The organism is Curtobacterium sp. KBS0715, assembly GCF_005938005.2.
Taxonomy (GTDB): Bacteria; Actinomycetota; Actinomycetes; order Actinomycetales; family Microbacteriaceae; genus Curtobacterium; species Curtobacterium flaccumfaciens.
In genome coordinates this window covers 2,383,166-2,438,438 of sequence record NZ_VCCA02000001.1, presented here as the reverse complement: position 1 = coordinate 2,438,438, position 55,273 = coordinate 2,383,166, and the positions used below count along the sequence as shown (strand labels likewise).

At 71.8% G+C, this 55,273-nt stretch carries 64 protein-coding genes (2 of these 64 cut by a window edge); 24 read left to right on the top strand and 40 right to left on the bottom strand.

Annotated elements, in window-relative coordinates; translation table 11 throughout:
* Positions 1–219 carry the final stretch of an acyl-CoA dehydrogenase gene (locus FFG40_RS11685; RefSeq protein ID WP_138803285.1) on the top strand. It extends 1,920 nt beyond the left edge of the window, so only the last 219 of its 2,139 coding nucleotides appear in the window; its start codon lies off the left edge, out of view; it ends in the stop codon at positions 217–219.
* 90 nt (positions 220–309) lie between these two features.
* Here the strand turns inward: FFG40_RS11685 and csrA are convergent, their stop codons facing one another.
* The 13 genes from csrA to FFG40_RS11620 form a co-directional block, all read right to left on the bottom strand.
* A complete protein-coding gene (csrA, locus tag FFG40_RS11680; protein WP_138803284.1) occupies positions 310–588 on the bottom strand; it encodes a carbon storage regulator CsrA in 279 nt (92 codons plus the stop codon).
* Positions 589–592: 4 nt separating this feature from the next.
* A complete protein-coding gene (locus FFG40_RS11675; RefSeq protein ID WP_138803283.1) occupies positions 593–1,558 on the bottom strand; it encodes a hypothetical protein in 966 nt (321 codons plus the stop codon).
* On the bottom strand, positions 1,533–3,587 hold the full coding sequence (locus tag FFG40_RS11670; RefSeq protein ID WP_111022852.1) for a flagellar biosynthesis protein FlhA: 2,055 nt from the start codon (positions 3,585–3,587) through the stop codon (positions 1,533–1,535). Before FFG40_RS11670 ends, FFG40_RS11675 begins: the two co-directional genes overlap by 26 nt.
* Positions 3,584–4,777 carry a flagellar biosynthesis protein FlhB gene (locus FFG40_RS11665; RefSeq protein WP_138803282.1) on the bottom strand — a complete coding sequence of 398 codons (1,194 nt, stop codon included), beginning with the start codon at positions 4,775–4,777 and terminating at the stop codon, positions 3,584–3,586. Before FFG40_RS11665 ends, FFG40_RS11670 begins: the two co-directional genes overlap by 4 nt.
* A gap of 4 nt (positions 4,778–4,781) precedes the next feature.
* On the bottom strand, positions 4,782–5,540 hold the full coding sequence (locus tag FFG40_RS11660) for a flagellar biosynthetic protein FliR (protein ID WP_138803281.1): 759 nt from the start codon (positions 5,538–5,540) through the stop codon (positions 4,782–4,784).
* Entirely contained in the window at positions 5,540–5,815 is a 276-nt protein-coding gene (locus tag FFG40_RS11655) for a flagellar biosynthetic protein FliQ (RefSeq protein WP_138803280.1), read from the bottom strand. The genes FFG40_RS11660 and FFG40_RS11655 overlap by 1 nt, the downstream gene beginning before the upstream one ends.
* A gap of 9 nt (positions 5,816–5,824) precedes the next feature.
* Positions 5,825–6,661 (bottom strand): flagellar type III secretion system pore protein FliP, encoded by an 837-nt coding sequence (gene fliP / locus FFG40_RS11650; protein ID WP_138803279.1) that lies wholly within the window; start codon positions 6,659–6,661, stop codon positions 5,825–5,827.
* A complete protein-coding gene (locus FFG40_RS11645; protein WP_138803278.1) occupies positions 6,658–7,218 on the bottom strand; it encodes a flagellar biosynthetic protein FliO in 561 nt (186 codons plus the stop codon). The genes fliP and FFG40_RS11645 overlap by 4 nt, the downstream gene beginning before the upstream one ends.
* Positions 7,219–7,225: 7 nt before the next feature.
* On the bottom strand, positions 7,226–7,930 hold the full coding sequence (fliN, locus tag FFG40_RS11640) for a flagellar motor switch protein FliN (RefSeq protein ID WP_111123019.1): 705 nt from the start codon (positions 7,928–7,930) through the stop codon (positions 7,226–7,228).
* Entirely contained in the window at positions 7,930–8,808 is an 879-nt protein-coding gene (locus FFG40_RS11635; RefSeq protein WP_138803277.1) for a flagellar motor switch protein FliM, read from the bottom strand. Before FFG40_RS11635 ends, fliN begins: the two co-directional genes overlap by 1 nt.
* 97 nt (positions 8,809–8,905) lie before the next feature.
* Positions 8,906–9,835: a flagellar motor protein MotB gene (locus tag FFG40_RS11630; protein ID WP_027465536.1), complete on the bottom strand. Its 930-nt coding sequence runs from the start codon at positions 9,833–9,835 to the stop codon at positions 8,906–8,908.
* 2 nt (positions 9,836–9,837) lie between these two features.
* Positions 9,838–10,662, bottom strand: a complete 825-nt coding sequence (locus tag FFG40_RS11625) for a motility protein A (RefSeq protein WP_071244627.1) — start codon at positions 10,660–10,662, stop codon at positions 9,838–9,840.
* Between the two features lies 1 nt (position 10,663).
* Positions 10,664–10,966: a flagellar FlbD family protein gene (locus tag FFG40_RS11620; protein WP_138803276.1), complete on the bottom strand. Its 303-nt coding sequence runs from the start codon at positions 10,964–10,966 to the stop codon at positions 10,664–10,666.
* Between the two features lie 128 nt (positions 10,967–11,094).
* On the opposite strand from FFG40_RS11620, the gene FFG40_RS11615 reads away from it, so the two are divergent.
* The 5 genes from FFG40_RS11615 to FFG40_RS11595 all read left to right on the top strand — a co-directional run bounded on the left by FFG40_RS11615 (position 11,095) and on the right by FFG40_RS11595 (position 15,178).
* Positions 11,095–12,174: a hypothetical protein gene (locus tag FFG40_RS11615; RefSeq protein WP_111057181.1), complete on the top strand. Its 1,080-nt coding sequence runs from the start codon at positions 11,095–11,097 to the stop codon at positions 12,172–12,174.
* Between the two features lie 109 nt (positions 12,175–12,283).
* Positions 12,284–13,123, top strand: a complete 840-nt coding sequence (locus FFG40_RS11610) for a DUF4397 domain-containing protein (protein ID WP_138803275.1) — start codon at positions 12,284–12,286, stop codon at positions 13,121–13,123.
* Positions 13,124–13,137: 14 nt separating this feature from the next.
* On the top strand, positions 13,138–13,770 hold the full coding sequence (locus FFG40_RS11605) for a class F sortase (RefSeq protein ID WP_185974171.1): 633 nt from the start codon (positions 13,138–13,140) through the stop codon (positions 13,768–13,770).
* A gap of 68 nt (positions 13,771–13,838) precedes the next feature.
* Entirely contained in the window at positions 13,839–14,384 is a 546-nt protein-coding gene (locus FFG40_RS11600; RefSeq protein WP_071244624.1) for an RNA polymerase sigma factor, read from the top strand.
* Complete coding sequence (locus tag FFG40_RS11595) at positions 14,381–15,178, top strand: anti-sigma factor domain-containing protein (protein WP_138803273.1); 798 nt, start codon at positions 14,381–14,383, stop codon at positions 15,176–15,178. Before FFG40_RS11600 ends, FFG40_RS11595 begins: the two co-directional genes overlap by 4 nt.
* Before the next feature lie 75 nt (positions 15,179–15,253).
* Here the strand turns inward: FFG40_RS11595 and FFG40_RS11590 are convergent, their stop codons facing one another.
* Complete coding sequence (locus FFG40_RS11590; RefSeq protein ID WP_138803272.1) at positions 15,254–15,874, bottom strand: response regulator transcription factor; 621 nt, start codon at positions 15,872–15,874, stop codon at positions 15,254–15,256.
* Entirely contained in the window at positions 15,871–17,049 is a 1,179-nt protein-coding gene (locus FFG40_RS11585) for a sensor histidine kinase (protein ID WP_138803271.1), read from the bottom strand. The genes FFG40_RS11590 and FFG40_RS11585 overlap by 4 nt, the downstream gene beginning before the upstream one ends.
* Positions 17,050–17,200: 151 nt before the next feature.
* On the opposite strand from FFG40_RS11585, the gene FFG40_RS11580 reads away from it, so the two are divergent.
* From FFG40_RS11580 to FFG40_RS11545, 8 genes are all read left to right on the top strand, one after another.
* Positions 17,201–18,286, top strand: coding sequence for an ABC transporter permease (locus tag FFG40_RS11580; RefSeq protein WP_138803270.1), 1,086 nt, complete (start codon positions 17,201–17,203; stop codon positions 18,284–18,286).
* The gene (locus tag FFG40_RS11575) at positions 18,283–18,957 is read left to right on the top strand and encodes an ABC transporter ATP-binding protein (RefSeq protein WP_138803269.1); all 675 of its coding nucleotides are present in this window, start codon (positions 18,283–18,285) and stop codon (positions 18,955–18,957) included. Before FFG40_RS11580 ends, FFG40_RS11575 begins: the two co-directional genes overlap by 4 nt.
* Before the next feature lie 108 nt (positions 18,958–19,065).
* Positions 19,066–20,634 carry a UDP-N-acetylglucosamine 1-carboxyvinyltransferase gene (locus tag FFG40_RS11570; protein WP_176708770.1) on the top strand — a complete coding sequence of 523 codons (1,569 nt, stop codon included), beginning with the start codon at positions 19,066–19,068 and terminating at the stop codon, positions 20,632–20,634.
* A gap of 219 nt (positions 20,635–20,853) precedes the next feature.
* Entirely contained in the window at positions 20,854–21,990 is a 1,137-nt protein-coding gene (locus FFG40_RS11565; RefSeq protein ID WP_138803268.1) for a DUF475 domain-containing protein, read from the top strand.
* A 114-nt stretch (positions 21,991–22,104) separates the two neighbouring features.
* On the top strand, positions 22,105–23,706 hold the full coding sequence (locus tag FFG40_RS11560; protein WP_111223767.1) for a Na+/H+ antiporter: 1,602 nt from the start codon (positions 22,105–22,107) through the stop codon (positions 23,704–23,706).
* A 265-nt stretch (positions 23,707–23,971) separates the two neighbouring features.
* The gene (locus FFG40_RS11555) at positions 23,972–24,820 is read left to right on the top strand and encodes a pentapeptide repeat-containing protein (protein ID WP_138803267.1); all 849 of its coding nucleotides are present in this window, start codon (positions 23,972–23,974) and stop codon (positions 24,818–24,820) included.
* 111 nt (positions 24,821–24,931) lie between these two features.
* Positions 24,932–25,087 (top strand): hypothetical protein, encoded by a 156-nt coding sequence (locus FFG40_RS11550; RefSeq protein WP_017887460.1) that lies wholly within the window; start codon positions 24,932–24,934, stop codon positions 25,085–25,087.
* A 120-nt stretch (positions 25,088–25,207) separates the two neighbouring features.
* Positions 25,208–25,498, top strand: a complete 291-nt coding sequence (locus FFG40_RS11545; protein ID WP_027465525.1) for a helix-turn-helix transcriptional regulator — start codon at positions 25,208–25,210, stop codon at positions 25,496–25,498.
* A 25-nt stretch (positions 25,499–25,523) separates the two neighbouring features.
* Here the strand turns inward: FFG40_RS11545 and FFG40_RS11540 are convergent, their stop codons facing one another.
* The 20 genes from FFG40_RS11540 to FFG40_RS11450 all read right to left on the bottom strand — a co-directional run bounded on the left by FFG40_RS11540 (position 25,524) and on the right by FFG40_RS11450 (position 41,643).
* Positions 25,524–26,198 carry a cation diffusion facilitator family transporter gene (locus FFG40_RS11540; RefSeq protein WP_372445433.1) on the bottom strand — a complete coding sequence of 225 codons (675 nt, stop codon included), beginning with the start codon at positions 26,196–26,198 and terminating at the stop codon, positions 25,524–25,526.
* Positions 26,195–26,521, bottom strand: a complete 327-nt coding sequence (locus tag FFG40_RS11535) for a helix-turn-helix transcriptional regulator (RefSeq protein WP_138803265.1) — start codon at positions 26,519–26,521, stop codon at positions 26,195–26,197. Before FFG40_RS11535 ends, FFG40_RS11540 begins: the two co-directional genes overlap by 4 nt.
* 23 nt (positions 26,522–26,544) lie before the next feature.
* Positions 26,545–26,718 carry a hypothetical protein gene (locus FFG40_RS17145; RefSeq protein ID WP_185974170.1) on the bottom strand — a complete coding sequence of 58 codons (174 nt, stop codon included), beginning with the start codon at positions 26,716–26,718 and terminating at the stop codon, positions 26,545–26,547.
* Positions 26,719–26,906: 188 nt separating this feature from the next.
* Positions 26,907–28,082, bottom strand: coding sequence for a flagellar hook protein FlgE (locus FFG40_RS11530; protein ID WP_027465522.1), 1,176 nt, complete (start codon positions 28,080–28,082; stop codon positions 26,907–26,909).
* A gap of 80 nt (positions 28,083–28,162) precedes the next feature.
* Positions 28,163–28,606 (bottom strand): flagellar hook assembly protein FlgD, encoded by a 444-nt coding sequence (locus tag FFG40_RS11525; protein ID WP_138803264.1) that lies wholly within the window; start codon positions 28,604–28,606, stop codon positions 28,163–28,165.
* A gap of 25 nt (positions 28,607–28,631) precedes the next feature.
* The gene (locus FFG40_RS11520) at positions 28,632–30,089 is read right to left on the bottom strand and encodes a flagellar hook-length control protein FliK (protein ID WP_138803263.1); all 1,458 of its coding nucleotides are present in this window, start codon (positions 30,087–30,089) and stop codon (positions 28,632–28,634) included.
* Positions 30,086–30,823 carry a C40 family peptidase gene (locus tag FFG40_RS11515; protein ID WP_138803262.1) on the bottom strand — a complete coding sequence of 246 codons (738 nt, stop codon included), beginning with the start codon at positions 30,821–30,823 and terminating at the stop codon, positions 30,086–30,088. Before FFG40_RS11515 ends, FFG40_RS11520 begins: the two co-directional genes overlap by 4 nt.
* A complete protein-coding gene (locus FFG40_RS11510) occupies positions 30,820–31,251 on the bottom strand; it encodes a flagellar FliJ family protein (RefSeq protein WP_071403924.1) in 432 nt (143 codons plus the stop codon). Before FFG40_RS11510 ends, FFG40_RS11515 begins: the two co-directional genes overlap by 4 nt.
* Complete coding sequence (locus FFG40_RS11505) at positions 31,251–32,594, bottom strand: FliI/YscN family ATPase (protein ID WP_138803261.1); 1,344 nt, start codon at positions 32,592–32,594, stop codon at positions 31,251–31,253. The genes FFG40_RS11510 and FFG40_RS11505 overlap by 1 nt, the downstream gene beginning before the upstream one ends.
* Positions 32,591–33,265, bottom strand: a complete 675-nt coding sequence (locus tag FFG40_RS17140; RefSeq protein ID WP_185974169.1) for a hypothetical protein — start codon at positions 33,263–33,265, stop codon at positions 32,591–32,593. Before FFG40_RS17140 ends, FFG40_RS11505 begins: the two co-directional genes overlap by 4 nt.
* Positions 33,258–34,298 carry a flagellar motor switch protein FliG gene (fliG, locus tag FFG40_RS11495; RefSeq protein ID WP_071244891.1) on the bottom strand — a complete coding sequence of 347 codons (1,041 nt, stop codon included), beginning with the start codon at positions 34,296–34,298 and terminating at the stop codon, positions 33,258–33,260. The genes FFG40_RS17140 and fliG overlap by 8 nt, the downstream gene beginning before the upstream one ends.
* Before the next feature lie 8 nt (positions 34,299–34,306).
* Positions 34,307–35,977 carry a flagellar basal-body MS-ring/collar protein FliF gene (gene fliF, locus FFG40_RS11490; protein WP_111057203.1) on the bottom strand — a complete coding sequence of 557 codons (1,671 nt, stop codon included), beginning with the start codon at positions 35,975–35,977 and terminating at the stop codon, positions 34,307–34,309.
* Positions 35,977–36,315, bottom strand: a complete 339-nt coding sequence (fliE, locus tag FFG40_RS11485) for a flagellar hook-basal body complex protein FliE (protein ID WP_176708761.1) — start codon at positions 36,313–36,315, stop codon at positions 35,977–35,979. Before fliE ends, fliF begins: the two co-directional genes overlap by 1 nt.
* Entirely contained in the window at positions 36,315–36,710 is a 396-nt protein-coding gene (locus FFG40_RS11480) for a flagellar basal body rod protein FlgC (RefSeq protein ID WP_071244596.1), read from the bottom strand. Before FFG40_RS11480 ends, fliE begins: the two co-directional genes overlap by 1 nt.
* The gene (locus FFG40_RS11475) at positions 36,707–37,051 is read right to left on the bottom strand and encodes a flagellar basal body protein (protein ID WP_017886135.1); all 345 of its coding nucleotides are present in this window, start codon (positions 37,049–37,051) and stop codon (positions 36,707–36,709) included. The genes FFG40_RS11480 and FFG40_RS11475 overlap by 4 nt, the downstream gene beginning before the upstream one ends.
* A 504-nt stretch (positions 37,052–37,555) precedes the next feature.
* Positions 37,556–37,882, bottom strand: a complete 327-nt coding sequence (locus tag FFG40_RS11470; RefSeq protein WP_110863832.1) for a hypothetical protein — start codon at positions 37,880–37,882, stop codon at positions 37,556–37,558.
* Positions 37,872–38,345, bottom strand: a complete 474-nt coding sequence (gene fliS / locus FFG40_RS11465; protein ID WP_138803260.1) for a flagellar export chaperone FliS — start codon at positions 38,343–38,345, stop codon at positions 37,872–37,874. The genes FFG40_RS11470 and fliS overlap by 11 nt, the downstream gene beginning before the upstream one ends.
* An 11-nt stretch (positions 38,346–38,356) precedes the next feature.
* A complete protein-coding gene (fliD, locus tag FFG40_RS11460; RefSeq protein WP_138803259.1) occupies positions 38,357–39,757 on the bottom strand; it encodes a flagellar filament capping protein FliD in 1,401 nt (466 codons plus the stop codon).
* A gap of 94 nt (positions 39,758–39,851) precedes the next feature.
* Positions 39,852–40,709, bottom strand: coding sequence for a flagellin (locus FFG40_RS11455; protein ID WP_027465508.1), 858 nt, complete (start codon positions 40,707–40,709; stop codon positions 39,852–39,854).
* Between the two features lie 118 nt (positions 40,710–40,827).
* The gene (locus FFG40_RS11450; protein WP_027465507.1) at positions 40,828–41,643 is read right to left on the bottom strand and encodes a sigma-70 family RNA polymerase sigma factor; all 816 of its coding nucleotides are present in this window, start codon (positions 41,641–41,643) and stop codon (positions 40,828–40,830) included.
* Between the two features lie 443 nt (positions 41,644–42,086).
* On the opposite strand from FFG40_RS11450, the gene FFG40_RS11445 reads away from it, so the two are divergent.
* From FFG40_RS11445 to FFG40_RS11425, 5 genes are all read left to right on the top strand, one after another.
* A complete protein-coding gene (locus FFG40_RS11445; RefSeq protein WP_027465506.1) occupies positions 42,087–42,572 on the top strand; it encodes a flagellar protein FlgN in 486 nt (161 codons plus the stop codon).
* A gap of 4 nt (positions 42,573–42,576) precedes the next feature.
* Complete coding sequence (flgK, locus tag FFG40_RS11440; RefSeq protein ID WP_138803258.1) at positions 42,577–43,998, top strand: flagellar hook-associated protein FlgK; 1,422 nt, start codon at positions 42,577–42,579, stop codon at positions 43,996–43,998.
* A 2-nt stretch (positions 43,999–44,000) separates the two neighbouring features.
* A complete protein-coding gene (locus tag FFG40_RS11435; protein WP_138803257.1) occupies positions 44,001–44,882 on the top strand; it encodes a flagellin in 882 nt (293 codons plus the stop codon).
* Positions 44,879–45,247 carry a flagellar assembly protein FliW gene (gene fliW / locus FFG40_RS11430; protein ID WP_027465503.1) on the top strand — a complete coding sequence of 123 codons (369 nt, stop codon included), beginning with the start codon at positions 44,879–44,881 and terminating at the stop codon, positions 45,245–45,247. The genes FFG40_RS11435 and fliW overlap by 4 nt, the downstream gene beginning before the upstream one ends.
* Positions 45,248–45,493: 246 nt before the next feature.
* On the top strand, positions 45,494–46,414 hold the full coding sequence (locus FFG40_RS11425) for a hypothetical protein (RefSeq protein WP_138803256.1): 921 nt from the start codon (positions 45,494–45,496) through the stop codon (positions 46,412–46,414).
* A 17-nt stretch (positions 46,415–46,431) separates the two neighbouring features.
* On the opposite strand, the gene FFG40_RS11420 is transcribed toward FFG40_RS11425, so the two are convergent.
* Complete coding sequence (locus FFG40_RS11420; protein ID WP_138803255.1) at positions 46,432–47,079, bottom strand: hypothetical protein; 648 nt, start codon at positions 47,077–47,079, stop codon at positions 46,432–46,434.
* Positions 47,080–47,117: 38 nt separating this feature from the next.
* Here FFG40_RS11420 and FFG40_RS11415 point away from each other — a divergent pair, with 38 nt between their 5' ends.
* Positions 47,118–47,990, top strand: coding sequence for a hypothetical protein (locus FFG40_RS11415; RefSeq protein WP_185974168.1), 873 nt, complete (start codon positions 47,118–47,120; stop codon positions 47,988–47,990).
* 116 nt (positions 47,991–48,106) lie between these two features.
* On the opposite strand, the gene FFG40_RS11410 is transcribed toward FFG40_RS11415, so the two are convergent.
* Complete coding sequence (locus FFG40_RS11410) at positions 48,107–49,075, bottom strand: beta-ketoacyl-ACP synthase III (protein WP_138803254.1); 969 nt, start codon at positions 49,073–49,075, stop codon at positions 48,107–48,109.
* A gap of 66 nt (positions 49,076–49,141) precedes the next feature.
* The gene (locus tag FFG40_RS11405) at positions 49,142–49,549 is read right to left on the bottom strand and encodes a ChaB family protein (RefSeq protein ID WP_138803253.1); all 408 of its coding nucleotides are present in this window, start codon (positions 49,547–49,549) and stop codon (positions 49,142–49,144) included.
* Positions 49,550–49,648: 99 nt separating this feature from the next.
* On the opposite strand from FFG40_RS11405, the gene FFG40_RS11400 reads away from it, so the two are divergent.
* On the top strand, positions 49,649–50,620 hold the full coding sequence (locus FFG40_RS11400; RefSeq protein WP_138803252.1) for an aldo/keto reductase: 972 nt from the start codon (positions 49,649–49,651) through the stop codon (positions 50,618–50,620).
* A gap of 234 nt (positions 50,621–50,854) precedes the next feature.
* On the opposite strand, the gene FFG40_RS11395 is transcribed toward FFG40_RS11400, so the two are convergent.
* Both FFG40_RS11395 and zapE read right to left on the bottom strand, forming a co-directional pair.
* On the bottom strand, positions 50,855–52,129 hold the full coding sequence (locus FFG40_RS11395) for an ammonium transporter (RefSeq protein WP_111030006.1): 1,275 nt from the start codon (positions 52,127–52,129) through the stop codon (positions 50,855–50,857).
* 209 nt (positions 52,130–52,338) lie between these two features.
* Positions 52,339–53,361, bottom strand: coding sequence for a cell division protein ZapE (gene zapE, locus FFG40_RS11390; protein WP_138803518.1), 1,023 nt, complete (start codon positions 53,359–53,361; stop codon positions 52,339–52,341).
* Positions 53,362–53,501: 140 nt separating this feature from the next.
* On the opposite strand from zapE, the gene FFG40_RS11385 reads away from it, so the two are divergent.
* The 3 genes from FFG40_RS11385 to FFG40_RS11375 all read left to right on the top strand — a co-directional run.
* Positions 53,502–54,413 (top strand): sulfurtransferase, encoded by a 912-nt coding sequence (locus FFG40_RS11385; RefSeq protein ID WP_111057222.1) that lies wholly within the window; start codon positions 53,502–53,504, stop codon positions 54,411–54,413.
* On the top strand, positions 54,410–54,868 hold the full coding sequence (locus tag FFG40_RS11380) for a SufE family protein (protein ID WP_027465483.1): 459 nt from the start codon (positions 54,410–54,412) through the stop codon (positions 54,866–54,868). The genes FFG40_RS11385 and FFG40_RS11380 overlap by 4 nt, the downstream gene beginning before the upstream one ends.
* Before the next feature lie 147 nt (positions 54,869–55,015).
* A protein-coding gene (locus FFG40_RS11375) for a DUF6531 domain-containing protein (RefSeq protein WP_185974167.1) crosses the window boundary here: on the top strand, positions 55,016–55,273 show its start. 5,085 nt of this gene lie beyond the right edge of the window; the window shows 258 of its 5,343 coding nt (coding positions 1–258); the start codon lies at positions 55,016–55,018; the stop codon falls past the right edge of the window.

Sequence of the window (55,273 nt, the reverse complement as noted above, 5' to 3'; positions counted from 1 at the left end):
CGCGCCCGTGCGGTGTCGGCGTACATCGACCGGCTCGTCGCCCGGGTCCGGCCCATCGTGCCGCAGCTGATCGAGACCTTCGGCTACGAGCCCGGTCACGTCCGGGCGCCGATCGCGCTCGGGGCCGAGCAGGCCCGACAGGACGAGGCACGCGCGTGGTTCGCCGCCGAGGCCGCCGCCGGTCGTCTGCCCGAACAGGAGAAGAAGCCCCGTCCGTGACGGACGTGCAGGTCCGTCCGTGACGGACGTACAGCCCCGACCGTGACGGACACGCGGCCGCGCCCCTGACGGGCGTGGCCGTGCCGGCTGCTAGGAGTCGGACCGTTCCGGCGGAGTCGTGCCGCCCGCGGCAGCCCCGCCGCGGGACCCGAGCGCCGCGCGCAGCTGCGCCTCGGCGTCGTCACCGGCAGCGGCGGCCTCGGCGTTCGCCTCGGCGACCGCACGCACGACCTCTTCGCGCTGGATCTTCACGCCGCGCGGGGCGTCGATGCCGATCCGGACGCCGTCGCCCCGGGAGTCGAGCACCGTGATGACGATGTCGTCGCCGACGAGGATCCGCTCGCCGACCTTCCGCGTGAGTACCAGCACCCGTTCAGCCTAGCGACACGACGGGGAGCCCCAGCAGGTCCACCGACCCGGGCGTGGCGGTCTCCCCCGCACCGATCGCCACGACACCGACCACGGGCAGCCGCGAGGCCACCGCGGACACCATCGCGGCCGAGTCCGCGGGCTTCCGCCCGACGTCGACCACGACCCACACCTGGTCGGCCTGCAGCGCGTCGCCGGTCGCCCGGTCGTCCCAAGCGGCGACGGCGAGCACGGCGTGCCCGTCGCGGACACCGTCGGCCCGCGCCAGGATCGCCGCACGGCGGTCGGCGGCGTCCGTCGGCCGGAGCGCGTGCCGCACCGAGAAGAGCCCGGCGGCCGCGTCGACGTCGTTCGGCCGCCCGACCAGGAGCACCAGGTCACCGTCCGCGGACCGCACGGTCGGGGCCGTGGGCCGGCCCACCGGTGCCGGCGAGGGCGCGTCGGGGACGCGGGACGGGCCTCCCGACCGGGTCTCGACGACCGGCTGCGCGACGGCCACCGCCTGCGCGTCCGCCACCGTCTGCGCGTCGACGGCTGCCTGGAGGCGCGGGTCGACCCCGGTGGGCGCGTCCGGCTCGGACGGCGCGCGCGTCGGGCGCGGGGCGCTCGGCGTGATCCCGTCCGCCTGGAACCCGTCGAGCACCGACGCGAAGGCGTCGGCCCGCGTCGCCCTGGTGCCGTCGGTGCCGGCGATGCGGGCCTCGGCCGCCTCGGCGTCGGCGAGCAGCGCGGCGATGCCGACGCGCTGCACGGGCGAGTCGGCGATGACGACCCGGACAGTGGGCTGGTCCCCCGGTTCGGGCACCTCGACGGTGGCCTCGACGTGCGCCTTGCGGAACAGCCCGCCGAAGCCCGGCGTGGTCACGCGTTCGGCCGCCACGATCCGCGCACCCGCGCCGAACTCGGTCCGCACCGCGTCGCGGAGGGACTCGAGCGTGGCGCCGCTACGCTGCAATCGGGTCGGCGGCACGGACCACTCCCACGGTCTCGATGGTGGAGCCCGCGGCGGTGGCCTCCTGGTACGACAGCACCGGGAGCCCGTTCGACTGGGCGGCGACCATGCGGTGCACGGCCGGGCGGAGCTGCGGGGCGCAGACCAGGACGGCGGACAGCCCCTGGTCCTCCACGGAGCGGACGGCATCGCGGACGGAGCCCAGGACCTGCTCGATGCGGTGCGCGTCGAGCACGATCTGGCTGCCCTGCTCGGACGGCCGGAGCCCCTCGAGCATCGACTGCTCGAGCATCGGGTCGATCATGATGACGCGCAGGGTGCCGGCGTCGGTGTGCCGGGCGGCGAGGGCCGGGCCGAGGGCCGCACGGGCGGACTCGACGAGCCCCTCGGGATCGGTCGACACCTTGGCGCGGAGCGTGAGGGCCTCGCAGATCCGGCCGAGGTCGTTGATCGGCACGCGCTCGGCGAGCAGGCCCTGCAGCACCCGCTGCAGCTCGGCCATCGAGAGCATGCCGGGGACGAGTTCCTCGACCGCGGCGGGGTTGACCTGCTTGACGCCCTCGGTCAGGACCTTGACGTCCTCGCGGGTGAGCAGGCGCGCGGCGTTGTCGCCGATGACCGCCTGCAGGTGGGTGACGAGCACGGAGACCCGGTCGATCACGGTCGCGCCGGTCATCTCGGCAGCGTGCCGGAGCTCGGCGGGCACCCACTTGCCGGTCAGGCCGAACACCGGCTCGACGGTCGAGGTGCCGGGCAGGCCGTCCAGGTGGTCGCCGAGCGCCAGGACGCTGCGGGCGGGCGCCGTGCCCCGACCGGCCTCGACGCCGGCGATCCGGATGGCGTACGTCGACGGCGGCAGGTCGATCGAGTCGCGGGTGCGGACCGGCGGGACGACGATCCCCATGTCGATCGCGATCTTGCGGCGGAGCGCACGCACCCGGCCGAGCAGGTCGTCGGAGGCGCCGGAGACCATGTCGACCAGGTCGGGGGCGAGCAGGATCTCGAGGGCGTGCACGCGCATCTGCTCGAGCAGGTCCTCCGGGGTGTCGCCGGTCGGCGCCGCCGCCGCGAGTGCCTGCTGCTGGGCGGCGTCGGCCTCGGCCCGGGCGGCGTTCCGGCCGATGCGCCAGCCCGTGAAGAGCAGGGTCGCGCCGACGAGCAGGAAGGGCAGGATCGGCATGCCGGGGATGAACCCCATCGCGATCGCGGCGACCCCGGCGATCATGAGGGCGTTCCGCGACTGCGACAGCTGGGTCGCGGCCGAGGACCCCATCTCGGACTCCGCGCCGGACCGGGTGACGATCATGCCCGTCGACACCGCCATCAACAGCGCCGGGATCTGCGTGACCAGGCCGTCGCCGATCGTCAGGATGCCGTACTTCGACAGGGCGTCGGTGACGGACAGCCCGTTCTGCAGCATGCCGATCGCGATGCCACCGATCAGGTTGATGATGATGATGAGGATGCCGGCGATCGCATCGCCCTTGACGAATTTCGACGCACCGTCCATCGCGCCGTAGAAGTCGGCCTCGGCGGACACCGCGGCGCGGCGCTCCTTGGCTTCCTGGTCGGTGATCAGCCCGGCGTTCAGGTCGGCGTCGATCGCCATCTGCTTGCCCGGCATCGCGTCGAGGGTGAAGCGTGCCCCGACCTCGGCGACGCGCTCGGCACCCTTCGTCACCACGACGAACTGGATGACGATGAGGATCAGGAAGATGACCGCGCCGATGATGATCGACCCGGAGACGGCGACGTGGCCGAACGCCTGGATGACGTCGCCGGCGAAGCCCTCGCCGAGCACCAACCGGGTGGACGCGACGTTCAGGCCGAGCCGGAACAGCGTCGCGACGAGCAGCAGGGACGGGAACACCGAGAAGTCGAGCGGCTTCTTCACGAACAGCGTCGTGAGCAGGATCACCAGCGCCAGCAGGATGTTGATGATGATCAGGAAGTCGAGCAGGAACGACGGCACCGGCAGGATCAGCAGCAGGATGATGCCGACGATGAACACCGGGACGACGAGCTTCGGCAGGTCCTTGCGGTTCATGCGGGGAGTCCTTCGGTCTGGTTCTCTGCGGTGCGCGGTGCGCGGAGCCTGCGGGGGCGGAGGTCCCCGGTCAGGGTGGCGGGGTCGATGACGCTCGCGACCTCGTCCGGGGTGGTCGGCCGCGGCGGCGCGTGCGTGCCGGCCGCGGTGCCGCGCGCCTTGAGCGCCATCACGAAGGACAGGACGCGGGCCACGGGCGTGTACAGGTCGACGGGGATCTCGTGCCCGAGCTCGCACGTGGCGTGCAGTGCCCGGGTGAGCGGGACGTCGCGGACGATCGGCACCCGCTCTGCCTCGGCACGGGCGCGGATCACGTCGGCGACCGGTCCGGCCCCCTTCGCCACCACCCTGGGCGCGGACTTCCCCGGCTCGTACTTGATCGCGACGGCGTAGTGGGTCGGGTTCGTCATCACGACGTCCGCGGTGCCGATGGCCTGGATCATCCGGTTGCGGCTCATCGCGAGCTGACGGGAGCGGCGCTGCGACTTCACCAGCGGGTCGCCGTCGCTCCGCTTGTTCTCGTCCTTGACCTCGCGCTTGGTCATCATCGTGCGCTTCCGGTTGCGGCGGATCACCACGAACACGTCGAGGGCTGCGAGGACGAGCCCGGCGACGATCGCCGCGCGCAGCAGGGTGCCGGACCCGGCGGCGGCGGCCTCGAGCACGGCCGACAGCGGCAGCGAGCCGCTCGTCATCAGGACCGGCATGAGCCCCTGCACCGCGAACCAGAGGACGAGCCCGACGACGGCGGTCTTCAGCAGCGCCTTCGCGCCGTTCCAGAGCGCCTGGGTGCCGAACACGCGCTTCAGTCCGGCGATCGGATCGAAGTGGTCGGGCTGCGGCGTCATCTTGCGGAAGTGCACCCCACCCTGGGTGACGGCGGCGGCGAGCACCGCGACTGCGACGACCGCGAGCATCGGGCCGAGGGTCGCACCCATCGAACCGAGGGCGTCGGCGAGCAGGGCCTGCACGGCACCGAGCTCGGGGTCTTCGATGACCCGCTGCACGGCGAGGAGCTGGTCCTGTCCGGCGGCCGCGGCGTTGCCGATCGCGGCCGGGATCATGAGCGCCGCGACGGCGATCCCGATCCACGCGCCGAGGTCCTGCGAGCGACCGATCTGGCCCTTCTCGTGGACCTCGCGCATCCGCTGCTGGGTTGCCTGTTCGGAACGTTCTCCGCTGTCGGACACGTCGTCACCCCCGTCCCGTGATCGCCTCGACGGCGTCGCCGGTCAGCGACGACACCACCGAGGGCAGGGCCATGAAGAGTGCGCCGGCGAACAGGACGGTCAGGCCGATCTTGATCGGGAAGCCCATCTGGAACGCGTTGAGCGCCGGTGCCACGCGGGTCAGCAGCCCGAGGCCGACGTCGGCCAGGAACAGCACGACGACGAGCGGACCGGCGATCTGCAGGGTGGCGAGGAACATCTGCGACATCGCGGTCACGAGCATCGACGCGAGCCCGTCCACCGCGAAGGTGCCGGTGAGCGGCACGGCGTCGAACGACCGCACCAGACCACCGACGATGAGCTGGTAGCCGCCCGAGGTGAAGAGCAGCGCGAGCGCGGTCATCTGGAACAGGCGGGTGAACTGGGCGCCGTTGACCTGGGACTGCGGGTCGAACGCCTGCGCGAGCGTGAACCCGCCGAACAGGTCGATGAGCGCACCCGCCGACTGCACGGCGGCGAACACCAGGAACACCAGGAACCCGAGGGACAGCCCGACGACGAGCTGGGTGAGCAGGGCGAGCAGGAACGGCCCCGTGTCGAGCTGCTCGTAGCCGACGGCGACGCGCGGGGCGACGCCGATGGCGAGCCCCAGCCCGAGGATCACCTTGACGGTGCCGGGGAACGCCCGGTACGAGAACGGCGGCGCGATGACGAAGAACGCGACGAGCCGGACGCCGGCGAGCATGGTCGCCTCCAGACGGTCGGCGTCGATGCTGAGCTCCATCAACCGCCCCCGAGCAGCTTCGGGATCATGTCGAAGGCGACGTGCGTGAACGCGATCATCTCGGAGATCATCCAGTTGCCGCAGACCACCAGGGCGATCGCGACGGCGACGGCCTTCGGCACGAACGAGAGCGTGACCTCCTGGATCTGCGTCACCGACTGGAACAGCGAGATCGCGAAGCCGACGACGAGCGAGGTGATGAGCACCGGGGCGGCGAGCTTGCCGGACACCAGGAGCGCCTGGAGGACGAGGTCGATGACGGCCTGCTGGTTCATGCGTGCCCCCTAGACAACGTGGTAGCTCTCGATGAGCGACGTGATGATGAGGCCCCAGCCGTCGACCAGCACGAAGAGCAGGATCTTGAACGGCAGCGAGATCATGACCGGCGGGAGCATCATCATGCCCATCGACATCAGGGCCGCGGAGACGACGAGGTCGATCACCAGGAACGGGATGAAGATGACGAACCCGATGATGAACGCGCTACGGAGCTCCGAGATGATGAACGCCGGGATCACCGTCGTCATCGGCACGTCCGCCATCGACTTCGGGTTGTCGAGCCCGGCGGCTCGGGTGATCAGGGCGACGTCCTCGTCGCGGGTCTGGTGGAGCATGAAGGTCCGCAGGGGCTTCGTGCCGATCTCGACGGCCTGGTTGAAGTCGAGGTGCCCGGCCAGGTAGGGCTGCAGGGCGTCGTCGTTGATGTGCCCGAGCACCGGTGCCATCACGAACAGCGACAGGAACAGTGCCAGTCCGGCGATCACCTGGTTCGGCGGGATCGACTGCAGCCCGAGCGCGTTCCGGGTCATCGCGAGCACGACGAAGATCTTCGTGAACGACGTCATCATGAGCATCAGCGCGGGTGCGACGCTCAGCAGCGTGACGCCGATGAGCGTCACCACGGCCGACGACGGGGTACCGTCCGGGCCGTTCACGCTGACGCTGAAGTCACCGGTCGCGGGGGCGGTCGGGGTCGCCGGGGCGGTGGGTTGGACGACCCCGGCGGCGTGTGCGCCGGTCGTCGTGAGCATCAGGAACCCGGCCACGACCGCCAGGCCGAGCAGGACGAGGGCGACGAGTCGACCCGACCGTGCCAGCCGGTGCGGCCCTGCCGCCCTCACCCGGCCCGCCGGTTCCGCAGCGCGGCCGCGGCCTGGCGCCAGGTGTCGAGCGACAGGATCGAGCCCTGCAGCTGCTGGGCGCTCGGCACGGCGCGCTGCGGGCGACGGTTGCGCGGGCGCATCGGCAGCGGCGCGACGGCGCTGGTCGCGTCGGTCGCCCGGGTCACGTCGTCCGTGCCTGCCGGGAGGCCCGTGGTGGCGTCCGACTGCTGCGCGAGTTCCCGACCGAACGCGTCGGCCGACGGGGCGGGACGCACCGGCAGCGCGACCGGTCCGGTCACGATGGTGAGTTCCGGCGCGGGCGCCTGCCCGCTCGTGAGCAGGTTGACCCCGTGCTCGGACACACCGAGGACGAGCCGCTCCCCCTCGACGTCGACCACGACGACGCTCGCCTTGCCGCCGATGCCCTGCCGACCGACGACCTCGACGGTCGCCGCACGACGGCCCGACGGCTTGCCCGAGAAGCGCTTGCGGCTCGCGCGGTGCAGCACCCACATCAGGGCGAGCACGACGCCGAGCGAGAGCGCGACGCGGAGGGTGACGACGAGGGTGTCCACGTGCGGGTCAGACCGTTTCGGCGACGTCGAGGATGCGGGTGATCCGGACCGCGTAGTCCTGGTCGACGACGACGACCTCGCCGTGCGCGATGAGGCGGCCGTTCAGCAGGACGTCGGCGGGGGCACCGGCACTGCGGTCGAGCTCGACGACGGCGCCGGGCTCCATGCCGAGCACGTCGCGGACCGACATCCGGGTGCGGCCGATCTCGACCGTCAGGGTCATCTCGACGTTGTTGATCCGGCCGAGGTTGCCGGCGGGCAGGTTCGCCACGACGGGCGCGGACACCGTGCCGTTCTCGCGGATCCGGATGCCGAACCACCCGGCGGGCAGGCCACCGGCGGTCAGTTCGAACACGACGGTGTCCGGGTCGGCCAGCAGCGACGCGGCCGACTCGCGGTTCGCCTCGCCGAGCACCCCGACGCCGAGGACCCCGGCCGCGGCCTCGAGCGACGGACGCAGCACGTCCGTGACGGCCACGATGCCGTGGTCGGTGCCTCCGGCGGCCGTGATCGCCTCGAGATCGGTGAGCACGAGCGCCAGGTCGGCCGACAGGCCGCCGACGAACGAGGCGACCACGGCGTCCGTCGCCGCGTCGAGCACGACCGGTGTCGCGCCTCCAGGCAGGAGCACCGCGGTCAAGGGGGCGGCCGTCGGGAGCTGCGCCGCGAGCGACTCGGCCGCTGCGGTGTGGAGGGTGGTCGTTTCGGTCATCAGTGCTGCTCCGTGCTCGTGGTGGTGACGACGATGCCGGCGAGACGCGAGCCGTTCGCGCCGACCGCGGCGGTGCCGACGGGTTCGCCGTCGACCGCGATGGTGAGGGGCCGGTGCTGCGGGTGCGGCAGCGGCAGGACGTCGCCGACGGCGAGCCGCAGGACCTGCGTCGGCAGGACCGCGGCCGGGGCGAAGCGCAGGCTGACGCCCACGGGCACGCTCTCGAGCTGCGCGTCGAGCAGGGCTCGGGCGTCGGCCGGCGACACGTGCGCCGCGGCCTCGCCGAGCTGCGGCAGGACGGCCTCCGCCGGCAGTGCCAGCGTGCCGGGGGCGACGCGGTCGCCGACCCGGATCGAGAACGAGGCGACGATCATCAGGTCGCCCTTCTGCGCGGCCTGGGCGAACTGGCTGTTGAACTGGAACCCGCCGACCGTGACGTCCTGCGCGAGCAGCCCGCCGAACGAGTAGCGGAGGTCGTCGAGGGCGTCCTCGACGATCTTGCGGACCAGGGCCTGCTCGATGGGCGTGAAGGTGCGGTCCGGCGTCGGCAGCGGCTTCGAGGCGCCCAGCGCGTGCGACACCCACGTCAGCGCGGCGTCGAGCGGGACCTGCAGCACGCCCTTCGGGGTCAGGCCGGTGATCGGCAGCAGCACCATGCCGGTGAGCGCGGGCAGCGACGCGGCGTACTCGTCGTACGTCGTCATCTCCACCTGCTCGCAGGTGACCTGGCTGACCGCACGGACCTTCGCCGTCAGCTGCGTACCCCACTGGCGCGCGAACGTCTCGAAGGCGAGCTCGAGGACCCGGGCGTGCTCACGGGCCAGCGTCGACGGGCGCGCGAAGTCGTACACCTCGGGCGCTGGCAGGGTCTCGGTCACGGGTGCGTCTATCGGTCACCTGTGGGGCACCCGTCAGTGCTGTACCCCGTAGTGGGGCGGTGGCGTCAGCGCTGGTGCGCTCCGCGCGGTGCGTGTCTCAGCCCTGCTGCGCTCCGTCCTGTGCCTTCGCCAGCGCCGGCATGAGGGCGCTGACGTCCTGGTCGGCGTTCGACAGGACCACGATGTCGACCCGCCGGTTCAGGGCGAGGTCCCGGTCCGTGCCGCCCTTCGCCAGTGGCCGGCTCGACCCGAACCCGACGCTCTGGACGTGCTCGCCGGGCATCCCGCCCCGCTCGACCAGGTCGCGGAGGACCCCGGTCGCCCGCGCCGCGCTGAGCTCCCAGTTGGTGGCGTACGGCGCCGTCGAGTTCCGCTGGTCGGCGTGCCCCTCGACGCTGACGTCGTGGTCGGAGGTCTTCAGCACCGGCGCGATGGCGTCCATGATCGACCGCGCCTGGTCGGACAGGTCCGCGCTGTTCGTGCCGAAGTACGTCTCGCTGCCGATCAACCGGACGATCAGGCCGCGGGCGTCCACGGTGAACTGGACGTTCTCGCTCTGGCCCGCCTTCGCCAGGTTGTGCTGGATCGCACGCTCGAGCTTCGTCAGGTCGTCGAGCTCGCGCTTCGCCTCGGCGAGGTCCTGCTTCGTCGCCGTCGTCGGCACCACCGTCGACGCGGGGTCGACGTTGGTGTCCTTCGTGCCCGACGAGGCGGTCGAGTGGTCGGCCTGGGACTTGTCCGTCGAGTAGCCGGAGCCGTCCTCGACCTGGTCCTTCGTCACGACGGTCCCGCTCGCGGTGTCGATCTTCTGCGAGTCGACCTCGCCGAAGCCGGTGGCGAGCGACTGCTTCAGCTGGATGTACTTCTCCTGGTCGACGGTGGACATCGCGAAGAGCACGAGGAACATGCACATCAGCACCGTGATCATGTCCATGTACGACGCCATCCAGCGCTCGTCGGGGTGCTCGGCCTCGTCGTGGGACTTCTTCGCGCGACCGCGGCCGCGGCCCCGGGGGTTGGCGCTCACGCTCAGGCCGCCAGCTGCTGGTCGTCGGCCGCGTCGGCCTTCTTGCCTGCCTTGCCGGCCTTGCCACCCGTGTCGGCGCGGGCAGCGGGCGGGACCATGGCCTTCAGCCGCTCACCGAGCAGGCGGGGCTGGCTGCCGGCCTGCACCGCGAGCAGCCCCTCCATCAGGAGCGTCTGGCGGTCCGACTCGAGCTGGGCGAGCTTGCGGAGCTTGCCGCCGATCGGCAGCCACATGAAGTTCGCGGTGAGCAGGCCCCACAGGGTGGCGACGAACGCGCTGGCGATCAGCGGTCCGAGCTCGTCGGGCTTGCCGAGGTTCGCGAGCACGTGGGTCAGCGAGACCACGGTGCCGATGATGCCGACGGTCGGGGCGAAGCCGCCGAGGCCCATGAAGAACGCACTCGCGCTCCGGGTCGGGGCCGCGTTCGACTCGATCTCGTCCTCGAGCAGGATCCGCAGCTCGTCGCCGTCGGTGCCGTCCGCGATGTTCTGCAGCGCCTTCTTCATGAACGGGTCGTCGTGCTTGTCGGCCTCCTGCTCGAGGGCGAGCAGGCCGTTGGCGCGGGCGGTCTCGGCGAGCCCGACGACGTCGTCGATGACCGACGCCGGCGGGGTGACCTTGCCGGTGAACGCCTTCGGGACCGCCTTGAAGCTGGCGATCGCGTCCTTCAGCGTGGTGCTGGCGATGCCGCAGCCGATGGTGGCGCCGAACACGAGCAGCATCGGGGCGGGCAGGAAGAGTCCACCGAGCTCGACGTGCTCCATCTGGACCATGCCGAACAGGGCGCCGAAGGCGAGCAGGATGCCGACGATCGTTGCGATGTCCACGTCAGCGACCCCCGTCCAGCGCGCGGCCGTGCTGCGTGGAGCGGAGTGCGGCGACCGGGGCGAGCGTGGGCTGCGGGCCGGTGATCGTGCTCGAGCGGGGGGCCTGGTCGGTGCCGTAGGCCATCCCGACGATGCGGGCGCGGTACGCGGCGATCAGGTCGATGACGTCGGCCATCGACTCCCGCACGATGTACTTCGCGCCGTCGACCATGATGAGCGTCGTGTCCGGCGTCTCCTGGATGCGCTCCACGAGATCGGGGTTCACAGCGAATCCGCTGCCGTTCAGTCGTGTGACGACGATCATGGCCCGTCCTGGTTCTCGATCGTCCCGCCGCCGTCCGTGGGGCGGGATGCGGGCCCGTCCGTGGGCCTGCACGGAGGACTATCGGCGGGTACGACGGGTGCGTTAGCGGCCGTCACTAGCCTGGTTCGGTGATCGATGCCTCGGACCTGCTCGCCCACCCGCGGGGCCGGCGCTTCTGCCTGGAGCTCGTCAGCGGTGTCCAGGACCCCGACGACCCGGCCGCCCTGCAACTCGGCGACCTGCTCTTCTGGGCGGAGCACCACCTCGGCGTCGAACGCGGCGACGACCGAACGCTCTTCGGCATCGGTGGTGCGGTCGAACCCGATCCGGCTCCGAACCTGGCAGCGGTGGCGAGCGCACTCGCGGCGGTGTCCCTGCCGTCCGTGGGCGAGGACGACGTCGTGGTCGCACTCGAGTCGACTGCGGAGAGCGCGCTGTGGTGGCAGCAGCCCGATGCGCTGGACGCGCTCCTCGCTCGGACGGAACTGCTGGCCGCGCTCCGGCGGCTCGCTCGGTGGGCGGTCGACAGCCCGGTCGTGCGCCGGCTCTCCGACCCGCAGGGCGGAGCATGGAGCGTCGAGTTCGACGAGGGCGACCAGCCCCGTCGTCCGAGCGCGGAGGCGGCACTGGCCGACTGGGCGCTGGAGCTGCGGGACGAGATCTCCGAGGGAAGTCCGGGGACCGGCAGCGGGGTGTGGTGGACGACGCCGCCGTGGCCGCTCGCGCAGCACACGCGAGCGCCGTTCCCGTCCGCCGGGCCGCTGGCGCTCTGGGCGGTCGAGGACTCCTTCGGGCAGGAACGCGCCGTCGTCTCGGCAGTGCCGGCCGATGCCACGGCGCGCGTGTGCACCGTCGAGGGTCCCGCCGACTGGGCCGCGCTGTGCCGGCGCTGGCCGCTCGACGTGACGGGGACGACCCGACGGAACGACTGGGCCGTGGCGACCGGACGGCAGGGCGACTGGGTGCTGCCGGACTGGTCCGCGGTGGCCACCGAGTACGACGTCGTGCACCTGACCGTCGCGGGCTGGTTCCGCACTTCCGGGCTCGCCGTGCCGGTCGACGGCAGCCGCGCGAGCGTCGTCGCCGGGTGGACGCCGGACTCCGCGTACCGGCTCACCGACCTGGGAGCCGGGGACGAGGCCGTCACGGGCGATCCGGAGACCTGGTCGCGTCCGGGCAACGCAGGGGTCTGGCGCCGTCTCAGCTGATCCCCAGGAAATCGCTGCATCCGATCGGGGTGCTCCGGCGGTAGTGGGGGTACGACGTCGAGGACGACGTCGTCCGCACCGGCCCGGACAGGCCCGAAGGAGACACGTCATGCGCAAGACACTCGCCACCGGCCTCAGCGCCGGTGTCCTGTTCGCCGCCGCCGCGGCCGTACTGCCCGCGACCGCTGCGACCGCCGCCACCGGCGAGGCGACGCTCTCGGTCCTCCACGCCGTCCCGGACGTCACCGTCGACGTCTACCTCGACGGCGAACGTGCCATCGACGACTTCACCCCGGGCACCCTCGCCGGCCCGATGATGGTGCCGGCCGGTGCACACCAGCTAGCGATCACCGCCTCGGACGCCACCGACGCGTCGAAGCCGATCATCGGCCCGGCGGACGTCTCGTTCGACGCCGGCGGCAACTACACCGCCGTCGCCCACGACGCCACGGACGGGTCACCCACCGCCACGGTGTTCACCAACGACACCTCGGCCGTCGCGGCCGGCCAGGGACGCCTGGTCGTCCGGCACGTCGCCGCCGCACCGGCCGTCGACGTCCTCGCCGGTGGGAAGGCCGTCGTGTCGAACCTGTCGAACCCCGACGAGCAGGCACTCGAACTGCCGGCCGGCACCGTGTCTGCGACCGTCGCCGCCACCGGGACCACCGACCCCGTGATCGGCCCGGCGGACGTCGCGGTCACCGCGGGCTCGTCGACCATCGTCTACGCCTGGGGCAGCCTGGACGACGACAACCTCGCCCTCGCCACGCAGACGATCGCGGACCTCGGTGGCACGCCGAACGGCGTCCCCGCCGGGAACGCCGGTCTCGTGGCCACGAACGACCAGGACCCCCTGCCCCTGGTCGGCGCAGCGGCGGCCGCACTGGCCGCCGCTGCCGCGATCGGGGCCGTGGTGCTCCGCCGCCGGTACGCAGCGACCCGCCGCTGAACGTGCCACGCCCCGTGCGGTCCGCCACGGTGACGCTCGTCGTCGCCGTGGCGGCCGCCGCCCTGACCGGGTGCTCGTCGGCCGGGACCACCCCCGGCGGGCAGCCGTCCGTCCTGACGACCACCACCCCCACACCGGTCCCGTCGGCGTTCTCGACCGAGGTGCCGCAGCAGACCGCCACGATCCCCCCGGTCCGGGACGCCCCCGCCCCGACCACCATCACCGTCGACCACGCCGGCATCAGCGCGCCGGTCCGTCCGGAGGGGGTCGACGAGGACGGCGCGATGGCGCTCCCGCCCGACCCGGCCACCGCGGGCTGGTACCGGTTCGGTGCCGCCCCGTCGTCCACCGAGGGCACCGTCGTCATCGCGGCCCACGTCGACGCGGTCGGCTACGGCATCGGTCCGTTCTCCCGCCTCGGCGACGCCCCGTCCGGCACCCGGGTCACCCTGACCGACGCGGACGGTGCCGAGACCGCGTGGCGGATCGACTCCGTCAGCATGCTCGAGAAGCAGGGACTCCCCTGGGGTGAGGTGTTCCGTGACGACGGGCCCCGACGGCTCGTCCTGGTGACCTGCGGCGGGACGTTCGACGCAGCCACCGGACACTACGAGAGCAACCTCGTCGTCACCGCGGTCCCGGCCTGACCGTGGCGACGATCCGCCCCCTACGATCGGACCGTGGTCGACGACGACCGCGCCAGCGACAGGAAGACGTGACGACCATCCTCCCGGACGACAGCGAGCTCTCGGACGCGTTCCGCGCCGGGGGCGAGCACGCCCTGCGAGCCGTCTACGAGCGGTGGTCGTCGCTCGTGTACTCGCTGGCCCTGCGCGCCCTGGCCGACCCGGCCGCCGCGGAGGACGTCACGCAGCAGGTCTTCGTGAAGGCCTGGCAGCGCAGCACGAGCTACGACCCCGGCCGCGCCCCGCTCGGCGCGTGGCTGGTCGGCATCACCCGGAACTGCATCGCCGACGCGCAGAACGAGCGCCGACGGCACGCCAGCGCCGCCGACCCGGACGTGGTCGAGGAGACCACCCCGGCGCCGGAACCGGCCTTCGATCTGGCCGAACGCGCACTGGTCGCCGGAGAGCTCGAGCGGCTCGACGAGGTCCCACGGCGCGTGATGCGACTGGCGTTCTACGACGACCTCAGCCATCGTGAGATCGCCGAACGGCTCGAACTGCCGCTGGGCACCGTCAAGAGCCACATCCACCGAAGTCTGGCTCGGCTCCGAACACGTCTGGAGGTGATCGAATGAAGCACGTCGACGACGAGACGCTGGCTATGCTCGCGGTCTCCGACCAGGTCGCGACCGACGACGTCGCCGAGCACCTGGCGTCCTGCGACCGGTGCCGCGACGAGGTGGCCGCGCTGCAGCGGGTCGCTGCGGTGACCCGGGCGTCCGAGGACGTCACGCTGGCCGCGCCCCCGGAGCACGTGTGGGACCGGATCGCGGCCGAGATCGCCCGGACGCCACAGCAGGCCGCGGCGCCGGCGACCGAACCCGGACGAGCGGCCGAACGCGCGTCCGGCGGGACCCGGTCTGGCGCCCAGCACCACGCCGTGGCCCGCCGACCCCGATCCCGTCCCCGTCGTCGCCGAACCCTCGCCATCGCGATCGCCGGCGTCGGTGTCCTGGCCGTCGTCCTCGGCATCGGTGTGGCGTCGGGGGTCGTCCCCGGACTCCCCCGCGGCGACACCGAGACCGTCCTGGCGAACACCGAGCTCGCAGCGCTGCCCGGTTGGTCGGGGACGACCGGCCGCGCCGAACTCGAACGTGACCAGGACGGCCGGGTGACCCTGCTCGTCGACCTGCACGGTGAGCGCGGTCGCTCCGGCACCGGTCCGCTGCGCGAGGTCTGGATGATGCGGTCGGACCTCGGCGGACTGGTGAGCGTCGGCTACCTCGACGGCGACCAGGGCCGCTTCACGGTGCCCGACGGCGTCGACACCGCGGAGTTCCCGGTCGTGGACGTCTCGGCCGAGGCCGACGACGGTGATCCGGCGCACTCCGGTGACTCGATCGTCCGGGGCACCCTGACCGATCCCTGAGCGGTGCGATGCCCTGGTGTCCGCGAGTGGACAGCTCCGGCAGCTCCATCGGCTCCGTCGGCTCCGTCGGCTCCGTCAGCGGAGGATGCCGAGCGCCCGGGCCTCGGACACCGCGGCGGTCCGGGATCCGACGCCGAGCTTGGAGAACACGTGGACCAGGTGTGACTTCACGGTGGCGTCGGTGATGTGCAGGCGTGCTGCCACGTCGACGTTCGAGGCGCCCTCGGCGACGAGCCGGAGGACCTCGATCTCGCGAGCGGACAGGCTGACCCGTGGCGCACGCATCCGTGCCATCAGGCGGCTGGCGACCGCCGGCGCGAGGGCGCTCTCACCGGCGGCTGCGGCGCGCACCGCGGCGAGCAGTTCGTCGGGCGGCGTGTCCTTGAGCAGGTACCCGCTGGCCCCCGCTTCGACGGCGCCCAGGATGTCGCCGTCGCTGTCGTAGTTGGTGAGGACGAGGACGTACGGCGCGGCGTCGGTCGACCGGATCTGCCGGGTGGCGTCGGCACCGGTGCGGTCCTGCCCGAACTGCAGGTCTATCAGCACGAGGTCGGGGTCCAGGGACGCCACGAGCGCGGCGGCTTCGTCGGGTGTCGCGGCTTCCCCGACGACGTCGATGTCGACCGCCCCGGCGAGGAGTGCGCGCAGGCCGGCGCGGACGACGGGGTGGTCATCCGCGATGACGAGTCGGATCACGGGCCGCCGACCTCCACGGTCGCGGTGATGGTGGTGCCGTCCCCGGGCGCGCTGTCGATGGTGAGACGGCCACCCAGCTGGTCGACACGTTCACCCATCGCGCGGAGCCCGAACGCGTCGGACGAGCCGGAGCGGGTGCCGACACGGTCCGGGTCGAAGCCGCAGCCGTCGTCCTGCACCCGCAGGGACGCGTGCGTCGCGCTGACGTCGAGGGTGATGTCGACGGTCGTGGCACCGGCGTGCTGGGCGACGTTCGCGACGGCCCCCTGGGCGATGCGCAGCAGAGCGGTCTGCACGTCCATCGTCAACTCCGACGCTTCGGGTGCGGCCGTCACGGTGATGCCGAGCCCCTCGCGGTGCCACTGGTCGCTGAGGCGGCGCAGTGCCGCGGGGAGGCCGGCATCGAGGGACGGCGGTGCGAGCTCCCGGATGAAGCGCCGCGTGTCGGCGAGGCCGTCGGCCGCTGTGGCGCGTGCGAGGCGGATGTGCTCGATGCCCGGCCGGCTGCCGTCGGCTGCTTCGGCGGCGTGGAGGAGCATCTGGATGCTGGAGAGGTCCTGCGCGACGGTGTCGTGGATCTCGCGTGCCAGGCGGGCGCGTTCGGTGAGGACGCCCTGCTGCCGTTCGGTCGCGGCGAGTCGGTCGCGGGTGGCGAGGAGTTCTGCCAGCAACGCCTCCCGCTCGACGGACTCGCGGGCGAGCGCCCGGTAGCCCAGGCCGATGAGCAACGCGACCCCGGCACCGACGAGGGGCCCGATCACCCCGCCCACGGTGAAGCCGCCGTGCAGGCCCAGGGCGACGACCGCGATCAGGGTCGCTGCGACCACGGCGGCCGGCCCGACGATCCGGGGCAGGACGTGCAGGTAGAGGAAGAACAACGGGAACACCAGGTACGCCGCTTCCGGCACCAGGACGAGCAACGCCACCCACACGACGGTCAAGGCGGTGATCCAGGCCGCTCCCACCACGGCTCGGCGTGCCTCCGGCGCGGCGGCGACACCGGCACCGAGCAGGTACAGGACCGCGAACCCGGCCACCAGGGCGATCGCCGCCCACATGGTCGGGTCGCGGACGACGAGGACCCGGACGACGACGAGTGCGACGAGCGCGGCGAACAGCACGTGCAGTCCGGTGCGGAGCCCGACGAACACGGGCGTGAGGGTGCTGTGTGCCATGTCCGTTGCAGCGTACGGCGGCCACGACCCACCGGACATCAACCAGAAGTCGGACGAGAGCAGTCAACCTCCCGGCGATGGCACTTGGACCCACGACGGCGAGGCTCGTCTGGACGGCAGGGAGCGCCCCTGCCGTCGGGAAGGAACCATCGTGTTCGTCGCTTGGCGCGACCTCCGATCCGCCCGTGGCAGGTTCGTGCTCATCGGGTCCGTGGTGTCGTTGATCACCCTCCTCGTCGGCTTCCTCGCTGGCCTGACCGGCGGCCTCGCCGCGCAGAACGTGTCCGCGGTCCTCGGCCTCCCCGGGAACCGGCTCGTCCTGCAGGGGTCCTCGACCGGGCAACCATCGTTCTCGCAGTCGACGATCGACGCCGCGACGGTGTCCGCGTGGCGGGAGTCCTCCGGCGTCGAGCAGGTCACGCCGATCGGGATCGCACAGGGGCGCGCCGCCGTGCACGCCGAAGCCGCACCAGCGGTCGCCGTCGCCCTGTTCGGCGTCCCACGGGGAGCCCCTGCGTCGACGGTCACCGACCTGGCTCCGAGGTCCGACGACACGGTGGGCCTGTCCGCCGGCGCAGCGAAGGACCTCGACGTCGCCGCCGGGGACGCCGTCACGATCACCGGGACGACCTACCGGGTCGCCACCGTCGGCGGAGACGCCTGGTACAGCCACACCCCCGTCGTCGCGCTCTCCCCGACGGCGTGGGCGTCGACCGACCGGCGCCTCGGCGGGGACGGCGAAGCGACCGTGCTCGCCGTCTCCGGAACGCCGGACTGGGGCAGCACGGCGGACCGCACGCGCACCGTCGCCGTGTCACCGCTCGCCAGCCTCACCGCGATCGAGACGTTCAAGTCGGAGGTCGGGTCTCTCGGACTCATGATCGCGATGCTCTTCGGTGTCTCCGCGCTCGTCGTCGGGGCGTTCTTCACCGTGTGGACGCTGCAGCGTGCCGACGACATCGCCGTCCTGAAGGCCCTCGGCGCCTCCGACGCGTCGCTCGTGGGCGATGCCCTCGGCCAGGCACTCGTCGTCCTGGCCGCGGGCGTCGGGGTCGGGATCGGTCTCGTGTCGGTCCTGGGGACGCTCGCGAACGGTGTCCTGCCGTTCCTGCTCAGCCCGCTCACCACCCTGCTGCCGGCCGCCGTGATGGTCGTCCTCGGCCTCGCCGGTGCCGCCGTCGCACTCCGCACCGTCACCAAGGCCGACCCCCTCACCGCACTCGGGAGCAACCGATGATCACCCTCGACGACGTCACCCTCACCTTCCCCGACGGCGACTCCCGCATCACGGCGGTGGACCGCGTTTCCCTGACCGCTCCGAGCGGGGTCGTCACGGGCATCACCGGGCCCTCCGGCTCCGGGAAGTCCTCGCTCCTCGCGGTCGCGGCGACCCTGGTCCGCCCGGACTCCGGGCACGTGTGGATCAACGACGTCGACGCAGCGACCCTGAGCCGGAACGAGGCGACGACGCTCCGCCGCGATGAGGTCGGCATCGTCTTCCAGCAGTCGAACCTCATCGAGTCGCTCACCGCTCGGGAACAGCTGCTCGTCATGGCGGAGCTCGGCGGCGGCCGCCGAGACCGGACCGCGGTGCGCACCCGTGCCGATGCGCTGCTGGCAGCGGTCGGTCTCGCCGAGCACCGCGGCAAGCGACCCGCGCAGCTCTCCGGCGGCCAGCGGCAACGGGTCGCCATCGCCCGTGCCCTGGTGAACACCCCGTCCGTCCTGCTCGTCGACGAACCCACCAGCGCGCTCGACCAGGAGCGAGGCGCCGAGATCATGGCGCTGATCGCGCGCCTCACGCACGAGCAGGGCACGGCGACGATGCTCGTCACGCACGATCTCGTCCACCGCGACGCGCTCGACCGCCTGGTCACCGTCGTCGACGGCCGCCTGACCGATGCCTGAGCGTTCGTCCCCCGAAATTCCCAACTGTGACGTATTCGAGACCTCAGGACGGGCAACGGGTGTCGATCTTCCATCGGTTTATCTCATGAGCGTGTTAGCGTGGCGCGCATGACCGACACCACCACCGTCGTCTCGCCGGCATCTCCGGCGACCGCAGCACCCCTCCGTGAGGTCGGCGCCCTGATCCGGGGCGCCCGCAAGGGCCGCAGCATGACGCAGGCCCAGCTCGCCGAACGCGTCGGCACCAGCCAGAGCGCGATCAACCGCATCGAGCAGGGTGGGCAGAACCTGTCCCTCGAGATGCTCACCCGCATCAGCGACGCCCTCGACCAGCAGATCGTCTCGATCGGCGGCGCCCCGCAGCGCGCCCACCTGCGCGTGCAGGGCGGCCGGAAGCTCAGCGGCTCCATCGCGGTGAACTCGAGCAAGAACGCCGCCGTGGCGCTGCTCTGCGCCTCACTGCTCAACCGCGGCGTGACCCGTCTGCACAAGGTCGCCCGGATCGTCGAGGTCGACCGCATCATCGACGTGCTCCGCAGCCTCGGCGCGAGCGTCACCTGGTCGGAGGACGGCGAGACCCTCGAGATCGTCGCCCCCGACGACCTGCACCTCGACGCGATCGACGCCGACGCCGCCCGCCGCACCCGCAGCGTGCTCATGTTCCTCGGCCCACTCAGCGGCCGGTACGAGTCGTTCCGCCTGCCCTACGCCGGCGGCTGCGACCTCGGCACCCGCACGGTCGAGCCGCACCTCATCGCGCTGCGTCCGTTCGGCGTGGACGTCGAGGCGACCTCCGGCTGGTACGAGGTCGACGTCGCGAACCAGGCCGTCCCCACCAAGTCGGTCGTGCTCACCGAGCGCGGCGACACCGTGACCGAGAACGCGATCCTGGCCGCCGCGGCCCGCGACGGCGAGACCGTCATCCGGAACGCCAGCCCCAACTACATGGTGCAGGACCTCTGCTTCTTCCTCGAGCTGCTCGGGGTGCAGATCGAGGGCATCGGCACCACCACGCTCCGCATCACCGGCAAGAGCCGCATCGACGAGGTCGTGGACTACTGGCCGAGCGAGGACCCGGTCGAGGCGATGAGCCTGCTGACCGCCGGCATCGTCACCGCGTCGACCCTCACCGTGACGCGTGCGCCGATCGAGTTCCTGGAGATCGAGCTCGCGACCCTGGCCGAGATGGGCCTGCGCTTCGACGTCAGCGAGGAGTACGCCGCCGCCAACGGCCGTACCCGCCTCGTCGACATCACGGTGCACCCGTCCGAGCTGCACGCGCCGATCGACAAGATCCACGCGATGCCGTTCCCCGGCCTGAACATCGACAACCTGCCGTTCTTCGTCGTCATCGCGGCCATGGCCGAGGGCACCACGCTCGTGCACGACTGGGTGTACGAGGGCCGGGCGATCCACCTGCTCGACCTCACCCGCCTGGGCGCGAGCGTCACCCTGCGTGACCCGCACCGCCTCGACGTCACCGGCCCGACGCACTTCTCGGGTGCCGAGATCAGCTGCCCGCCGGCACTGCGGCCTGCCGTGGTGATCCTGCTGGCGATGCTCGCGGCGAAGGGCGAGAGCGTTCTGCGCAACGTCGGCATCATCGCCCGTGGCTACGAGCAGCTGCAGGAGCGGCTCAACTCGCTCGGTGCGTCCATCGAGACGTTCCACGACTGACGCTGAACCCCCGCAAAACACCGGTGTTCGCCGGTTGAACACGCGCAGACCGCGGTTCAACACGCGAACACCGGTGTTTTGCGTTCCCGCGCGACCCGACGGCCCGTCCCCGCAAGTGGGGACGGGCCGTCACCCGTTCTGCGGGGTCCCCACGGGCCTCCAGGCCGATGCCCAGGAGCGCTCCATGCGCCGCCCAGCCCGACCGTGCTGGATGGGCAGATGGCCACGAGATCACTCCTGACCGTCCCCCTGCTCATCACCGTCGCGGCCGCCGCGGCGGCCTGGCTGGTGCTCGGCCCCGCCGCAGCGCTCGCCTTCGTGGCCCTCGCGTTCCTCGAGATCGCGATGGCCGCGGACTCGTCCGTGCCGATGGCCGGCATCGCCGGCCGACTGCACTCCCCCGCCCGGCGGCTGTTCCTGTCGCTCGGCATCGTCGCGGGCGTGCTCGCGATGCGCCTGCTCCTGCCGCCGGCCGCCGTCGCGGTCGGTGACGCGACCGACCCGGCCAGCTCGGTGGAGGAAGCCGTCTTCGCACCCGGTTCGTTCTCCGCGCACCTGGCCGAGGTGCGTCCCGCCCTCGCTGCCTTCGGCGCCGCGTTCATCTGGCAGGTCTTCGCCGAGTACCTGTTCAACACCGACCGCGCATCCCGCAGGTCGTGGCTGGGCAGCCTGGAGGCGCGGCTCGCCTCCGTCGCGCGACCCCGAGTCTGGTCACTGGTCACCGCTGCGACAGGGGTCGTCGTGACCTCCGTGCTCGTCGGGTCGCGTTCCGGTTGGGCCGCCGGTGCGCTGCTGCCGGTCGCGATCGGCGGGGTGGCCGGCATCGCCGCGTACCTCGTGTCGAAGCGGACCGCGTCGTGGGCGCTGCGCAGCGGCCCCGTCGGCGGCGCGTCGGACACGGCGTCGATCGGGGTCGGCCGCGGTGCCTGGCGCATCCACCTCTACGCGTCGACCGTCGTGTTCGAGCGGGGGCTCGTCGTGTTCATGCTCTTCGAGATCCTCGACGGCGTGTACAGCCTGTCGGGGTCCGGGCCGCTCGGGTCGGACGGCCTCGGGGCGCTCGAGCAGGCCGCCGTCGCCATCGGGGCGATCGGGGTGGGTGCGGTGTTCCTGGCCCGGCTGACCTCGCGGGTCGACCAGGCTGCGGGGCTCAAGCGGCTGCGGTACCTGAAGGCCGGGGCGGCGTACGTCCTCGGGGTGCTGTCGGTGCTGCTGTGGGCGAGTCTGCTCGTGCCGATCCCGGGCGTCGTCGTGGGGTGGTTCGGGACCGTCGTGATCGGGTCGGCGCTGGTGAGTTCCCTGCCGTGGCGCGCGTGGTGGTGGCGGCGGGTGGTGCGGCGGCCGCGGGCGGTGTGAGCGGCGGCGCGTGACGCGTCGTGCGGGTCTGGTGCGGCGCGTCGTCCGGCTGTTCTGGAAGGATCCACCGTGGATCGGCGTTGACTGGCGGGTCGGACGACGATCGGAGTGCACGTGCTGGGACCGGAACTGGTGGTCGTGCTCGGCCTCGCCATCGCACTGACGGCGGCCGTGGCCGACCGGATCCGGATCGCGCCACCCGTGCTGCTCCTGGTCTTCGGCGCGCTGCTCGGGCTCGTGCCGGAGTTCGCGGACGTCGAGCTGCCCGCCGAGGCCGTGCTGCTGCTGTTCCTGCCGGCGCTGCTCTACTGGGAGAGCCTGACGACGTCACTCCGCGAGATCCGGAAGAACCTGCGCGGCATCGTCCTGATGGGCACCCTGCTCGTCGTCGTGACCGCCGGCGCCGTCGCCGTGCTGCTGCACCTGCTCGGGATGCCGTGGGGGCCGGCCTGGGTGCTCGGCGCCGCGGTCGCCCCGACCGACGCGACCGCGGTCGGCGTGCTCACGAAGATGCTGCCGCGGCGGAACGTCACGGTGCTCCGCGCCGAGAGCCTGGTGAACGACGGCACCACCCTCGTCGTCTACGGCATCGCGGTGGCCGTCACCGTCGGCACGCAGGAGCTCACGTTCTGGGGCGTGTCCGGCATGCTCGTCCTGTCCTACATCGGCGGGGTCGCCGCCGGGCTCGCCGCCGCCTGGATCGGGACGATGGTGCTGCGGCGCGTCGACACCGTCGTGCTCGAGAACCTCGTCACCCTGCTCGTGCCCTTCGCAGCCTTCCTGGCCGCCGAGGCCATCGGCGCTTCCGGCGTGCTCGCCGTCGTGGCGGCCGGCATCGTCGTCAGCCAGGTCGGTCCCAAGCTCGACCGCGCCGAGACCCGACAGCAGGTGCGCGCGTTCTGGTCGTTCCTGACCTTCCTGCTCAACGGCGCGCTGTTCGTCCTGGTCGGTATCGAGGCGATGGTCGCCGCCCGAGCGCTCGACCCAGCCGACCTGCTGCGTGGGACCGGGATCGTCTTCGCGGTCGCGGTGCTGCTCGTCATCGTGCGGTTCGCGTTCCTGAACGCCGCGGGCGGGACCATCTGGCTCGTCACCCGGCGCACCGGCGGGGAACCCCGCGAAGGGCACCGCGACCGGCTCGTCAGCGGGTTCGCCGGGTTCCGGGGCGCGGTGTCGCTCGCCATGGCCGTCGCCGTGCCGCGCACCCTCGAGTCCGGCGGTGACTTCCCCGAGCGGGACCTCATCGTCTTCGTCACCGCCGGCGTGGTCATCGTCACGATCGTCGGGCAGGCGCTCGTGCTGCCGGCCGTCCTGCGTCGGGCCGCGCTGCCCGAGGACGAGTCCGTCAGCGAGGAACGTCGCTACGCCGAACGCACCGCGATCGAGGAGGCGCTCGATGCCCTCCCCCGTCTCGCACGGTCGACCGGAGCCGATCGTGCGACCGTCGATCGCCTGCGGAAGGACTACGAGGCCCACCTCGACGTGATCGAGGCCCGCGAAGGGGACGACGACGACCACCCCGCGCTGCAGCGGCACGACAACGCGGTCGCCCTCGAGCTCGCACTCGTCCAGCACAAGGCGAGGACCCTGTTGCGCCTGCGCGACGCCGACGAGATCGACGACCTGGTGCTGCGTCAGGTGCGCGCCGGGTACGACGCGGAAGAGGCACGGCTGGACGGCATCGAATCGGTGGCGTCGCCGCCCACGTCGTCGTAGGGACACTCCGGGCACACCTGGTCGAATCGGGCGTACCCGGTCTGTCGTTCTGACCGGGTACGCCCGATTCCCGTTCCCATTGCAGCCGGAACGCTAGCCTGGCCGCAGTGATCCTCCTTCTCTCTCGGTGACCCACCGGTCACCCGGCACCACCGGTTCGCCCCGCCGACGCGCGGGGGTGGTCTCGTGCGCCCGGACGGGGAACTCCATCAGGAGTTCCCCCGCACCCGGCACACCATCCCGACCCCCAGAGGAAGACCACTCCATGACGACCACCGACCGGTCCGCCCTGCGCGCAGACTGCGGCAACTGCTTCGCGCTCTGCTGCACCGCCTTCGGCTTCCAGCGCTCCGCCGACTTTCCGATCGACAAGCCCGCCGGCACCCCCTGCGGCAACCTCGGTGACGACTTCTCCTGCACCATCCACCAGGCGCTGCGGCCGCGGGGGTTCCGGGGCTGCACAGTCTTCGACTGCTCCGGTGCGGGCCAGTACGTGTCGCGAACCCTCTACGACGGGGTCAGTTGGCGTGACGACCCGGGGTCCCGCGCGGAGATGTTCCGTGTGTTCCCGATCGTCCGCAGGTTGCACGAGATGCTCTGGCACCTCGCCGAGGCACAGGACCGTGCGGTGACCCCGGACTCAGCAGACGACGCTGCCCTCCTCGCGAGGGAGATCCGCCGAAGCCTCGACGCTGGCCGGCCGACGCTCCTCGCGCTGGACGTGGAGCCACTGCACGCTCGAGTGCGCGATGTCCTCGTCGAGGTGAGTGCCGAGGTACGGGGCCGGTACAGCGCCGGTGCGGACGACGCACCGGACGGCCTGCTGCGACCGGGGGCGGACCTCGCCGGTTCCGACCTCCGCGCACGCTCGCTGCGCGGGGCCGATCTGCGGGGAGCCACGCTGATCGCCGCGGACCTGCGCGGTGCCGACCTGTCCGGAGTCGACCTGCTCGGCGTCGACCTGCGGGATGCACGGGTCGACGGAGCGGACCTGTCCACGGCGGTGTTCCTCACACAGGCGCAGGTGAACGCGGCACGCGGTGACTCCGCCACTCTGGTGCCCGACGGGATCGACCCACCGTCGCAGTGGTCGTCGACGGCGATCGAGCGCTGAGCGAGCTCGGTCCCGGAGTTGACACCGGTTCTCATCTATAAATGTATTGCTACTTCTGCATATGTGATCTACGCTGAGGGCATCCCAACCGACGATCAGCAGGAGGTCACCATGGCCGAGCACGAGAACAGCGCAGAGCACACCGTCGCCGAGCACACCCACCAGGACGGCTGCGGCCACGAGACGGTCCAGCACGAGGACCACGTCGACTTCGTCCACGACGGACACAAGCACGCTCAGCACGGCGACCACTACGACGAGCACTGATCTCCTGATCAGCGCAGGCCCGTGATCAGCACCGATCGACGGACCTGCACGACGGCCCCGACGCACCGCGCCGGGGCCGTCGTGTTGCATGCACGTATGCGCGTGCGCTTACATGAGTCCATGTCAGACGGGATCGAAGCAGCAGCCGAACTCTTCAAGGCGCTGTCCTCGCCCGCCCGACTCCGGATCCTGTCCGCGCTGATCTCCCAGCCTTCCGACGTCGGCTCCCTCGCCGAAGCGACGGAGCTGTCGCAGCCCCTGGTGTCCCAGCACCTCCGCACGCTGCGGCTCGCGGGCATCGTGCAGGTCGAGCGCATCGGGCGGAACGCCGTCTACTCGCTGCACGACGAGCACATCGCCCACATCGTCGGTGACGCGGTCAGCCACGTCAGCGAGTCCGAAGCCGGCTGAACCGCCGGCCACAGGCAGACTCCGTTCAGCAGCAGTCGCAACCCTCGCGCTCGCGCTCCCCGGTCAGCGCCGACACCGGCTGCTTGCACGCGTCACCGCGCCAGGCTTCGAGACCCTCGCGCACGGCGAACACGACCACGACGAGTCCTGCGAGCGGATCGGCCCACCACCAGCCGAACAGGCTGTTCGCCAGCAGGCCGAGCAGCACCGCCGCCGACAGGTAGCTGCAGATCAGCGTCTGCTTCGAGTCGGCGATCGCCGACGCCGAGCCGAGCTCGCGTCCGGTCCGCCGTTCGACGAGGCTCAGGAACGGCATGACCGCCAGGCTCACCGCGGCCAGGCCGATGCCGACCGGACTGTGCTCCGGCGACCGGACACCCGTGAAGGTCAGGACGGCATCGACACTGACCACCAGGGCGAGCCCGAAGAACGAGACCGCGATCACCTTCAGCGCCGTTCGTTCCCGGGCTTCCGGGTCACGCCCGGCGAACTGCCACGCCACGGCCGCTGCCGACAGGACCTCGACGATCGAGTCGAGCCCGAAGCCGATCAGCGCGGTGGAGGACGCCACCGAACCGGCGGCGATCGCCACGACGGCCTCGATCACGTTGTAGGCGATGGTCGCCGCGACGATCCACCTGATCCGTTGCCGGAGCACGCCGACACGGGCCGGCGCGAGCGACATCGCAGCCGTGGTCACCGCTCGACCTCGCATCCGTCGTCGTCGGCGACGTCGACCGCCAGGACCACGTCGACCAGGGACTCGAGCGCGCGGGTGAGGTTGCGGTCGGCGATCTCGTAGCGGGTCCGACGCCCCTCGGGCACGGCGACGACGATCCCGCAGCCGCGCAGGCACGCCAGGTGGTTCGACACGTTCGTCCGCGTCAGCTCGAGTTCCTCGGCGAGCCGCGCCGGGTAGCCGGGTTCGTCGAGCAGCCGGAGCAGGATCCGCGCACGCGTGGGGTCGGAGAGCGCCCGCCCGAGACGGTTCAGCACGTCGCGCCGCGAGGCAATGGTCAGCATGCGCTGACCATACCCGCTCGGGCTCAGATGTCCCCGAGCCGCCGCGCGGTCAGCGCGTCGTTCCAGCTCGTGCGGCCGCCGAGGGCACGCGACTCGTGCACGCCGTCGTGGCCGCGTGGTCGATCGCACCGCCAGCGGTCGAAGACACTGCGGCAGCGGTGGTCGGACTGGTGGTCGGTGTCGGGGTTCTCGCGCATCGCACCGATGAGACGTCACGGGGCGCAGTTTCGTCACGCACCGGCGCCGAACTCCCTGCACCACGAACGATGGTGAGCAGGAACGGTCGAGTCCCCCTTCAGTACCCGACCGTTCCTGCTCACCAAGCGCCCGGCGACGCGAGCGGCCGGCGACGCGAGCGCAGCGCCCGCGACGCGAGCCCCCGCGCCTAGCGCTTCAGGTTCGTCAGCTCCTGCAGCACCTCGTCCGAGGTGGTGATGATGCGGGCGTTCGCCTGGAACCCACGCTGCGCCACGATCAGGTTCGTGAACTCCTGCGACAGGTCGACGTTCGACATCTCGAGCGTCCCCGCAGCGAGCGAACCGACGCCCGCCGAGCCGGGGCCGCCGACCGTCGCACCGCCCGAGTTCGCGGTGGCGCGGTAGCCCGACGCCCCGGTCTTCTCGAGGCCGGCCGGGTTGGCGAACGTGGCGAGGGCGATGCGGCCGAGCGCGAGCGACGCGCCGTTCGAGAACGTGCCGGTGACGGTGCCGTCCTTCGAGATCGAGTAGCCCTGCAGCGCGCCGGCCTCGCGGCCGTTCTGCGAGCCGATCGCCGCGGTGTTGAGCGAGGCGAACCCGGTCAGGTCGCCCATGTCGACCCGGATGCCCCCGACGGCGAGGGTGCCGCCGGCGGTCAGCTTGCCGTCGGCGCCGAAGGTCAGCGAGGTCGTCGCCGTGGTGCCCTGACCGTTGCGCCCGGTGACGTCCCAGCCGTCGGCGGTGCGCGTGTAGGCGAGCGACATCGTGTGCTTGGCTCCCGACGCGTCGTACACGGTGGCCTCGCGCGTGATGGTCTGGCCGACCGCGGTCTCGGACGGCAGGTTGCCGGCGACCGTGGCGGCGGTGGTGCGGACCGCCGGGGCTGCGGCGTCGAGCGGCAGCGTGATGTCGGACAGCTGGCCGTTCTCGTTGACGACGCCGTTCGTGGCCGGGTAGCCCTGCACGATCTTGCCGTCGGCGGTGACCAGGCGGCCGTCCGCGTCGAAGTCGAACGCACCGGCGCGGGTGTACACGGTGTCGTTGCCCAGGCGGGTGACGAAGAAGCCGTCGCCCGAGATCATCAGGTCGGTCGCCTTGCCGGTGGCCTGCGCCGAGCCCTGCGAGAAGTTCGTGGAGACCCCGGCGACCTGCACGCCCAGGCCGATCTGGGCGGGGTTCGTGCCGCCGATGCCGGTCTGCGGTCCGCCGGCACCCTGGGTCATCTGCGACAGGGTGTCCTGGAACACGGTGGTCGACGACTTGAAGCCGACGGTGTTGACGTTGGCGATGTTGTTGCCGGTGACGTCGAGCATCTGCTGGTGGGAGCGGAGGCCGGAGATCCCGGAGTAGAGCGAGCGGAGCATGGTGCGTCCTTTCGGAGAGGCAGGAAGAGCGAGGGAGAACGAGGAAGAGCGAGGAAGTACGAGGAAGGAAGGAGCGGGCGTCAGGACGCCGGAGCGGTGGTGGTGATGCCGGAGATCACGTCGAGGGCGACCTCCTTCCCGTTCACGGTGACCGTGGGGACGCTGTTCGCGTACGACACGGCCGAGGCGGTCCCGGTGACGGACCCACCCGAGTCGGCGTCGGTGTAGCTGACCTGCTTGCCGACGAGGTTCGCTGCGGCGATGCGCATCTGGAGCGAGAAGTTCTCGTTCCCCGTCGTGGTCTGGTTGGTGATCTGCTCCATCATCGCGAGCTGCGTCTGCTGGCTGATCATCTGGTTGGTGTCCATCGGCGAGGACGGGTCCTGGTTGCGCAGCTGCGTGACGAGCAGCTTCATGAAGACCTCGGAGTCCATCGTCTGGGACTTCTGGGCCGTCGAGTTGGCGGCCAGGGCCGCTGCCTGCGCGGTCGGGTCCACGCTGCCGGTGATGCCGTCGATGGGCATGGTGAGTTCCTGTTCGTGAGCCGGATCAGGCGAGGACGTCGAGTCCCGCGGTGCGGATGGAGGGCGTGTGGGCGGTGGGCTGCGCGCGCGGGGTGACCCGCGCCTCCAGGCCGAGATCGTCAGGCAGCGCACGCGCGGCCGGACGCTCGTCACGACCCGGCGCGTCCTGCGGCTGGTTCTGCGACGACAGGTCGAGCGTGGTGCTCACACCGGTGCCGGCCGCGTCCCGCCGCAGGTCCGGCAGGACCTGGCGGACGGCCTCACGGCCGGCGTCCGACGCGGCGAACAGCTCGACGTGCATGCCGTGCGCCGTGACGTGCGCGCGGACCGTGACCGGGCCGAGGCTGTCCGGCACGACCTGCACGGTGACGACGTGCTCGCCGGGGCCGGCCTGTGCGAGCGAGAACACCGGTCGCGCCAGCTGCTGGGCGAGCGGTGCCGGGGCCGGCGCAGTCGCCGCGGCGGGCGCGGTGGTCGACGTCGTCGACATGACGAACGGCGTCTCGCCACCGCGGCTGGGGGCGACGGCCGGGAGGCCCGGATCACCCGGCGTCGACGCCTGCTGCTCCGTCCCGTGGCCGGCTCGGGAGCCGGTGCCGGCTGCCGGGGCGGCCGTGACGACCGGCGCCTGGCCCGGGGGCACGGTTGCGGTGTCGCCGTCGGCGGTGCGGGTGGCGGCGGGGGCCGCGATCGCGGCAGTGGCCGTCGGGGCGGTGGTCGCCACGTCGGTCGCGGCTGTGGTCGTCGAGACAGTGGTCGTCGAGACGGCCGTCGTCGCGGCTGTGGTGGTCGCGGGGGCGGCGCCCGCGACGATCGTCGCGGCGGCGGCCGGAGACGCGCTGCCGGCGGGCGGCACGGCGGGCGTCGCCGCGGCGGTGGTCGCCGTGCCCGTCGTCGCTCCGGCAGCGTTCTGCCGTGCCCCGCCCGACGCGGGTGCCTGCTGCGGGGCCGCCGTGGCGGGGGCGGTGGCCCGCGCCGGGGTCGACGGGACCGGCGTCGAGGTGTCCCCCTCCACCGACGGTGCGGTCGTGGTCGTTCCGGCGGGTGCCGCTGCGGCCACGTCGATGTGTTGGACGGCGGCGGGCGTCTCGGCGGCGCCGGTGGTCGACTGGTCCGCCGTGCCGCTCGTGAGGCCCGCCGGAGCGGTCGGTGCGGCCACAGCCACGAGTCCGGCGGCGAGCAGCGCCTGCGCGTCGACCGACGGGGAACCGGTCGCGGGCACCGACTGGTCCGACGCGGACGCGGACGCAGACGGCGTGGCAGCGCTCGGCGTGGCAGCGCTCGGCGTCGCGGCCGAGCCGTCCGCCGTGCGGCCGTCGGTGTCGTCCCGCCCGGCGGCACCGTCTCCGGGGCGCCGCTCGGTCGCGACGGCGGCGGTCAGTGCTGCGCCGAAGGACCCGGCAGCAGCGGAGTCGGACGATGCACCCCGGTTGGTGCCGGGTGCGGTGGGCACGGACGGCTGGGTGGCGATGGTCAGGCTCATGCGGCGCTCCCGGACTGCATCATGGACAGCAGCGCGGCGGTCTGCAGGTCGGTCGCGGAACGCGCTGTCGAGGCGGTCGGCGCGGCGACGGCCGCCGGGGCCGCCTGTGCGGGGACGATCCGGCGGATGGTCGCGATGTCGCCCTGGGAGTACCAGTTGTCGACGATCCGGACGTCCTTGCCGGGGCGCGGCGCGTGCAGCACCTTGCCGTCGCCGACGTAGATGACGACGTGGCCCTCGCCCTTCGGGATGATCAGGTCGCCGGGCTGCGCGTCCTTCAGGGAGCCGACCTCGACGCCCATCTTCGCCTGGTCCGGCACGACCCGGGGCATCGTGACCCCGAGGTCCTTGAAGACCGTCTGCACCAGGCCCGAGCAGTCCATGCCCGCGGTCGTCTCCCCGCCGAACACGTACGGCACACCGAGGTACTTCTTCGCGTCGGCCACCACGTCGGCGCCGGTCGCACCGCTGCCGGTGGCGAGGGTGCCGGCCCCGGCGTCGACCGAGGTCGCGGGGGTACGGGTGCCCGTCGCGGAGGCTGCGGCGGTCGCACCGGCAGCGGTCGCCGCGCCGGTCGTGCCGTCGGCGGTGGCGAGGGCGTCGGCGAAGGCGGAGGACCCCGCGGCCCCACCGGTGGCGGACGCGCCCGGGGCAGCCGTGGCCGTCCCGCCGCGCAGCGTGTCGATCTGGGACCGGATCTCCGAGATCCGGGAGAGCACCGCTTCGACGCTCATCGGGCACCACCTTCCGTGCGGCGTCGTGCCGCGATCTCGTCGAGGGCGTTCTGTTCGGTCCGGAGTTCCTCGGCCGCCTGCTGCTCGGTGTGCTTGCCCTCGAGCTTCTCGAGGCCGACGGCGGCGCGACGGGCGGCGGTGTAGTCCTGCTGTGCCCGGTCGGCGTCGGCACGGCGGTTCTGCACCACGGCGTCGAGCTCCTCGAGCATCCCGCGGGTCGCGGCACGGGCTGCGGCGACGGCGCTCAGGGTCGCGGCGTCCTGGATGGGCTGGGCGTCCTCGCTGTCGGCGAGGCTCCGGCGTGCCGCGATCCGGGCGTCGGCTGCGTCACGGACGCGCTCGTTCGCGGTGGCCAGCGTGGCGGCGGCACGGTCCTGCTCGGTGTGACGCAGGCGCAGGAGTCCGGCGAGCGGGAAACGGCGGGCCATCACGACACCCCCAGCTGCTGCACGAGGCCGCCGAGGCGCTGCCAGGATGCGTCGGCGGTCGCCCGCTCGTCCATGCCCTGGCGCAGGAACGCGTCGATCGATCCCTGGTGGTCGACGGCGGCGTCCACGAGCGGGTTCGACCCGCGCTGGTACGCACCGACGTCGAGCAGGTCCTGGGCGCCGGCACGGGCGGCCATCACCTTCCGCAGCACGGTGGCGGCGGCACGCTGCTCGGGTCGGGTGACCTTCGAGGCGACGCGGGACACCGAGCCGAGGGCGTCGACCGACGGGAAGTGCCCGGTGATCGCGAGCTTGCGGTCGAGCACGACGTGGCCGTCGAGGATGCTGCGGGCCGCGTCGGCGATCGGCTCGTTGTGGTCGTCGCCGTCGACCAGCACGGTGTACATGCCCGTGATGCTGCCGACGCGGTCGGTCCCGGCGCGCTCGAGCAGTCCCGCGAGCACCGAGAACGTCGACGGCGGGTAGCCCCGGGTGGCCGGCGGTTCCCCCACCGACAGCCCGATCTCACGCTGCGCCATCGCGACGCGGGTGAGCGAGTCCATCATGAGCACGACGTCCTGGCCGGCGTCGCGGAACGACTCGGCGATGCGGGTGGCCACGAACGCGGCGCGCAGGCGCATGAGCGCGGGCTCGTCGGAGGTGGACACGACGACGATCGAGCGGGCGAGCCCCTCGGGTCCCAGGTCGTCCTCCAGGAACTCGCGCACCTCACGGCCGCGCTCCCCCACCAGGGCGATGACGTTGACGGCCGCGTCGCTCCCGCGCGCGATCATCGACAGCAGCGACGACTTGCCCACGCCGGACCCGGCGAACAGGCCCATGCGCTGCCCACGGCCGACGGTGGTCAGGGTGTCGAGCACGCGGACGCCGAGCTGCATCGGGGTGTCGATGCGGGTCCGGGCCATCGCGCTCGGGGTGTCGTGGTCGAGCGGGACCCAGGTGACCGGTTCGCCGCCGGGACCCTCGAGCGGGCCGCGGCCGTCGATCGGTCGGCCGAGTCCGTCGAGGACGCGGCCGAACAGACCGGATCCGGTCGGCACGAGCACCGGGCGGCCGGTCGGACGCGCCGGGGTGCCCGCGGTCACGCCGGCCAGGCGGCCGAGCGGCATGCAGCGGACGCCCGAGGCGTCGGTGGCGACGACCTCGACCGCGGTCTGTTCGCCGTCCTCGGCGCCGACCGTGACGACCTCACCGACGCGGGCGTCGAGCCCGGCGATCGTCAGCCCCAGGCCGACGGCGCTCGTGACGACACCGACCCGCTGGGGTGCCGCGCGCAGCAGCGCCTCGTCGAGACCGCGCGGACGGAGCAGCGTGGCGGTCACCGGTCGGCTCCCGTCGCGCCGACCCCGAGGGCCGTGCGGGCGCGGTCGAGCGCCGTGGCGATGCGCGCGTCGAGCATGCCGTCCGGCAGGTCGACGACGGCGTCGCCGTCGCGCAGGGCGCCGTCGGCGACGACCGGCACCGGCAGGTCGAGGCCGGCGACGCGCGCGGTGTCCGCCGGGCTCAGCCGGACGGCCACCGGGACCGTGCGGTCGACGGACGCGAGCGCCCGCCGGACGGTGGCCTCCGCACCGGACGCGATCCGGGCCTCCCGGCTGCTCTGTCCGTCCGGACCGTCGGTGACGGTCGCGTCGGGTGCGGGCCTGGAGGCGCGGACCACGTTCCCGACGATCGCCTCGGCCAGGTCGACTGCCGCGCTCGCGACCGACGCCTCGGCGTCCGCCAGGACGGGTGCGACCGTGGAGAGCATGGCGTTCGTGGCGGCGTCGAGGACCGCGATCCGGCGTGCCGTGTCGGCCTGCAGCGCGGTGATCCGCGCGGCGTGCTCGGTCTCGAGCCGGGCGCGCAGGGCGTCGGTCTCGGCCTGAGCGGCCCGCAGGCCGGCGGTGTACCCGGCCGCGTGCCCGCGGACGTCCGCGCTCGACGCGCGCTCGCGTCCGGCGGGGTCGGCGAGCACCGGGAAGGCGACGCGGTGCACCACGGTGTCAGTCAACGAGCTCGTCCTCCTCGGCGCGGTGCACGGTGACGACGCCCTGGGCCTCGAGCTCGCGCACGGAGCGGACGACCTCGGCACGGGCTTCCTCGACCTGCGAGACGCGGACCGGGCCCATGGCCTGCAGTTCGTCGTCGAGGAGTTCGCGGTTGCGCTCGGACACGTTCGCGCGGATGGTCTCGACGACCGGCCCGGCTGCGCCCTTCATGGCGGTCGCGAGGATCTTCGAGTCGATGCCGCGCAGCACCTGCTGGATGTCGCGGGACTCGAGCTTCACGATGTCCTCGAAGGTCAGCATGCGGGAGCGGATGTCCTCGGCGAGCTCCGGGTCGCGGGCTTCGAGTCCCTCGAGCACGGCCTTCTCGGTCGCGACGTCCGAGCGGTTGATGATGTCGACCAGGGGCGCGATGCCACCGACGACCTCGACGCTCTCGCGCGGCGACACGACGGCCCCGGCGCGCTGGCGCAGCACACCGGCGACGATGCCGACGGCCTCGGGGGTCGCACTGCCCATCGTGGCGAAGGCCTGGGCGACGTCGGTGCGGACGCGCTCGTCGATCCCGGCGAGCACGGCACTGGCCTGCCCGGGGCCCAGGTGGGCGAGCACGAGCGCGATCGTCTGGGGCAGCTCGCCCTCGAGCAGGGAGATGACCTGGCCGGGTTCGGCGTCGTCGAGGAAGTCGAACGACTGGCCGGCGAGGTTCGAGGCCAGACGGTCCATCACGCCGGCGGCCCGCTCGGCACCGAACGACGCCTCGAGCAGCCCGAGGGCGGTCTCCTTGCCGCCGCGCTTCTGCAGCCGGCCGCTCATCGTGATCCGGTGGAACTCCGACAGCGTCTGGTCGACGACGGTGTCCTCGACGCGGCGCATCCGGACGATCTCGGCGGAGATCTCCTCGGCCTCCATCTCGGTGAACTGCTTCATCACCTCGGCGGCGCGGTCCGTCTCCATCTGCATGAGGATGAGCGCGACCTTCTGCGCACCGGTCAGGGCACGGTCGCTCGGACCGGAACCGCCGCCGGGGCTCGGCATCAGCGCGCTCACACCGGTGCCCGGTCGTCGAGGAGCCCGCGCAGGAGCTCGGCGGTGCGCTTCGGGTCGCGCTCGGCCAGGGCGGAGATGTCCTGACGGCGGCGCTCGGCGGTGATCTCCTCGGTCGTCAGCACCTCGGTGGGAGCGTCGCCGCCGGGCATCGCCGACAGCACGGCGGTCGGGGCGTCACCGGCACCGAGCGTCGCGCGGTCGTCGACGCCGTCCATCGCGAGGGGCAGCTGGAACGTCTCGCCGGCGAAGGCGTCGAGCTCGCCGAGGTCGACGGCTTCGCGCTCCTGCTTCCGGTTGCGGCGGGCGACGAAGAACATGATCGCGATGACGGCGAGGACGATGCCGATCACGATGCCGGCGGTGCGGATCGACGACCACAGCGCTTCCTGCTGGTCGGCCTTCTGCTGGGCCTCGAGGGCCTTCGCGGCCTGGTCGGAGGCGCTCGTGTCGAAGTCCATCATCGCGACCTTGACCTGGTCGCCACGGTTCTGGTCGACACCCGCGGCGGCGGACACCAGGTCGTTGATGCTCTGCAGGTTCGCGTTCTGCACGGCGTCGGCCTTCGAGTTCAGCGCGACCGAGATGGTCTGCCGGTCGAGCCCGCCCGAGGGGATCTGCGTGGTCTCGGTGGTGTGGTCGACGGCGTTGTTCTTCGTCGCCGATTCGTTCTTGTACCCGTCGTCGCCGGTGCCGCTCGTCGCGGTGCCGTTCGGGACGGCGATGTTGTCCGGACCGAGGACCCCGGTCGCACCGGTCCCCGCACCGGCGCCGGCGCCGTACTCCTCGGTGGTGCTCGACTCGTTCAGCGCGACCGGGCCCGACGTGGGAGACGTGTAGCTCTCGGACGTCCGGGTGCCGGACTCCTGGTTCATGGTGCCGGAGACCACGACGGTCGCGTTGCCGACGCCGAGCGTGGTGTCGAGCAGGTCCTGGATCTTCTTGCTCGTCGCCGCGTCGTAGTCGGCAGCCTGGTCCGCACCGCTGCCGGTCGCGCCGGTGCCGACGGCGGACAGGGTCTGGCCCTTCGCATCGACGACCGAGACGTCGGTGGGCTGCATGCCCTCGACCGAGGCGCTCGTCAGGTGCACGATGGCCTGCACCTGGTCGGTGCTCAGCTGCGTGCCGTTCTCGGTCGCGATGAACACCGACGCGGTCGGGTCCTTCTCCTCGGAGACGAACACCGACTTCTCCGGGATCGCGAGCTGCACGGTGGCCGTCTGCACGCCGTCCATCGCACCGATGGTCTTGGCGAGCTCGCCCTCCATCGCGCGCTTGTAGGTGACGTCCTGCTGGAACTCCGAGCTCGTCACGCCCATCTTGTCGAGCAGCGAGTAGCCGCCCTCGTTCGACGACGGCAGGCCGTTCGACGCCGCCTTGAGCCGCTCCGAGTACACCTGCGCCTGCGGCACGAGGATCGTCGCGCCGCCGTCGGTGAGCTGGAACGGCACACCGTCGGTCTGCAGCTGGTCCGTGATGGAGCTCGCGTCGGCCGCGGCGAGCCCGGTGAAGAGCGGGGCGTAGGACGCCTTGCCGAGCCAGGACGCGAGGGCGATCCCACCGAGCACGAGTGCCGCGATCGCCAGGATCGCGATGGTGCGCTGGGCGGCGGAGAAGCCCTTCACGTAGGCGCTGAGGCGCGCGAAGACGTTCTTGACGGCGACGGGCATCAGGCCTGCATCCTCATGATCTCGTTGAAGGCGTCGACGCCCTTGTTGCGGACGGCGGAGACGAGCTCGAGCGTGACCTGCGCGCGGGTGGCGGCGATCGTGGCGTCGTGGATGTCGTCGAGGTTGCCGGTCACGGCCTTGAGCGCCAGGGTCTTCGAGTCGCTCTGCAGCGACTGCAGCCCGTCGACGGCGTTGCCGAGGCTCGCGGCGAACCCGCTGCCGTCGGTCGCGCCGGCGGCACCGGTGGCGTTCGTGCTGTCGCTGGACGTCCCCGAGACACTCGTCAGGGCGTTCGTCATCGCGTTGGTGGTCACACCGTTCACGGCGTCGATGGGCATCAGTTCTTCCCGATCTGCAGTGCCGCCTCGTAGGCGGTCTTGGCACGGTCGACCACGGCGGCGTTCGCCTGGTAGCCGCGCTGGGCCATGATGAGGTCCGCCATCTGCGTGCCGAGGTCGATGTCGGGCATGCGGACGTAGCCCTCCTCGTTGGCGAGCGGGTTGTCCGGGTCGTAGGTCACACGGCCGGCGGCGCTGCCGAACGCTGCGCCCTTGACGTAGGCGCCGGAGACGCCGTTGCCTTCCTGCACCTCGACGTAGCGTGCCTGGAACGCGGTGTCGTCCATCGACTTCACGGTGTTCGCGTTGGCGATGTTGTCCGAGACGGCGTCGAGCCACTTCCGGTGCACGGTCAGGCCGGTGCTCGCGATGCCGATCGCGTCGAAGGTCGTCACGAGTTCGTCCGCATCGCCGCGCGGACGCTGGTGAGCTCGGAGTTCATCGCCTGCGTGGCGAACTGGTACCGCAGCACGGTGTCGATGTTCGACAGCGTCTCCTCGTCGAGGTTGACGTTGTTGCCGTTCGTGTTCGTCGGCTCGAGGCTGCGCGCCATCGTCGGCGTGGTGGCACCGTCGCCGTCCACGATCGACTTCGCGAGGGCGTCCTCGAACTGGACCTTCTCGGCGTGGTAGTTCGTCGTGTTGATGTTCGCGATGTTGTTCGCGATCACCTTCTGGCGCATCGACAGACCGTCGAGTGCGCTCTGCAGCGCGACGCTCGTCACGGAATCGAACACGAAGGATCCCCTCGTCAGGCGTCGTCGGGTGCGACGTCGCCGTGCGGTGGTGGCCGATCCCTGGCCGAACTGGTGAGCGATCCGTGCTCGAGTGGCGCTATCGGAGTCCGTCGTCCGCCGCGTTAGGCGTCGCCCCGAACGGGGGGCGGTGGGTGCGGGTGCGGCGTCGGTGTGCGGTGTCGCTCGTTGCGCGCGCTGACAGTTGCACGCGCACGGGAGCGACACCGTCGACGTCGTACGACATCGACATCGTCGCCCCGTGCACGCGCCACCAGTTGCACGCGCGCGGAAGCGACGGAGCCGACGTCGTACGACAACGACGACGTCGCCCGTTGCGCGCGCCAGCAGTTGCACGCGCGCGAGAGCGACAGGGTTGCCGTCGTACGACGACGACATCGTCGCTCCGTGCAGACGCCGCCAGTTGCGCACGCCGGCAGTTGCACGGGCGCGGAAGCGACAGGGTCGCCGTCGTACGACGACGACCCTGTCGCCCGCGGGCGCGGGTCAGGCGGAAGCGTCGAGGTACACGGAGCCGCGGGGCTCGCGCGTGGCGTCGACGGCGCGCAGGGCACCGAGGTGCTCCAGCGTCGAGCGGCGGTCCGCCTCGAGCACCGTCATGCGGTCCCGCTGCGCGGCGAGCAGCCGGGAGGCCCGTCCCACCAGGTCCCGCGGCAGCGGTCCCAGCCCGGCCGGCTCCGACCACCCGGCCACGGCAGTGGAGTCGGCCGCCTGCCCGGCGGCGTCGTGCTCCAGGGAGGTGAGCAGGGCCTCCCATGCGGCTCGTCCGCCCGACTGCTCAGGCGACGGCTCTGCGGAGGGCTCAGGCGACACCGAGGGCTCCCCCGGTCGGCTGCTGCGCGGTGGGCGTCGCGGGCAGCGACGCGGCTGCCTCGTGCCACGACTGACGCAGCGGCTCGAGGATCCGGATGCAGTCGCGGGTGGCCTGCACGTCGCGGTGCACGTTCGCCGTGATGAGCGAGGTGGAGGCGTAGTTGTAGACGGCGAGCAGGCCCTCGCCGCCGTCCCAGACGTCGATCCGGAGGGTGCTCGAGAGCTCGCCGACGATCGCCTGGGCGTGCAGGAGCTGCTCGCGGGCCGCCTCCCAGTCGGCGGCGACCTGCGCGGCCTCGGCACGGTGCAGGTCGAGCAGCAGCCGGTCGTAGAGCATCGTCACGAGCTGGGCCGGCGTCGCCGACAGCACGGCCTCGTTCGTGTACTGGGCACGACGCTGGTCGGTGACGGTGCGCGGCTGGGCGGCCTGGCGGAAGGCGGCTGCCTGGAAGTCGAAGGTCATGGTCGTTCCCGTCAGCTCGACGTCGAGGCCAGCTGGCCGGCGAGCCAGCTCGATTGCGACTGGAGCTTGCTGAGGCTGGTCTCGAGGGATGAGTAGAGGGTCTGCAGCGCGGCCCGGCGCCTCGTCAGCCGGTCGGTCCAGCTGTCGATCTGGGTGTTGAGGTCCTTGGCGACGGCCTGCTGCCCGGTGATGGACGTGGTGATCGAGCCGTCGTACTTGTCGGACGCGGCGGTGGCGGCGGCGCCCACGTTCGCGGCCACGCCGGAGAGCATCGCCTGGGTGGCCTTCGGATCGGCGGCGAGTGCCTTCTGGAAGACCTCCGGGTCGAAGGTGAAGCTGCCGTCCCTCGTGATCACGATCCCGATCGTCGACGGCGACTTGCCGTCGACCGGGGCGGACATCGTGCTCGTGAGCCGCTGCACGGCGTCGCGGGACGCACCGTCGCCGAGCAGGACGCCGGCCTTCGTCGTCGTGGTGCCGGACGTCGCGCTGGTCGAGCTCGACACCGCGGTGTTCGTCTTGTAGTAGGCGGCGACCGCGTTCATCGCGTCGACGAGCCCGGAGGCCACGGACTGGGCCTTGGTGGTGTCCTGCGCGACCGTCACGGTGACGGGTTCGGTGGTGGCCTTCGATACGGTGACGTCGAGCCCGGGGACGAGCCCGGTGAAGGTGTTCGTCGCGCTCGTGACCGTCTGCGCGGCGGCGGTGCCGGCCCAGAGGGTGACGCTGGCGTCGGTCGCCGTGGTGACGACGGCGGCACCGGTCTCGGTGAGGACGTTCGTCGCGGTGCCCGCTGCCACGTCGTCGGCGCCGCCCCGGTACACCTGGAAGCCGCCGGCCGCCCCGGTCGTGGCGGACGTGAGCTGCAGGCGGTAGAGCTTGCTGCCGTCGGCGTCGGTGCCGGCGGAGACCTTCGTCGCGATGACGCCCGCACCGGACTTGTTCAGGGCGGACACGGCGTCGTCGAGCGAACCGGACGCCGGCGTCACGGTGGTCGACCCGCCGTCCGCGCCGACGATCGTGATCGGCTGCGCACCGGTCGACCACGTCGACATCGCGGCCGTGACCCCGACCTGTGCCGAGGCGGTCGAACCGACGGTGAAGCTGATGGAGCCGGCGGTCGCCCCGGTACCGGTGACGGCGGTGACGCTCGGCGCGGTGCTCGTCGCGGCGAAGAGGTCGAGCGACGAGGCCTTCGCGGCGTCCGCGGCCTTCGTGGCGAGCCCCTGGATCAACCCGTTGAGCGTCTGCAGTGACGAGATGAACGAGTTCGTGGTGATGAGCTTGTTCTTGAGCAGGGTCTGCGGGACCCCCTCGACGCTCATCAGCGAGTTGATGAGGTCGGTCGTCTTGAGACCGCTGACCAGACCGTCGATCGCGAGGCTGCTGCTCGAGGACACGGACGAGGACATCGTCGATACTCCCTGGCGTCGTGGAGGTGGTCAGGATGGCGGCGTCCGTCCTCCGGGACACCCGATCGGGCCCGGAGGACGGACGTCGTGATGGCTAGCGCAGGAGCGAGAGCACGCCCTGGGTGCTCTGGTTCGCCTGCGCGAGCATCGAGGTGCCGGCCTGGCTCAGGATGTTGTCGCGCGTGTACTTGACCATCTCCTGCGCCATGTCGACGTCGGTGATGCGCGAACCGGCAGCGGTGAGGTTCTCCTTGGCCACGTTCGTCACGTTGATGGCGTGGTCGAAGCGGTTCTGGACCGCACCGAGGTTGGAACGAGCCTCCGAGACCGACTTGATCTGCGCGTCGAGCTCGGTCACCGCGAGGCGAGCGTTGTCGCCCGTGGTGAAGTCGAGCGCCTTGACCGCCGTGGCGACCTTCGAGACGTCCGCGCCCGTGAGGTCGACGTCGATCTTGCTGGCGTCGGAGCCGTCCGCGCCGACCTGGAAGGTCAGCTTGCCGGTACCGGGACCGGCAGCCGTGGTGGATGCCTTGCCGTCGAGCAGCTTGATCCCGTTGAAGTTGGTCGAGTCCGAGATGCGCTGCAGCTCCTCCTGGAGCTGACCGACCTCGGTCGTGATCGCCTTCCGCGAGTCCTCGTTGTTCGAGTCGTTGCCGGCCTGGACAGCCAGGTCGCGCATGCGCTGGAGGATCGAGTGGGTCTCGGTGAGGCCACCTTCAGCGGTCTGCACGACGGAGATGCCGTCCTGCGCGTTGCGGGCGGCGACCGTGAGGCCACCGACCTGGGACTTCAGCCCCTCGGAGATCGACAGACCGGCAGCGTCGTCGGCAGCACGGTTGATGCGGAGACCGGTCGAGAGCTTCTCGAGGGACTTCGACAGGTCGTTCTGCGTCGCGTTGAGGTTCCGGTACGTGTTGAGTGCCGAGAGGTTGGTGTTGATGGACATACCCATGGTGGTTTCCTCCGTGAATGTGGGTCGTGCGTCGGCCCGTCCGTGGGCTGACATGGATGACTCTCGGCCGGTTGCCGCGAGTCGTTAGGGGATCGACGGAGAAGTTTCCGCCGACGTCTCAACTCGCCGCGACGGCCGGGCCGGACGCGGCGTCGTGCACGGCACGGGCGACACCGGCGGCCGCGTTCGTGGCGACACGGGCGAGGTAGGCGCTGCGGCGGGCCGCGGTGGTGCGGCTCGCGGGCTCGACGGTGGTGCCGTCGCCGTAGTGGGCGGCGAGACCGTCGTGGAGCAGGCGCATCGCCTCGGAGCGCTGCTGCGAGACGGCCGAGTGCGTGATGCCGAGCTCGGCGGCGACGTCGGTGACCGAGCGGTCGCCGAAGTACACGGCCTCGACGATGAAGCGCATCCGCTCCGGCAGGGCCTCGACCGCGGCGCGGAGGTACCGGCGCTTCTCGGTCTCGAGCAGGTCGTCCCCGGGGAGCGGCAGGTCCGCGGCGACGAGGTCGTGCACGGTCTCGTCGAGCGGCGCGACGGTCCGGGCGGCGTCGCTCATCGCGTCGACGGCGGTCTGCTTGTCGACGCCCATGGCATCGGCGATCTCCTGGGCACCGACGCTCCGGCCGAGGCGTGCGGACAGGGCCTCCTGCGTTGCCAGGGTCTCGCGGATCCGCTTCCGGGTGCCGCGGGAGGCCCAGTCGGCCGAGCGCATGTCGTCGGCCAGCGCACCGGCGATCCGGGTGCGGGCGTAGGCGCCGAACGGCACGCCGAGGGTGGGGTCGAAGGCCTCGGCGGCTGCGACGAGTGCGAGCGATCCGACGGCGGCGAGGTCGTCGCGGTCCAGGTGCGTCGCCCGGGAGCGGACGTCGGCCACGATGTAGCCCACGAGCGGGAGGTGCTCCACGATCATCGCGTTGCGTTCGGTGCGGTCCATGCTGTTCCCCTGGTCGACCTGACGTGTGTCGGCTCACCCGTCCGTGGGCGCGACGGACGCCGGCCTCGGATGGCCGGTGCGTACGCCGAAGACCCGCCCGGGTCCCTCCGAGCGGTGCACCCCGCATCGTTCCCGAGCGGTTCCGGGTGTCCCCCGGGGTGCGTTCTGAATGTATCGGCTGGCAATGCGCTGAACAGGTGCACAACCGTCCCCAGTGCGGGGGTGTCAGGCCCCGTTCCGGGTCGGCATTTGGGGGGACCCGGGGTCGGGAACGCTCGTTCTTGTCCCCCGACGGGGGTCATCGGGTCACAGAGTCGACGAGTACGGGGGACGGCACTCGGCCGCCGGGGCTTACGGTCGCGATCACCGAGTCGATAGGTCCCGGTGTCCGCAGGATGACGGACCGGGGACCACCCCGACGAACCACCACCTGGGAGGAGCTGATGAGCGTGAACGACCTGTCCGCCGTGCTCTGGCGCGAACGCGAGCTGCTCGAACTGCTCACCTTCAAGCTCGAGGAGGAACAGCTCCTGCTCACCGCGGGCCGCTCCCGCTGGGTGTCGCACGCCAGCCGCGAGGTCGAGCAGGTCCTCGACCGGCTCCGCAGCACCGGTCTCGAGCGCGCCGCGCAGAGCGCCGAGGTCGCCGAGGAGTGGGGCGTGGCCGCCGACGCTCCCCTGCGCGACGTCGTCGCCGCGGCGCCGAACGGTCCGTGGGGGGAGATCCTGTCGTCGCACCTCACCGCGATGGTCGAGCTGACCACCCAGATCGGTGCCCTGCGCGACGAGAACGACCGGTTCCTCCGTGCCGCCGCCCAGGCCACCGAGGAGACCCTGGCGGGGACCGTCACCGGCGCCGCCACCTACGACGCCAGTGGCACGTCCGGCGCAGGCCAGGACGGCGCCCGCCTGTTCGAGGGGACGCTGTAGCACCGTGGTCAGCACCTTCGGATCCCTCGCGACCGCCTACTCCGGCCTCGCAGCCGCCCGCGCCGGCATCGACGTCACCGGCCAGAACATCGCGAACGCCGGCACCGCGGGCTACACCCGCCAGCGCGTCACGCAGAACTCGATCCCCGCGACCCAGACCGGGTTCATGCGGGGCACCGCGGCCCTCGCCGGCCAGGGCGTCTCGGTCGACGGCATCGCCCGCCTGGCGTCCCTGACGCTCGACGCCGGTGTCCGCGTTGCCGCCGGTTCGTCGGCCTACGCCGATGCCCGCGCCACGGCGCTCTCCGCCCTCGAGACCGGGTTGCACGAGCCCGGCAAGGACGGCCTGAGCGCCAAGCTCGACGCGTTCTGGTCGTCCTGGGGCGAGCTCGCCAGCCACCCCGACGACCCGGGTGCCGCCAGTGCCGTGCTCGGGGCCGCCGGCACCGTCGTCGCCGCCCTGGCCGCCGGCTCGAAGGCCGTCGACGCGCAGTGGTCCTCGGTGCGCGGCACCCTGACCGGGCAGGTCGCCCAGCTGAACGGCGCCGCGGAGCAGGTCGCCGACCTGAACGGCAAGATCCGCACCGCGCTCGCCTCGGGCGGCAACGCCAACGAGCTGCTCGACCAGCGCGACCAGCTCACGCAGCAGATCGCCACGCTCGCCGGCGGCACCACCCGGACGAACGCCGACGGCACGGTCGACGTGCTCCTCGGCGGCAACCCGCTCGTGCAGGGCACCGACGCCCGCTCGGTCGCCCTCGGCGGCGGCGAACGTCTCGCCGACGGCACCGCGGTCACCCTGACCTGGACCACCGGCACGGCCGGGGCGGTCGGACTGAGCGGCGGGTCGATCGGTGGCGCCCTCGCGGTCCTCGCGCCCGCGTCCGGCACCGGCACCGGCGGCGCACTCGCCGAGGCATCCAAGTCCTACGACGCCGTGGCCACGCGGCTCGCCACGACCGTGAACACCCTGCACGCCGCCGGGACCACCCCGGCCGGCACCACCGGCGCCCCCTTCTTCTCCCTGGCGGCCGGCATCCCCGCCGCCCAGGCACTCGGCGTCGTCCCCACGGACGCCGGTGGCCTGGCGACGCGGAACGCGGCGGGGGAACTCGACGACTCGTTCGCCGACGCGCTCGCGAGACTCGGGGCGTCGTCGGACGGCGCCGACCAGGTCTGGGCGACGTTCGTGGCGGGGGTGGGCACCGCCTCCAGGTCGGCCACGTCGGAATCGACGATGACCGGACTCGCGCTCACCAACGCGCGCACCCAGCAGCAGTCGAGCGCCGGCGTCGACCTCGACGAGGAGAACGTCAACCTGCTGAGCTACCAGCACGCGTACCAGGGCGCGGCGCGCGTCCTGACCGCGGTCGACGAGATGCTCGACACCATCATCAACCGCGTCGGACTCGTCGGGAGGGGCTGATCGTGATCACCCGTGTGACCACCCAGATGTCGATGGCGGCCGCCTCGGCCCGGCTGCAGGCCGGTGCCGCGCGGGTCGCCGAGCTCACCGACCAGGCCACGACGCTGCGTGCGATCCAGAAGCCCTCGGACGACCCGGTCGGCACCGCGTCGTCGATGCAGGTGCGCAAGGAGCAGGCCGCAGCCGCGCAGTACTCGCGGAACGCGAACGACGCCGCGGCGTGGCTCGCGACCACCGACAGTGCGCTGTCCAGCGTGTACTCGGTGCTCAACAACGTCCGCGACCTCTCGGTCCGGGCCGCGAACTCCGGCACCATGAGCGACACCGACCGCGACGCGTTCGTCACGCAGTTCCGGTCGCTCAAGGCCGACCTCGAGGCCCGTGCCAACACGACCTACGGCACCCGTTCGGTGTTCGCGGGATCGTCGACCTCCGCTGTCGCCTACGACCCCGCGACGGGTTGGGCGGCATCGGGCACCGACGTGTCCCGTCGGGTCGGCGACGGCACCACGGTGCGGGTCGACACCTCCGGCACCGCCGTCTTCGGATCCGGCGACGACTCGGTGTTCGGCATGATCGACTCCATCGTCAGTGACCTGCAGAACGGGGTGAACGTGAACGCTCGCATCGGGGACGTCGACACGGCGCTCGGGACCGTCCGCGGCGCCCAGGCCGACGTCGGCGTCCGGCACGCCGCCGCACTCGCGGCGCAGGACTCGCTGAAGTCCGCGACCGTCTCGCTCGAGAGCCGCCGCGCCGACATCGAGGACGTCGACCTCGCGAAGGCCGTCCTCGACCTGCAGGTGCAGCAGACCAACTACCAGGCAGCCCTCGCCGTCACCGCGAAGGTCCTGCAGCCGACCCTGATGGACTACCTCCGATGAGCATCTCCCTGACCTTCGCCGTCCCGCCGTTCGGGCTCGCCCCCGCCGCGGCCTTCGAGCTCTCGCCGGTCGACGGCGCCGAGGGGCTGTTCACGCTCGTCGGCGACGACGCACGGCTGTTCCTGCTCGACGCCGCGGTGCACCTGCCGTCGTACGCGCCGGAGCTCACCGACGAGCAGGCCGCCGGGCTCGGGCTGACCGACCCCGCCGACGCGATGCTGCTCGTGGTCGCGAACCCCGGCGCATCCGGCACCACGGTGAACCTGCTCGCGCCGATCGTCGTGAACGCCCGGACGGCCGTGGGCGCGCAGGTCATCCTCGAGGAGCAGGACCTGCCGCTGCGGGCGGAGCTCGCGCGGGTGTAGGTCGGGGGTTCGCACCCGTTCTTCGACATTCCACCAGTCGTTCACGGCGTGGATCGTCGGAAGATGTGCACGCAGATGGTGCGTGTGCATGTGACGACAAGACACGAGTCGTTCGACGCGTGGGTCGTCGCAAGATGCACGCGCATCGAAGCTGGTCAGTCCTGCACAGGTCGTCGCCGCCGCCCGGCTCTCCACAGATCAGGCGATGGCGGGAGCTGAACCACGAGGTTCGGCGAGCCTGGTGCCATGTCCAGAGCGAACGACGTCGAACTGATCCGCACGACGGGTGCGACCTCCGCTGAACGCCGCGCGCTCGAGCGCGATGTCCACCGGGGACGGTACGAACGCCTCCGCCCCGGCGTCCTCGTCCGCCCGGATGCACTCGACGGGATGCACCCCGGTGAGCAGCACCACGTGCTCGTTCGTGCCTCGGCGCACCGACTCCGCGCGACCGATGTCGTCTCACACCAGTCTGCGTGCGCGGTCCTCGGACTCCCGTTGATCGGGGCAGCACCGCCCAAGGTGCACCTCACCGATCCGACCACGACGCACACCCGTGTCACGGCGTGGTTCGTCCGACACGGTGCACAGGGGCGAGCGCCCGCAGTCCTCGTCGATCAGCAGGCGACCCCCACGACCACGGCCGCCAGGACCGCCATCGACGTCGCTGCGACACGCTCCGTGCTCGAAGCACTCCCCGTCGTCGATGCCGTGCTCTCCCGTCGGCTCACCGACCGTGAGGCGCTGGACGCGGAGCTCGCATCGCTGGCCTTCGCCCGGGTCAAGGCAGGGATCGCCGTGGGGATGGGGTCGGCGCTGTCGGGGTCACCGGCGGAGTCGGTGTGCCGCGTGCGCTTCCGCGAGCTTGGGGTGCCGGAGCCGGTGCAGCAGCACGTGTTCGCCCGGGCCGGATCGGCCACGGCGATCGTGGACTTCTGGTTCCCCGACCAGGGCGTCGTGGTCGAGGTCGACGGCCGCGCGAAGTACGAGGACCCGGCGCTGCTCGACGGGCGATCCACCGCGGACGCGCACTGGCGCGAGAAACGTCGTGAAGACTTCATCCGGTCGTTCCCCGGGGTCCGGGCGGTCGTCCGGATCTCGTGGGCCGACCTGATGCAGCCCGACCGGGTGCGGGCTGCCCTCCGGCGGGCGGGTGTCCCGTGCTGAGGCTGCGTGTTCGACGATCAGCGCGGACGACGCGGCGCGTCCGGGTGGTACGTGCGCTGACGCTCGATCCGCGGCCGACCGGACGCTTCACCGGCGTGCACCACCCCACCGACCACGACCTCGCCGCGGCCCACGCGCACACCCCGGACCGGCCCGGTGCCCTTGACCACGCCGCCGCGGTGGTCCGGGTCGGGTTCGCGGTGGTCGCCGCCGTCCTCGAGCTCGACGTCGCGCACGGACACCGGCCCGAGCACCTGTGCGCCCGAGCCGATCCGCGCCGGCCCCTCGACTAGACACCCGGCCGTCAGGCGAGCCCGACCACCGATCACGACGTCGGACCCGTCGGCCACGATGGTCACCGGGCCTGGGCCGAGTTCGGCACCCTCGCCGATGTGCACGGCCGCCGCAGACGCGACGACGGTCACGGGTCCGGGGCCCAGGCGGGCACCGGCGGCCAGCGTGATCACCCCACCGTGCCGGGTCTCGAGCGTCGTGGACGGGTACAGCTCCACCCCGGGCAGGACCGAAACACCCACCCCGATCAGGACGGACGCGGGATCGAGCACCCGGACCTCGGGCGCGAGGGCGGCCACCTGCCGGACGGTCAGGAACCCGGCCGCACGACGGGCGTCGTCGAGGGGTCCCTGCTCCAGATCGGTGTCCACCCAGCGAGCCTCTCACGTGCTCGGCGTACGGTGAACGCATGGCCCGTGCTCCGAAGGACCAGTCGATCGTGCCCCTGCCGACCGCACCGGTCTCCCCCACCTCTTCCGACCCCCGAACGCAGCAGGTCCAGCCCTCGGGCTGGGCCAAGTGGCTCGATCGGGTCATCAGCGTGCAGCGTCCCGTCGTGGTCGCGCACGTCAACGCGATCCGTCGCCGCAAGCCCGACGCGACCCCCGCCGAGGTGATCCAGATCCTCGAGCGGCAGTACCTGGCCGCTGTCACGACCGGTGGCGCCGCGGTCGGTGCGAGTGCGGTGATCCCCGGAGTCGGGATGGCCGCTGCGCTCGGACTGAGCGGCGCCGAGACGGTCGGGTTCCTCGAGACCACCGCCCTGTTCGCACAGTCGGTGACCGAGGTACACGGCATCGCGCTGGACGACCCGGAGCGCGCTCGCACGCTGGTGATGGCGATGATCCTCGGCGCGCCGGGAACGCAGCTCATCAAACAGCTCGCCGGACAGGCCGCGGGCGGTCAGGCCCGGACGGCGTTCTGGGGCGAGATGGTGACGTCCTCGCTGCCGAAGCAGGTCGTCAACGGCATCGGCGGACAGGTCCGTGACCAGTTCATCAAGCGCTTCGCCATCCGGCAGGGCGGTTCGGTCCTCGGCCGCGCGCTCCCGTTCGGCATCGGAGCGGCCGTCGGCGGTCTGGGGAACCACGCCCTGGGCCGCAAGGTGATCCAGGCGTCGCGGACGGGGTTCGGCATGCCGCCGGCGGAGTTCCCGATCGTGCTGACGGTCACACCGACTGCCGAGAAGACCCGGCGTGCCCTGCCGTGGAAGCGCGGCGCGGGCAAGGACCAGGACCTCTGGACCGAGCCGGGCCAGGACGACCCCCGCTCGAAGCGGTAGCCAGGACGACCGAGAAGGGTCCGGCGCGACGACCGCGAACGGTCCGGCGCGACGACCGAGCAGGGCCCGGGCACGGATGCTCAGCAGCCGAGCCCGGGCCGTTCGTGCAACCGCGCCTAGAAGGACCGCACCGGCGTCGTCACGACCTGCCCGGCATGGGCGAACCCACCACCGAACCCGAACAGCAGGGCCGGCACTCCCTCCGGCAGGTCGCCACGTTCCCAGGCTTTCGACAGCCCGAGCGGCACACTCGCGGCCGAGGTGTTCCCGGACTCGACGACGTCGCGGATGACGAACTTCGACTCCCCACCGAGCGCGGTGACGAGCGGCTCGATGATCCGCAGGTTCGCCTGGTGGAACGCGAACACCTCGATGTCGTCCATCGCGAGCCCGGCGGCTTCGACGACCTTGCGGGCGTGCCCCTCGGCCTCGGTGATGGCCCACCGGTAGATCGAGCGACCCTCCTGGTTGAACCGCCCGGGCGACCCCTCCACACGGACGGCGTCGAGCAGGTGCGGGACGCTCCCCCACGACACCGGGCCGATCTCGGGTGTCTCGGCGACCCCGAGCACGGCGGCGCCGGCCCCGTCACCGACGAGTACGCACGTCGACCGGTCGGTCCAGTCGGCAATGCCGGAAAGAACCTCGGACCCGATGACGAGCGCGACGTCGGCCGAACCGGTGCGGATGGACTGGTCGGCGAGCCCGAGCGCGTACTCGAACCCGCTGCACGCGGTGTTGATGTCGATCGGCGCCGGACCGTTCGTCATGCCGAGTGCGGCGGAGACCCGACCTGCCGTGTAGGGCGCGCGGTCCTGGTGGGTTGTGGAGGCGACGATGACGAGTCCGACGGCCGAGGGTGACACCCCGGCGTCGGCGAGGGCACGGCGTCCGGCCTCGATCGCCATCGACGTCACGGTGTCGTCGGGCCCGGCGATCCGACGCGTCTGGATCCCGGTGCGGGTGCGGATCCACTCGTCGTTCGTGTCGACCATCGTCGACAGCTCGTCGTTGGTCAGGACGCGTTCGGGCTGGTGGTGTCCGAACCCGAGGATCCGGCTGCCGCGGAGTGCTGGGATGTTCATCGTCGGCACGTTACCCCCTCACCCCACCGCCGCATGCCGACCGGGGAATGGACGGCACGCCCCCGCTCACTTCCGCGCTGCAGCGGTCGCGCGGTCGTTCGCCTTGCCGATCGCCTCGACCAGCTCGTCCTTCGTCATCGTGGAGCGGCCGCTGACGTCGAGCCGCTTCGCGACGTCCATCAGGTGCGCCTTCGAGGCGTTCGCGTCGACACCGCCCTCGGTCTTCCCCGGAGAACGCGAACCAGAACCGCGGGAGCCGGCGGCACCGGAGTCGGACGGCCCGGAGGACTCCTTCTCCTCCCAGTGGTCGCCGACCTTCTCGTACTCGTGCTTCACGGCGGCGAAGGCCGTGCGGTGCGCCCGCTCGCCCGGGCCGTACGTCTCGTTCGCCGAGTCCAGTGTCTTCTCGAAGATCTCCTGCGCGTGCTCCGGGGACCGCTGCAGGGTGCTGGGGATCTCGTCCTTGGCTGGCATGGCTGCTCCTCTCGAGTGGTCCCTCCTGACTACTCCCCACCCCTCGACCGGTACTCCCAGGGCCTGGCGCCGGCAGCGCGTCACGAGTAGACCCGTCTCATGGACTACACACACCTCGGTCGCACCGGTCTGTCCGTCTCCCGCGCCGTGCTCGGCACGATGAACTTCGGCCCGGAGACCAGCGAGGACGACTCGCACGCGATCATGGACCGGGCCCACGAGCTCGGCGTCAACTTCTTCGACACCGCCAACGGCTACGGCGGCTCGGTGGGCAAGGGTGCCACCGAGGAGATCATCGGACGGTGGTTCGCCAAGGGTGGCGGTCGCCGCGAGAAGACGGTCCTCGCCACGAAGGTCTACGGCGAGATGACCGACTGGCCGAACGGCGGCAAGCTCAGCGCCCTGAACATCCGGCAGTCGCTCGACGCGAGCCTGCAGCGGCTGCAGACCGACCACATCGACCTGTACCAGTTCCACCACGTCGACCGCGCGACGCCGTGGGACGAGATCTGGCAGGCGATCGACGTCGCCGTGCAGCAAGGCAAGGTCCTGTACGTCGGCTCGTCGAACTTCGCCGGGTGGCACATCGCCCAGGCGCAGGAGGCCGCGAAGCGCCGGAACACCTTCGGCCTGGTCAGCGAGCAGTCGATCTACAACCTCGTGGTCCGCGACGTCGAGCGCGAGGTCCTGCCGGCCGCCCGCGCGTACGGCCTCGGCGTGATCCCCTGGTCGCCGCTGCAGGGCGGCCTGCTCGGCGGCGTCATCGAGAAGACCGAGAACGGCTCCCGTCGGCTGTCCGGCCGCAGCGCCGAGTACGTCGACGCGCACCGCGACCAGCTGCAGTCGTACGAGTCGTTCGCGAAGGAGCTCGGCCACACGCCGGGTGAACTGGCCCTCGCCTGGCTGCTGCACCAGCCCGGCGTCACCGCGCCGATCACCGGTCCGCGCACGATGGAGCAGTGGGAGTCGGCGGTCCGCGCCGTCGGCATCCGCCTCGACCAGCGTGCGCTGGACCGTCTCGACGAGATCTTCCCGGGGCACGAGACGTCGCCGGAGGACTACGCCTGGTGAGCTGAGCCCGGAAAGGCAGGGCACCGCCGGGAGGCGCGGTGCGGGTCGGACCCGCACCGCGCCTCCCGGCACGTGGTCACGTCCAGGGCGCGTCGAAGACTCGTGGACCCGTCACGACCCAGCAGCGGGAGTCGCCGGACGGCGACCGCCTGCACGAGAGGCCGCGCGCGGACGACGACGGGCCCCGCGCTGCTGTGTGCGCGGGGCCCGTCGTCGTGCGGTGGTGGAGCGTGTCTAGCGGACGCTGACCGGGCTGTCGTCGGTCTGCTCGTAGAGGACGTAGCCCTCTTCGCCGTGGACCGCGGTGTCGATGCCGGCGACCTCGTCCTCGGTCTTGACGCGGAAGCCCATCGTCTTCTCGATGATCCAGCCGATGACGAAGGCCAGGACGAACGAGTACGCGCCGACTGCGCCCGCTGCGGCCGCCTGCTTGCCGAGCTGCTCGAACGAGCCGGAGTAGATCAGGCCGGTGTCGTTGGCGAAGAAGCCGAGGAACAGCGTGCCGAAGATGCCGCCGACCAGGTGGACGCCGACCACGTCGAGCGAGTCGTCGAAGCCCAGGCGGTACTTCCAGTCGATGGCGAAGCAGCAGACGATGCCGGCGAGGAAGCCGAGCAGGATGCCCCAACCCGGGGTCAGCGCGGCACAGGCCGGGGTGATCGCGACGAGGCCGGTGACGGCTCCCGAGGCGGCACCGACGGAGGTCGCCTTGCCGTCCTTGAGCTTCTCGATGAGCAGCCAGCCGAGGATGGCGGCGGCCGGGGCAGCGAGGGTGTTCACCCAGGCGATCGCGGCGATGCCGTCAGCAGCACCCTCGGAGCCGGCGTTGAAGCCGAACCAGCCGAACCACAGGATGGCGGCGCCGAGCAGGACGAAGGGCGGGTTGTGCGGCTTGTGCGCGCCCTTGGCGAAGCCGACGCGCTTGCCGAGCACGATCGCCAGGGCGAGCCCCGCGGCACCGGCGTTGATGTGCACCGCGGTGCCACCGGCGAAGTCGATGACGCCCCACGTGGCGGCCCAGCCGGAGGTCAGGTTGAAGACCCACGAGGCGACCGGGAAGTAGACGACCGTGACCCAGACGCCGGCGAAGACCATCCACGCGCCGAACTTGGCGCGGTCGGCGATGGCGCCGGAGATGAGCGCGACGGTGATGATCGCGAACGTCGCCTGGAACCCGACGAAGGCCATCGACGGGTACGCCGCCTGGATGTTCGAGGACTGCGCCTCCTCGAAGGCCTGGCCGAGGCCGATCTGGTTCCAGTCGATGCTGAAGAACCCGACCACGCCGGAGACCGCCGTGCCGTCGCCGTGGTTGGCGAAGGCGATCGCGTAGCCGTAGACCACCCAGAGCACGCTCACGAGCGCGATCGCACCGAACGACATCATCATCATGGAGATGACGGACTTGGCCTTCACCAAGCCGCCGTAGAAGAAGGCCAGGCCGGGTGTCATGAACAACACCAGCGCAGCCATCACCAACACGAACGTCGTGTTGCCCTGATCAAGCATCTGCTCACCTCTCGATTGCACGAGCGGCTCTTGGACCGCCTCGGGTGTCACAGAGTCTGGCGAGGCGAGGTTTCACGAGGGAGCACGAACTGTTTCGCGGATGTAACGCGACCGCGCCGTTTGTAAACGTCGTGTTTCCGCCGGCCCGATGTCCCCTGCGCGAGGGGCAGGAGACCGCCGTGGACAGGTCGGTCTGACGGCGGGGCCCCTCAGGCGCGGGTGAGCGCCACCACGCGCGAAGCCGCGCGCAGGTACTTCTTGCGGTACCCGCCCTCGAGCATCACGTCGGGGTACACCTGGTCGAGCGGGGTGCCCGAGGCGACGATGCGCACCTGCGCGTCGTACAACCGGTCCACCAGGGCGACCCAGCGCAGCGCGTCGGTCTGGTCGGTGAAGGCCCGGACGTCGGTGAGCCCGACGGCGTCGAGGTCCTCGACCAGCGCGACGTACTTCGAGGGGTGCACGGAACCCAGGTGTGCGACCACCGCGCCGAAGTCGTCGAGCGTCACGGTGCCGGACGGCAGCGCGGCGGGCACGTCGGACACCACCTGCGCCGATTCGTCCACGGCACGTCGGCGGTAGTCGAGGCCGTCGATGCGCATCGTGTCGAAGCGGTCCGACATCGCCTGGATCTCGCGCAGGAAGTCCTGCGCGGCGAAGCGTCCCTCGCCCAGGGCTCCCGGGGGCGTGTTCGACGTCGCGGCGAAGCGGGTGCCGGTCTCGGTCAGTTCCTTGATGAGCCGGGTCATCACCATCGTGTCGCCCGGGTCGTCGAGCTCGAACTCGTCGATGCACACCAGGGCGGTGCCGCGGAGCAGGTCGACCGTCCCCTGGAACCCCAGGGCACCCACGAGCGCGGTGTACTCGATGAAGGTGCCGAACGTCTTCCGCCCGGTGGCCGCGTGGTAGGCGGCTGCGAGCAGGTGGGTCTTGCCGACGCCGAACCCGCCGTCCAGGTACACACCGGACTTCGCCGCGGGTTCCGCCGACTGCTTCCGGCGCCCGAACAGCCCGCGCCGCGGTGCCTCCGCGGGACCGGCGGCCACGAACGCGGCGACGGCATCGCGGACCGAGGCCTGCGAGTCGTAGTCCGGGTCCGGCCGGTACGAGTCGAACGACGCGTCCGTGAACTGGGGCGGGGGCACGAGCGCCGCGGCCATCTGCTGCGGGGTCACCCGGGGATCACGGTCGACGAGGTGAGCGGGCAATCGGGGAACCCTTCCGGGAAGCATGTCGTGGGGTGTCACGTTGCGTCAGGGGCACGGTACGTCCGCGTACCGTTGCCCACAGGCACCAACGCCCGATCCTAGTCCGGCGCCAGCACCACGCTCCCCAGCACCACGCTCCCCCGCACCCCCTGGAGGTACCCCCGATGACCGCACCGGTCGACCCGTCCGAGAAGTTCGCCGCCTACGCGCACCCGGAGCGCCTCGTCTCCACCGAGTGGCTGCAGGAGCAACTCGACGCCGGGGCCGGCGCGCCCGACCTGGTGGTCGTCGAGTCCGACGAGGACGTCCTGCTCTACGAGACGGGGCACATCCCGGGCGCCGTGAAGATCGACTGGCACACCGACCTCAACGACCCGGTGCAGCGCGACTACATCGACGGTGCCGCCTTCGCCGAGCTCCTCGGCGGCAAGGGCATCGGCCGCGACACCACGGTCGTGATCTACGGCGACAAGAACAACTGGTGGGCGGCGTACGCCCTCTGGGTGTTCACCCTGTTCGGTCACGAGGACGTCCGCCTGCTCGACGGCGGTCGGGGCAAGTGGATCGCCGAGGACCGCGCCCTGACCACCGACGAGACCCCGGTCACGCCCGTCGAGTACCCCGTCGTCGAGCGCCACGACGAGCCCGTCCGCGCCTTCAAGGACGACGTCCTCGCGCACCTCGGCAAGCCGCTCATCGACGTCCGGAGCGCCCCGGAGTACAGCGGGGAGCGCACGACGGCGCCCGACTACCCGGAAGAGGGCGCGCTGCGCGGCGGCCACGTCCCCACCGCCGTGAACATCCCCTGGGCGACGGCCGCAGCCCCCGACGGCACCTTCAAGTCACGCGACGAGCTCGACGCCGTCTACCGCGACGGTGCCGGCATCGGTGACGCTGACGAGGTCATCGCCTACTGCCGCATCGGTGAGCGCTCGAGCCACACCTGGTTCGTCCTGCAGCACCTGCTCGGCTACGACAACGTCCGCAACTACGACGGCTCGTGGACCGAGTGGGGCAGCGCCGTCCGCGTCCCCATCGTGCAGGGATCCGAGCCGGGTACTGTTCCGAACCGATGAACGCCAGCACCGACGCACCACTCCCCGCCACCCTCGCCGAGATCCGCGACGACTTCCTCGCCCTGGGCCAGAAGGACCGCCTGCAGCTCCTGCTCGAGTTCTCGAACGAGCTGCCCGCACTGCCCGAACGCCTGCAGGGGCACGAGGACGAGCTCGAACGCGTCGAGGAGTGCCAGTCCCCCGTCTTCATCACCGTCACGGTGGGCGAGGACGGTGACGCCCCGGACGTGGTCCGGATGCACGCCACCGCCCCGCGCGAGGCGCCGACCACCCGCGGCTTCGCCTCGATCCTGGCGCAGGGCCTGTCCGGCCTGACCGTCGAGCAGGTGCTCGCCGTCCCGACGGACTACCCGTTGACCATCGGCCTGTCCGAAGCGGTCAGCCCCCTGCGGATCCGCGGCATGGTGGGCATGCTCGGACGCGTCCAGCGGCAGGTGCAGGCGGCGGTCGCGTAGACGCGACCAGCTGACGGACAGGAGGCGCGGTGCCAGCTGGCACCGCGCCTCCTGTCCGTTGCTCGTTTCGGATGCATGCGGTCCTCTGGCATTTCAGTCGCCGGCCGTGACAGGATGGGCCGGTCAGCACCATGGGGGGAATTGACGATGGCGAAGATCCACGGGAACGATCCGACCGGCTACTCGTACAGCGCGGCGGACACGCTCAAATCGGCTTCGACGGCGCTCGCGTCGTCGATCGGCGGCCAGTCCGGATCGCGGTCGTCGTCGGTGACGACCGCGAGTGCGGAGTTCCGGGGGTACTTCTCCGAGGTCTTCGCGGACAACGCCGACATCGGCGCACGCAGCGCGACGAAGCTCGTCGGGTCGTTGCAGAGCCTGTCGGGGTTCGTGCAGGAACTCCGC

Coding starts and splice junctions, on each gene's coding strand:
- FFG40_RS11535 (WP_138803265.1), bottom strand. CDS start 26,521: ATGCTGACCATTGCCTCGCGGCGCGACGTGCTGAACCGTCTCGGGCGG.
- FFG40_RS11670 (WP_111022852.1), bottom strand. CDS start 3,587: ATGAACCGCAAGGACCTGCCGAAGCTCGTCGTCCCGGTGTTCATCGTC.
- FFG40_RS11620 (WP_138803276.1), bottom strand. CDS start 10,966: ATGATCGTCGTCACACGACTGAACGGCAGCGGATTCGCTGTGAACCCC.
- FFG40_RS11545 (WP_027465525.1), top strand. CDS start 25,208: ATGTCAGACGGGATCGAAGCAGCAGCCGAACTCTTCAAGGCGCTGTCC.
- FFG40_RS11585 (WP_138803271.1), bottom strand. CDS start 17,049: ATGGCACACAGCACCCTCACGCCCGTGTTCGTCGGGCTCCGCACCGGA.
- FFG40_RS11525 (WP_138803264.1), bottom strand. CDS start 28,606: ATGCCCATCGACGGCATCACCGGCAGCGTGGACCCGACCGCGCAGGCA.
- fliF (WP_111057203.1), bottom strand. CDS start 35,977: ATGCCCGTCGCCGTCAAGAACGTCTTCGCGCGCCTCAGCGCCTACGTG.
- fliD (WP_138803259.1), bottom strand. CDS start 39,757: ATGTCCTCGTCCGTGTCCTCGAGCAGCAGCCTCGCGATCGACGGTCTG.
- fliE (WP_176708761.1), bottom strand. CDS start 36,315: ATGCCCATCGACGCCGTGAACGGTGTGACCACCAACGCGATGACGAAC.
- FFG40_RS11655 (WP_138803280.1), bottom strand. CDS start 5,815: ATGAACCAGCAGGCCGTCATCGACCTCGTCCTCCAGGCGCTCCTGGTG.
- FFG40_RS11450 (WP_027465507.1), bottom strand. CDS start 41,643: ATGGACCGCACCGAACGCAACGCGATGATCGTGGAGCACCTCCCGCTC.
- FFG40_RS11395 (WP_111030006.1), bottom strand. CDS start 52,129: ATGCTTGATCAGGGCAACACGACGTTCGTGTTGGTGATGGCTGCGCTG.
- FFG40_RS11555 (WP_138803267.1), top strand. CDS start 23,972: ATGACGACCACCGACCGGTCCGCCCTGCGCGCAGACTGCGGCAACTGC.
- FFG40_RS11575 (WP_138803269.1), top strand. CDS start 18,283: ATGATCACCCTCGACGACGTCACCCTCACCTTCCCCGACGGCGACTCC.
- FFG40_RS11445 (WP_027465506.1), top strand. CDS start 42,087: ATGAGCGTGAACGACCTGTCCGCCGTGCTCTGGCGCGAACGCGAGCTG.
- FFG40_RS11595 (WP_138803273.1), top strand. CDS start 14,381: ATGAAGCACGTCGACGACGAGACGCTGGCTATGCTCGCGGTCTCCGAC.
- FFG40_RS11520 (WP_138803263.1), bottom strand. CDS start 30,089: ATGAGCCTGACCATCGCCACCCAGCCGTCCGTGCCCACCGCACCCGGC.
- FFG40_RS11415 (WP_185974168.1), top strand. CDS start 47,118: ATGGCCCGTGCTCCGAAGGACCAGTCGATCGTGCCCCTGCCGACCGCA.
- FFG40_RS11455 (WP_027465508.1), bottom strand. CDS start 40,709: ATGGGTATGTCCATCAACACCAACCTCTCGGCACTCAACACGTACCGG.
- fliW (WP_027465503.1), top strand. CDS start 44,879: ATGAGCATCTCCCTGACCTTCGCCGTCCCGCCGTTCGGGCTCGCCCCC.
- FFG40_RS11515 (WP_138803262.1), bottom strand. CDS start 30,823: ATGAGCGTCGAAGCGGTGCTCTCCCGGATCTCGGAGATCCGGTCCCAG.
- FFG40_RS11385 (WP_111057222.1), top strand. CDS start 53,502: ATGACCGCACCGGTCGACCCGTCCGAGAAGTTCGCCGCCTACGCGCAC.
- zapE (WP_138803518.1), bottom strand. CDS start 53,361: ATGCTTCCCGGAAGGGTTCCCCGATTGCCCGCTCACCTCGTCGACCGT.
- FFG40_RS11530 (WP_027465522.1), bottom strand. CDS start 28,082: ATGCTCCGCTCGCTCTACTCCGGGATCTCCGGCCTCCGCTCCCACCAG.
- FFG40_RS11550 (WP_017887460.1), top strand. CDS start 24,932: ATGGCCGAGCACGAGAACAGCGCAGAGCACACCGTCGCCGAGCACACC.
- FFG40_RS11405 (WP_138803253.1), bottom strand. CDS start 49,549: ATGCCAGCCAAGGACGAGATCCCCAGCACCCTGCAGCGGTCCCCGGAG.
- FFG40_RS11380 (WP_027465483.1), top strand. CDS start 54,410: ATGAACGCCAGCACCGACGCACCACTCCCCGCCACCCTCGCCGAGATC.
- fliN (WP_111123019.1), bottom strand. CDS start 7,930: ATGACCGAAACGACCACCCTCCACACCGCAGCGGCCGAGTCGCTCGCG.
- fliS (WP_138803260.1), bottom strand. CDS start 38,345: ATGACCTTCGACTTCCAGGCAGCCGCCTTCCGCCAGGCCGCCCAGCCG.
- FFG40_RS17145 (WP_185974170.1), bottom strand. CDS start 26,718: ATGCGCGAGAACCCCGACACCGACCACCAGTCCGACCACCGCTGCCGC.
- FFG40_RS11565 (WP_138803268.1), top strand. CDS start 20,854: ATGGCCACGAGATCACTCCTGACCGTCCCCCTGCTCATCACCGTCGCG.
- FFG40_RS11610 (WP_138803275.1), top strand. CDS start 12,284: ATGCGCAAGACACTCGCCACCGGCCTCAGCGCCGGTGTCCTGTTCGCC.
- FFG40_RS11410 (WP_138803254.1), bottom strand. CDS start 49,075: ATGAACATCCCAGCACTCCGCGGCAGCCGGATCCTCGGGTTCGGACAC.
- FFG40_RS11570 (WP_176708770.1), top strand. CDS start 19,066: ATGACCGACACCACCACCGTCGTCTCGCCGGCATCTCCGGCGACCGCA.
- fliG (WP_071244891.1), bottom strand. CDS start 34,298: ATGCCGAGCCCCGGCGGCGGTTCCGGTCCGAGCGACCGTGCCCTGACC.
- FFG40_RS11400 (WP_138803252.1), top strand. CDS start 49,649: ATGGACTACACACACCTCGGTCGCACCGGTCTGTCCGTCTCCCGCGCC.
- FFG40_RS11510 (WP_071403924.1), bottom strand. CDS start 31,251: ATGGCCCGCCGTTTCCCGCTCGCCGGACTCCTGCGCCTGCGTCACACC.
- FFG40_RS11425 (WP_138803256.1), top strand. CDS start 45,494: ATGTCCAGAGCGAACGACGTCGAACTGATCCGCACGACGGGTGCGACC.
- FFG40_RS11660 (WP_138803281.1), bottom strand. CDS start 5,540: ATGGAGCTCAGCATCGACGCCGACCGTCTGGAGGCGACCATGCTCGCC.